Below are 45,676 nucleotides of genomic sequence, written 5' to 3' on the forward strand. Positions count from 1 at the left end.
GCCTCGGCGGCAAAGATCAGCGGTGATGATCGCATGGCCATGTTCCTCAATAGCAATCCTCGACCGACCAGTGGACGGGAATGTCGGCGACCGAGGCGGTGGGAGGCAGGCCCAGGACGGTTTCCACGATGGCGGCTATGTCTTCGGGCCGGGTCAGTTCGGACATGTCCTGGACGACGCCTGCCGCCATGTCCGTCGCGACAAAGCTGGGACAGATCGCGGTGGTGCGCACGCGATTGTCGCGCCCGCATTGTCGCAGGCCCTGCGCCAGCCCCATCAGCGCGAACTTGGAAATGCCGTAAAGGCCCGAACCTGCCGATTTCACCCGCTTGCCCGACAGCGAGGACATCAGCACGATCCGGCCAGGATGCGGCTTGCCGTCCGGCAGGGCTTCAAGATGCGGCCATGCAAGCCGGGCCAGCCGCATCGGCGATTTCACGTTCACTGCGATCAACTGATCGAATTCCTCGTCGGCGGCCTCCAGCACGGTGGCGCGGCTGTGGATGCCGGCGCTCAGCACCAGCCCATCCAGCCGGCCGAACCGGGCGATGGTTGCGCGGATCCAGGCGCGCTCCGAATCCGGCTCCAGCGCGTCATAGCGGCAGGCAAGGCGCTGCGGCGTGTCAGGGCCTGCCGTCTCGGGACGGCGCAGGCCGAGGCTGACATTCCAGCCCGCCGCCTGCATCCGTTGCGCAATCGCGGCGCCAATCCCGCGCGAGGCGCCGGAAATCATCACGGTTCGCGTCATGCTTTCTTCCATTCGGGTCATCTGCCAGACATATCGTCGCTGCGGGTCGGGGAACTGGCGTGCCGCTCGGCCGTCGAGATGGCGTCGCGCATGACGGCGATAGCCGCCCGCTCGCCAGCGGCGTCAAGGACGTTCAGCGGTGCCAGAAGCGAAATCGCGGTCTCCATCCCGCGCAGGTGGTCATTGTTGATCGGCACGGTCAGCGTCAGGCTTTCGATGCCCGCGCTGCGGCGGATGCCCCGCATGAAGCCCAGGCGCTGAAACTCGGCTATTTCCGCTTCGATTTGCGGCCGGGTCAGATCCCATTGGGCCAGGCGATCCTCCAGCAGGTCCAGGCAGCGGTCGCGGCTGCGTGCGTCCATCATGCCGAGAATGCAGACACCCGAGATGCCGACGCCCATCGGGATCCGTCCGCCGATGCCCGAGACATAGGGTTGCGCGACGATCTGACCCATCTGGTAATCCAGGCAGATCGTATCCAGCCCTGAACGCACCATGAGATAGGTCGAGAATTGGGTGCGCCCGGTGATGTCGATGAGGGCCGGGCGATATGTGGCGACGATCTCGTTCACGCCCAGGCTGCGATGAGCCAGCGCATAGGTGGCCGGACCCAGCATGTAATTGCCGCGATTGCCGTTTTGCACGACCAGCCCGTATTCGGCCAATGCCACCAGTGTCCGGTGGACCGAGGATTTCGCCTCGCCCGTGGCGGCTGCCAGGGCCGCCAGCGCCATGCCCTTGCGGTCGGCCTGTCCCAGCAGGATCAGGATTTCCGCCGCCCGCCCGGCATTCGAAGAGGATTGTCTGGCCAAATGTCGCTCCAGCTGAGGTCTGCCCGCCATCCGGGTTTGGCCGGAACGGCGGGCAAGTCAAGCATTGCGCCTCTATGCAAAGCGTTTTTCCCGCAAGTCCCGCACGCGGGATGTCGCATCACGCAGGGCCGGGTCGCCATAGCCGCCCGCGCCGGGGGTCACGATCTCGAGAATGTCGCCCGGCGCCAGGTCCACGGACGCGCGCTCGAACCCGCTGCGCGCGCCGTTCAGGGTGAAATAGCCGCTGGCGCCCGGATTGCCGCCGTCCAGCCCCCAGGGCTGCGAGGTCAGGCGTGCGCCCATCACCTGCACGCGGCAGGGCTTTTCGGCGCGATAGACGCGGCGCAGGCCCATGCCGCCGACGAATTGCCCGTTCCCGCCCGAGCCGTCCACCAGTTCATAGCGCCGGAGCGTGATGGGATATTCGTTCTCGAGCGCCTCGACCGGCAGGTTCGAGGTGTTGGTCATGTGCACATGCACGCCGTCCAGTCCGTCCTTGTTGTGGCGCGCGCCGAACCCGCCGCCGATCGTTTCCAGATAGACCCACAGCGAGCCATCCTCGCGCCGCCCGTCGAAGCTGGCGACCGCGACCGAGCCGTTCGAGGCTGCGGTGACACGGTGGGGCACGACCGGGGCCAGTGCGCCGTGGATCAGGTCCACGACCCGCTGGCAGGCGGTGATGCGGCCATCGACAGCCGCCGGATGGGCGCAGCGCAGCAGCGTGCCTTCGCGGGCCGTGACGGTGATCGGCCGGGCCAGGCCCGCATTCGGCAGGACCGTCGGGTCCACGACGGTCTTGACCGCGTAATAGACCGTCGCCAGCAGTGCGGTATAGACGACGTTCAGGCCGGCGCGGACCTGCGGCGGGCTGGTGAAATCCAGTGCGATCTCGTCGCCCCTGACCTCGATGGTCACAGACATTTCCAATGGCGTCTCCAGCGATTCGCTGTCGAAGACGTCCGAGAAGGCATAGCGCCCGTCGGGGATCGCGCTGATGCCGGCGCGCATCTTGCGCTCGGCGTAGTCCATCAATTCGGAACCTGCGGCCAGCACGGTGTCCAGCCCGTATTTGCCGCAAAGCTCGGTCATGCGAATATTGCCCAGCCGGTTTGCGGCCAACTGTGCCCGCAGGTCCGAGATGCGCTCTGCCGGAACCTGGCAGTTCAGCAGGAACAGGCGCTGTATGTCCTCTTGCAGCTCGCCCCGCCGGTACAGTTTCACGGGCGGAATGCGTAGCCCTTCCTGATAGATATGTGCATGGCCGCGATCCGCGAAATCCGAATGATGCGCGGTGTTGATCGCCCAGGCGACCAGCTTGCCCTCGACGAAGACCGGCTCGGCCAGGACGATGTCGGGCAGGTGGGTGCCTCCTCCTTCATAGGCGTCGTTGCCCATGAACACGTCGCCCGGCTGGATCCCGTCTTGCCCGAAATGGCGCAGGACATAGGGGACGAAGCCGATGAAGCTGCCCAGATGCATGGGGATATGCTCGGCCTGGCACAGCATCCGACCCTCGGCGTCGAACAGTGCTGTCGAACAGTCTCGACGCTCCTTGATATTGGTGGAATAAGAGGCGCGCACCAGCGCCTCGCCCATTTCCTCGACCGTCGAGGCGAAGGCCGAACCGATGACCTCGACGGTGATCGGGTTCAGTTTCACTTGGGGGATCATGTTCACTTGGCTGCCTCCAGGATGAGGTTCAGATAGGGATCGACCGTCGCGGCCATGCCGGGGGGAACGACGCTGGTGGAATCCATCTGGTCGATGATCGCCGGGCCGCGGACGACATTGCCCGGCTTCAGCAATGCGCGGTCGTAAAGAGTGGTCTCGACGAAATCGCGCGCCTCGAGCATCCAGACGGGCCGCGAGCCGGTGACGGCCGCGCGGGCATCGTCGCCTTCCAGCGGCTGGGGCACGAAATCGGCCTTTTGCACCAGCCCGCTGGCGGCGGCGCGGAAAGTGACAAGCTGCATCGGCTCGCCCTCGGCCACGAAGCCGTAGAGCTGGCGATGCGCGGCCAGGAAACCCTCGCGGATGGCGTCGAAGGTTGCGGCGTCGACGGGGCCGTCGGGAAGAGCCACGGCGATTTCATAGTTCTGTCCGGCATAGCGCACGTCGACGGCAAGATTCAGGACACGGGCGGGATGCGCGATGCCTTCGGCCTCGAACCAGGCGCCGGCGCGGGCGCGCAGGTCGTCGAAGATCGCCTGGACCTGTTCGGGCGTCGCCTGGTCCAGTCGCATCAGGCTGGTTGCCGAGAAGTCGCTGCGCAGGTCGGTCATCAGCAGCCCCAGCGCGCATAGCACGCCCGGCGTGCGCGGGATCAGCACCCGGCTCATGCCCAGTTCGCGCGCCAGGCGCGCGGCCTGGACCGGCCCCGCCCCGCCGAAAGCGACCAGCGTATAGTCGCGCGGATCATGTCCCCGCTGGACCGAGATCACCCGGATCGCCTTGGCCATGTTGGCGACGACGATGTCGAGGATGCCGTTTGCGGTCTCCAGCATCTCCATGCCCAGCCTGTCGGCCAGCTTCTGGATCGCGGCCACGGACAGGGTGCGGTCGATCTTCATCCGCCCGTTCAGCAGATATTCGGGGTTCTGCGTCTGCAAGACCACATTGGCGTCGGTGACGGTGGGTTCGTCATTGCCTAGCCCATAGCAGGCCGGGCCGGGATTGGCGCCCGCGCTTCTCGGTCCGACCTTCAGAAGCCCGCCGTTGTCGACATAGGCGATCGAGCCGCCGCCTGCGCCCACCGTATGGATGTCCAGCATCGGCACCTTCAGGGGATAGCCATGGACCACGGCCTCGTTGACCACGCGGCATTCTCCGCCCGACAGCAGCGCGACGTCGGAACTGGTGCCGCCCATGTCGAAGGTGATCAGGTTGTCGATGCCGGTCATCCGCCCGATGGCCTGCGCGGCGACCACGCCGGTCGAGGGACCGGAAAGCACTGTGCGCACCGGCATTTCCGCCGCCGTGTCGAAGGCGATCACGCCGCCGTTCGACTGCGTCAGTTGCGGCGCGACCTTCAGGCCCAGATCGGTCAGCTTCTTCTTCAGCGCGCGGACATAGCCCTGCATCACCGGGCCCAGATAGGCGTTGACGACCGTGGTGGACAGGCGCTCGTATTCGCGGAACTCGGGCGCGATATCGGAGGAGATCGCGGTGAAGGCGTCAGGGAACTCCTCGGCGATGATCTTGGCCGCACGGCGCTCATGCGCGTCGTTGAGAAAGCTGTAGAGGAAACTGACCGCGACCGATTTGACCCCCTGTGCCTTCAGTTCCCGCACCGCTTCGCGGAAGGCGCCTTCGTCCAGCGCCTCTTCGACCGAGCCGTCGGCGCGCACGCGCTCGGCCACGCCCAGCCTCAGGTCGCGCGTGACCAGGGTTTCGGGCTTGTCGGCTTGCAGGTCATAAAGGTCGGGCCGTTTCTGGCGGCCGATTTCCAGCAAGTCGCGGAAGCCGTCGGTGGTGATGAGGCCGGTCTTGACCCCGCGGCCCTGGATCAGCGCATTGGTGGCAACGGTCGTGCCATGTCCCAGGAAGCTGATGGTCTCGGCGCTGGCAGAAACCTGTTCCAGCCCTTCGGCTACCCCTTGCGTAATGCCGCGCGACGGATCGTCGGGGGTCGATGAGACTTTCCAGATCGTTACCTCGCCCGAGGTGTCATCGAAGAGGCAGACATCCGTGAAGGTGCCGCCCGAATCCACGCCGATACGCCAAGTCATGGGTTTTTTCCTGCATTCGTTGCTAGGCGTTCAGGCGCGGCAGCCCCTCGGTGCCGGCCCGTCTGCCCTGGTTTGACATGGAGCCATATCAGGACAGAGCGCTCGCATGGTCAATCATATTCTTGAATCAGGTATAAAAACTATAATATATTCTGATTACAAGAATTAAATGGGTATGAAGTCCAGGAGTCTGCCCAAAAGATGAGCAGCGCTATGTATATTATTCCTTTAATAGGAATACATTATAAATTGTCATCTGATAAATGGAATATACTTGACCGAGGAAAAAATGAATCGCTACCCTTCCATCAGTGAAAGCCCGGCGGCACCTCCCATGCGGACCTGTCGAAGGGGCCTTGGAAAACCGCCCTGGCACAGGGGCGACAGCAGGGAAGCAAGGTCATGCAATTGAACAGACGGAACTTGTTGAAGATCGCCACGATGTCGGGCGCGGTGCTGGCGCTTGGCGGGCGTTTCGCCCAGGCGCAAGGGGGGCAGACCCTGCGGGTCGGGCTTTCGACCTATCCGCCACATCTGCGTCCTTGGGTGAATGTCGGCTATTCGGGGCATCTGCTGTGTTCGCTGATCAATCGCACCCTGATCAACTACAACGAGCAGGGGCAGCTTGTGGGCGAACTGGCCGAAAGCTGGGAAAACGAGACGCCCGAGACATGGCGCTTTACCCTGCGCGAATCGCATTTCCACGACGGCAGCCCGGTTACGGCGCAGGATGTGGAATGGACCTTCCAGCAGATCCAGGCAGACGGTTCGGGCGCCTATATGTTCGACGCCCTGCGCCCCATCACCGGCTTCGAGGTCATAGACGAGCGCAATTTCCGCCTGACCACGGATGAACCGCTGGCCACGCTGCCGGCGCTGATGACGTTTCCGTTCCTCTCGATCCTCAAGGCCGGTTCGACCGATGCCGAGGATCAGGGGATCGGCGCCGGTCCCTATCGCATCGCCTATGCGGAAAAGGGCGTCTCGATCGAGTTGGAGCCGAACGAGCATTACTTCAAGCCCGGCCTGCCCACCCTGGCCGGCATCACCATCACGCCCTATGTCGATGAAAGCGCCCGGGTAGCGGCGCTGAACGCGGGCGATGTGGACATGATCGACTATGTGCCCTGGTCGGCCATGGCCGCGATCGAGGCCGATCCGGCGCTGGCTTTGCACAAGGTCGATGCGGGCGCCTTCATGTATCTCAGCTTCAACGGCGGCGGCGTCTTTGCCGATCCGCGCCTGCGGCAGGCGGTGGCCTTCGGCCTGCGCCGCGACGAGTTCGTCAAGTCGATCTTCTTCGGCTTCGGCGCCGAGATGACGGGCCTGCCGCGCGCCGCCGGCAGCCCCTACCGCCATGACGACCAGGCCGCCTTCTGGGGCTATGACCCCGAACGCGCCAAGGCGTTGCTGAAAGAGGCCGGCCACGAGAACGGCTTGACCGTCTCGCTGCTTTCGACGTCGCAATATTCGATGCATCGCGACACGGCGGTGCTGGTGCAGGCGCAACTGGCCGAGATCGGCATCACCGTCAACCTGACAATGCCCGATTGGGCGACGCGGGTGAACCTTGGCAACCAGGGCGCGGGCGATTTCGCGGTGCAGGGCATCGGGCTGGACAACCTCGACCCCGATGCGGTCACGACGCTGGTCGATCCCTCGCTGTCGCCCACTTACCTGCGCAGCCGCAATTTCGAGGTCGAGGGTCTCAGCGAGGCATTGGCGCAGGGGCGCAGCGAGATGGATGAAGCCAAGCGCGTGGATATCTATCGCCGGGCCGACCAGATGGTGCTGGAGGCGACCACCTTCTGCGGCCTGTGCTATCGCGCGACGGGTTTCGCAGCCAAGGCGAGCGTGCAGGATCTCGCCATGTTGCCCGACCAACTGTCTCCGTTCTCCTCGGTGCTGTTCGACAAGCTGAAGCTGGGCTGAACGGTCCAGCGTCCGATAACCAGACGAAAGGCGACCTGATGGGGTGGTTTGTCCGACGATTGGCCCAAAGCCTCGTCATGCTTTGGGTGGTTGTTTCCTTGGTCTTCCTGTCCATCCATTTCGTGCCGGGCGATCCGGCCGAACTGCTGCTGGCGCAGGACGGCGGTTCGCCCGATCCCCTGATGGTGCAGATGCTGCGCGAGCAGCTCGGCCTCGATCGCCCGCTGCCCGAGCAGTATTCCCACAACGTCATGGGGATTCTGAGAGGCGATCTGGGCGCCTCGATGGTCGATGGCAGCTCGGTCGGCCAGGAGGTGATGCGCCGCCTGCCGCGCACGCTGGAACTGATCGCGGCGGCGGGCATCCTCAGCCTCCTGATCGGCATTCCGGCGGGGGTGCTGTCGGCGCTGCGCCCCAGGGGCCGCTTCTCGCGGGGTGCCGCGGTGGTGGCAGGGACGGCGCAGTCGGTGCCGGTCTTCGTGCTGGGCACGCTGCTCGTGGTCCTGTTCGCCCAGGTCCTGGGTTGGCTGCCGGCGGGAGGCTTCGTGCCGTTTTCGCGCGATCCGGGCAAGCATCTGCAACTGCTGGTCCTGCCGGCCGCGACCATCGCCATCGGCCTGTCCGCCATCGTCTTTCGCATCACCAGGGCATCGATGCTGGACGTGCTGCCGCTGGATTTCATCCGCACGGCGCGGGCCAAGGGGGTTCCCGCCCGCCGGGTGATCATCCGCCATGCCCTGCGCAATGCGCTGATGCCGGTCATCACCGTGTTCGCGCTGCAACTGGGCGGCCTCCTGGCCGGCACGGTGCTGGTCGAGACCGTGTTCAACTGGCCCGGCCTGTCGGGAATGCTGGTCGCGGGCGTGAACGCGCGCGACTACCCGGTGGTCACTGGCGTGCTGGTCGTCGTCTCGGCCTTCTATATCGGGCTGAACCTGCTGGTCGACATCATCTACGGCATCACCGACCCGAGGGTGCGCAAATGAAACAGGCTTTCCAAAGTCCATCGGGCATCCTGCTGGCGCTGATCCTGGCCATAGCCTTTATCGGGCCGCTGCTGCCTCTGGCCGATCCTCTGGCCATGGATGTGGCGGCGCGGTTTGGCGGACCGTCGGCAGCGCATCCGCTGGGACAGGACGAGTACGGGCGCGACCTGCTGTCGCGGCTGGTCCACGCGCTGCGCTCGGCCATCCTGATATCGGGAGGCGCGGCGATGATCTCGGCGGTGATCGGTGTCTCGGTCGGCGTGGTCGCGGGGTATGTCCGCGGCTTTTCCGAGGCGCTGTCGATGCGCGTCATGGATGTGATCTTGTGCTTTCCGCCGCTGCTGCTGGCGATGCTGGCCGCGACGCTTTACGGTGCCGGCCCGTCCACGCTGGTGCCGGTGCTGGCCCTGGTCTTCGTGCCCAGCTTCACCCGCGTGGCCCATGCCAGCGTGATGACCGTGCGCGGGCAGGATTACGTCGACGCCACGCGCCTGATGGGTGCATCGGCGACCCGCATCATCTTTCGCACGATCCTGCCCAATATCGTCGGACCTCTGTTCGTGCAGTTCAGCTTCGTCGTGGTGATGTCGGTGATCCTGGAATCCGGCCTGTCGTTCCTGGGCCTTGGCGTGCTGCCGCCACAGCCGTCCCTGGGCATGATGATCGGCACCGCACGCTCGACCTTCGCGCAGGAACCATGGCTGCTGCTGGCGCCCTGCCTGTCGCTGATCGTGCTGGTGCTGGTCCTGAACGCCTTTTGCGACCACCTGCGGCAGCTCTTCGATCCCAGACGGGAATCGGGCGCATGAGCCGCAATCGGGAGAACATGACGGTGACGCAATCCGCAGAACATCCGTTGCTGCAGGTCCAGGGCCTGACCGTGGGCTTTCGCCGCGGCGGCCAATGGAACGATGTTGTCCGCGATGTCGGCTTCTCGGTCAGCGGGGGCGAGACGCTGGCCATCGTCGGTGAATCCGGCTCGGGCAAAAGCGTGACCTCGATGGCGCTGATGCAGCTGCTGCCGCGCGACAATTCGCGCATCTCGGGGCAGGCGCTGTTCCGGGGCATCGACCTGCTGCAATTGGACGAACGCCAGATGGAGCGCATCCGGGGCGACCGGATCTCGATGATCTTCCAGGAGCCGATGACCTCGTTGAACCCGGTGATGACCATCGGCGCGCAGATCGCGGAATCGATCCTGACGCATCGTCGTATCGGCAAGGCCGAGGCCCGCGCCGAGGCGCTGGCGATGATGGATCGCGTGCGCATTCCCTCGGCCAAAAGCCGCTACGACGATTTCCCGCACCAGTTTTCCGGCGGCATGAGGCAGCGGGTCATGATCGCGGCCGCCCTGGCTTGCCAGCCCGATCTGCTGATCGCCGATGAACCGACGACGGCACTGGACGTGACGATCCAGGCGCAGGTCCTGGACCTGATCAAGGAGCTGCAGGCCGAAAGCGGCATGGGAGTGATCTTCATCACCCATGACATGGGCGTCGTGGCCGAGGTCTCGGACCGCACGTTGGTCATGTATCACGGCGACGTAATCGAATCCGGCACGACCGAGCAGATTTTCCGCCGACCTGCCAAGGCTTATACCAGTGCGCTGCTTTCTGCCGTGCCCCGTCTGGGCTCGATGACCGGCAATGCGGTGCCGACGCCCTATCCGGTCTTCGACATCGCCAGCGGCAAGCTGCGTGAGCCCGGGCCCCGTCCCAACACGCTGCGCGAGGGGCCGCCCTATCTGTTGCAGGTCAGCGACCTTTCCAAGCGCTTTGCCATCCAGAGCAAGCTTCTGAAGCGCACCATCGCCCGCGTTCATGCGGTCGAAGGCGTCAGCTTTACCCTGCGACAGGGAGAGACGCTGTCCATCGTCGGCGAATCCGGTTGCGGGAAATCGACCACCGGCAAGCTGATCACCGGGCTGCACGACCGCGACGAAGGCCGGGTCGTGCTGGCCGGGCGCGAGTTGGGCGCCATCCCGGCGGTCGAACGCGCCCATGACATCCAGATGATCTTCCAGGATCCTTATGCCAGCCTGAACCCCCGCCTGCGCATCGGAGAGGCGATAACCGAGCCGTTGCGCATCCACGGCAAGGCGAGCGCGACCGAGCAACGCGAGATTGCCGCATCGCTGCTGACCCGCGTCGGGTTGCAGCCGGAAATGGCCGGGCGCTATCCGCATGAGTTCTCGGGCGGCCAGCGTCAGCGCATCTGCGTCGCGCGGGCCCTGGTGATGAAGCCCAAGGTCATCGTGGCCGATGAGGCGGTTTCGGCGCTGGACGTGACGATGAAGACGCAGGTCGTCAACCTGATGATGGACCTGCAACAGGAAATGGGGCTGGGCTTCGTGTTCATCAGCCATGACATGGCGGTGGTCGAACGCATCAGCCACCGGATCGCGGTGATGTATCTGGGCGAGATCGTCGAGATCGGCCCGCGCGCGGCCATTTTCGAGAATCCGCGCCATCCCTATACGCGGCGGTTGCTGGGCGCGGTTCCGGTGCCCGATCCGGCCCGGCGTCACCAGCGCGGTGCAGCTGTAGTCACCGAACTGCGCAGCCCCGTCCGCCCGCCGGACTATCGTCGCCCCGTCCGGCGCTATCTTGAAATCTCGGACGATCATTTTGTCCTCGATTCCGGGGAAGACTGGCAATGACGCCAGTCCCCATTCTGACGATGCGAGCCAACATCCATGTCCACGCTTTCCATTCCCGTCGCCCCCTTTCCAGGTGACGATACCCTTCCCGCTGCGGTCGATGTGGTGATCGTCGGCGGGGGCATCATCGGAGTCACCACCGCGTTGGAACTGGCTGAACGCGGGATCTCGGTCGCGCTTTGCGAAAAGGGCGTGATCGCGGGTGAACAGTCCAGCCGCAACTGGGGCTGGACGCGGCAGATGGGCCGGGATGAACGCGAATTGCCCCTGTGTATGCATTCGGTCGAGATGTGGTCGCAGATGAACGAACGCATCGGGCGCGACACCGGCTGGCGCCGCACCGGCATCAGCTACCTGTCCTATAACCGCCGCGACCTGAAAGGCTGGCTGGCCTGGGAAGAGATCGGCCGCCGCCACGGGCTGGACGCGCGGATGCTGTCGCAGGCCGAGATCGCCGAAAAGCTGCCGGGCAACAATGGCGGTATCCTGGGCGTGCTGCATACTGCCTCGGACGGGCGGGCCGAACCGTGGATCGCAGGTCCCGCCATCGCCGAGGCCGCGCGCGAAAAGGGCGCCCATATCCTGACCGGCTGCGCGGTGCGGACGGTCGAGACCGCGGCCGGGCGGGTCAGCGCCGTGGTGACCGAACGCGGCACGATCCGTTGCCAGGCGGCGGTCGTCGCCGGGGGGATCTGGTCGCGGCTGTTTCTTGGCAACATGGGGCTGGATTTTCCGCAACTGAAGGTGATCGGCCCGGTGGCCTGCGTAGACGGGGTCGAAGGGCTGACGGACATGCCGGTCGGGGCAGGGGACTTTGCCTATCGCAAGCGGCTGGATGGCGGGTTTACCGTGGCGGTCAGGAACAAGAACCTTGCCCCCCTGACGCCGGATCATTTCCGGCTGCTGACCGAGTTCTTCCCGACCTTCCTGACCACCTGGCGCGAGTTGAGCCTGCGCCTGAACGGGATCTTCCTGCAGGAAGCGATGATCCGGCGATCCTGGCGAGCGGATGAGGCTACCCCGTTCGAGGCCTGCCGGGTCATGGACCCGCCCGCCGTGCCCGGCTTTACCCGCAAGGCGCTGAAGAATCTCGGCCGTGCCTTTCCGCGCTTCGCGAATGCCCGCGTCCGCCGCGAATGGGCGGGCGTCATGGACGCGACGCCGGACGCGATCCCGGTCATCAGCCCCGTCCATACCGTCCCCGGCCTGCACGTCGCCTCGGGCTTTTCGGGACACGGCTTCGGCATCGGCCCCGGTGCGGGCCAGTTGATGGCCGACCTGATCACCGGCGAGCCTACCCGCGTCGATGCCAAGGTTTTCGACATCAGCCGCCTGCGCCCGCGCTATGGCGCGACGGCTGCCTGACCCGTTTCATGACTTCGGAGGAGGAACCCGATATGACCCGCATTCCCGCCAAGGCTTTCCAGGGTGAGCCGCAGGACTACCGCAACTATATCGACGGCGCGTTCGTGGAGAGCGGCACTGAAATGATTGACGTGCTGAACCCCGCCAACGGCAGGCTTCTGGGCCGAATCCCCGACACGGGGCCGGACCAGGTCGATGCTGCCGTGAAGGCCGCCCGCCATGCGCAGGCCGGCTGGGAAAGGCTGCCCGCCATCGAGCGCGCGGGGTATCTGCGCCAGGTCTCGGCCAAGCTGCGCGAGCATCGCCTGGAGCTTGCCGACGTCATCGTCAAGGAGCAGGGCAAAGTGCGCGGCCTGGCCCAGGTCGAGGTCGATTTCACCGCCGATTACATCGACTACATGGCCGAATGGGCCCGCCGGATCGAGGGTGAGGTGCTGACCAGCGATCGCCCGAATGAAACCATGTTGCTGTTGCGCAAGCCCATCGGCGTGGTCGCGGGCATACTGCCCTGGAACTTTCCGTTCTTCCTGATCGCGCGCAAGATGGCGCCGGCACTGGTGACCGGCAATACCATCGTCATCAAACCCAGCGAGGAAACTCCTCTGAACGCTTATCTATTCGCCGAGCTGCTGGCGGAAACGGACTTGCCGAAGGGGGTTTTCAACCTGATCGGCGGCCGTGGCGCGACAACCGGCGAGGCATTGGTGACCCATCCCGGCATCGACCTGATCACCTTTACCGGCAGCGTCGGCACGGGTGCGCATATCATGCAGGCGGCGGGCCGAAACCTGACCAAGGTCAATCTGGAACTGGGCGGCAAGGCTCCGGCCATCGTGCTGAAGGACGCCGATCTCGACCTGGCCGCGCAGGCGATTCATGCCTCGCGCGTGATCAACACCGGGCAAGTCTGCAATTGTGCCGAGCGGGTCTATGTCGAACGGTCCGTCCACGATGCGCTGGTCGAGAAGCTCGCGGCCTTGTTTCAGGAAACGCGCTATGGCGATCCTTCGGTCACGGATGATCTGGATATGGGTCCTCTGATCAATCGGGCCGGTCTGGACAAGGTGGCGGGCGCCGTCGACCGGGCATGCGAGCAGGGGGCGACCGTGGTAACAGGCGGCAAGCTCGCCGACCTGCCCGAGGGGTTCCATTACGAGCCGACGTTGATTACCGGGGTGAATGCCGAAATGGACATCATGCGCCGCGAGACCTTTGGTCCGGTTCTGCCGGTTCAACCGGTCGACAGTCTCGACGAAGCCATCGCATTGGCCAATGACAGCGAATATGGCCTGACCTCGTCCATCTATACCTGCGATCTGAATGCCGCGATGAAAGCGGCGCGCGAGTTGAAGTTTGGCGAGACTTATATCAATCGTGAGAATTTCGAGGCAATGCAGGGCTTCCACGCCGGCCGTCGGAAATCCGGCATCGGCGGGGCGGACGGCAAGCATGGATTGTATGAGTTTACCGTGACCCATACCGTCTATATCAAAGGATAAGCCGGTTCGCTTGCTGCCGTGGCCGAGACGCTCGCCGATGTGCCGGCTGTTCATCCGAATATCGGCGGGCAACTGCAGCCATGATATCGTGCGCTTCGCCAAGGCGCTATGCACCCCCATCGGTGAGGTGGACGTCGCGTCCGGCGAGAAATGCGGGGAGGTTTATGCGGAGCTAAGCGGCGTATCGATCGGCATCCTCGGTGTTGCGATGGAACAGGGGAAAACAGATCTTATGACAGCAGGTGCTGCCAGCCCCCGCAGCCAACACACAACCGAACCCATCCAGCCCGGGGACTATGTGCGGGCCTCGAGGTTACGGCATGGCTTCGGGGAGCAATCGCGTGGGTATTGTCGCCGACTGTCCATGCGACACCGGCGGGCTCCCGCTTTCGCAGTTCAGCAAGGACGCGAGTCCGTCCGCTTCCTGCGCTGTCCGGGGCTCTGCCCAATAGTCGCGGGTGGCGGCGAAGACATAGAGCAGGATGAAGCCAAGGATCGGCAGCACGTCCATCAACCCGGTCAGCCGGTTCGCATGGGTGTGGAACAGCCGCGATCCGACGCCGATCACGAACAGCACCGCCGCCAGCGCCCGACCCATCGCCATCTCTGGCCCGCGCAGCCGCAGCCAGAGAACAAGGGCGGCGATCAGGAAGGCGAGGTTCGTCATCGCGTTGATCGGCTCGGACCAGTCGTCCGGGCCGGTCCGTTCGCAATAAGCCTCCACAGGGCAAGCCAGGTCATCGGAATCCTTCTGGACACAGGTCAGGATCCAGCTGTGCGGGGCGCAGCGCCCAACTGTCCGGCCGAAATGGAGGCCAGTTCACCCTAAAACGGCCCGTGCTTGCCAGAGGCTGACTTGCTTTATTGCGCGGCCAAGGGTTCAATTTCCAGCGCGGCGTAGAAGTTGGCCTCGGCTTCGGCGGGCGGGATGTTCCCGATCGGCTCCAGCAGAAGGCGGTTGTTGAACCAGTCAACCCATTCGAGCGTGGCGTATTCCGCCGCTTCGAAGCCGCGCCATGGTTCGCGCCGATGGATGGCCTCGGCCTTGAACAGGCCGTTGATCGTCTCGGCCAGGGCTGCGAGCGATGCACGCGGCGAGTCGAGGTCCATGCCGGAACTGACAGTCGGATCAACCACCCACGCGGTTACGAACGAGAAGATCCCGGAGAGACCCTCGACATGGACGAACTGTCCGGATTTGCATCGGTCGGCACGCTCAACCTGCAAGCGTCGGCCGAAAAGCGCGCGCCAGCAGTAATGTCCCGTGACAATCTGCCCGACATGGGCAGAATAAACGGGAGATGCCGTCCAAGCCGTGTTCGAGCCGTATCGGCGGGCTGCCTAAAATCTGAAAAGATCCGGCGACATTCATTAAAAGAACCAGCGCGGGGCGTGTCCGCGATGTTGCCGTGCCACGCGGTTTCTTCGTAGGATCGACCCGGAACGAGGGACAGCGCGGGCTGATCAGGGGGCCCTCCGGGCAACCGCTCCGGAGGCGTCACGCATCGACCCATGCAGCAGGATAGCGACTCATGACCACCGATTTTTCCCTCACACGGGCGATGTTCGACCTGCCCGAAGGGGTGATCTATCTGGACGGCAACTCTTTGGGGCCGCTGCCGCTTGCGGTGAAGGAACGGATGGGCCGCGTCGTCGGCGAGGAATGGGGCGGAATGCTGATCCGGGGCTGGAACGAGGCCGGCTGGATGGAGCAGCCCCGTCGCGTGGGCGACCGCATCGCCGGGCTGATTGGGGCTGAACCCGGCAGCGTGGTGATGGGCGACACGCTGTGGATCAAGGTCTATCAGGCGCTGGCCTCGGCCTTCGAGATGAACCCCTGCCGCCGCGTGGTTCTCTCGGACAACGGCAACTTCCCCTCTGACCTCTATATCGCGCAGGGGCTGGTCAGGACGCTGGGCCAGGGCTACGAGCTGCGCATCGCCGATCCCGAGGCCGTGCTGGACGCCATCGGCGAAACCGTCGCCGCGATCCTGATCACCGAGGTCGATTGCCGCACCGGGCGGCGCCACGACATGAAGGCGCTGACGGCGCGCGCGCATGAAAAGGGCGCGCTGGCGATCTGGAACCTGTCCCATTCGGCGGGCGCACTGCCGCTTCACGTCGCGGCCGAAGGCGCAGATTTTGCCGTCGGCTTCACGCCGCTGTATCTCAGCCATGACGATGTCACCCGCGCGGTCGATATCCTGGCGCGGATCATGGAGGAACGCCGCTGGGACCGGCCCGAATTCGAGGCGCGGGCGCGGGTGACATGATCCGCGCGCGCATCCTTCCCTGCGTCTGCCGCCCCTCGGGCTGGATCGCGCTGTGGCGGCGGATCGGGCAATGTGCCATTCTGGACCAGCGAGTCACTTTTCCCTGAGCCATCCACTTCAGCGAAAAGAGAGAGCGAACATGAGTTACGATCCTTCCAGGGACGGCGCGCAGATGGATTTCCGCCAGCGCATGTCCTATGGCGACTATCTGCAAATCGACCAGATCCTGACCGCGCAGAAGCCGCTTTCGACCGCCCATGACGAGATGCTGTTCATCATCCAGCACCAGACCTCCGAATTGTGGATGAAACTGGCGCTGTATGAGGTGAACGGCGCGCGGGACATGATCGCCGCCGACCGCACGCCCGAGGCGCTGAAGATGCTGTCGCGCGTCTCGCGCATCTTCGAGCAGTTGAACAACGCATGGGACGTACTGCGCACCATGACCCCCTCGGAATATACCGAGTTCCGCGACGATCTGGGGCAGTCCTCGGGCTTCCAGTCGTGGCAATACCGGCTGATCGAATATGCTGTCGGCAACCGCAACCTCGCGATGCTGAAACCGCATGAACATCGACCGGACTTGCTGGAAAAGCTTAAGGCCGAACTGGCCCGCCCCTCGCTTTATGACGAGGTGCTGCGGCGTCTGGCGCGTGCCGGGCTACCGGTCCCCGAAGAGGTTCTAAACCGGGACCTGCGGCAGGCATGGACATTCAACGAAGGTGTCATGGCGGTCTGGGCCGCCATCTATCGCAATCCGTCAAAATACTGGGAAGCCTATGAAGTCGCCGAAAAATTGGTCGATTTCGAGGATTACTTCCGCCGCTGGCGCTTCAACCACGTCACTACGGTCGAGCGCGTGATCGGCTTCAAGCGCGGCACCGGGGGCACGGCGGGAATCTCTTATCTCAAGCGGATGCTGGAGGTGGAACTGTTTCCCGAACTGTGGCGCGTGCGCACCGAGCTGTGAACCCGGCCCCGGCCTGCTTTCGCGCCGGGGCCAGCCCCTATCTCAAGCCTGCGTATCGGCGCCGATGCCGGAAGGCGCGGCCAGCTTGCGCGCCTCTTTGGGGGGCAGGCCGAAATGGGTCTTGAAGGCGGTGGTGAAGCTGGCCTGGTGGTCGTAGCCCACCATATGCGCGATGGGGGCGATGGGGATGTCGGGATCGGCCAGCATCTTGGTCGAGTTGGTGCCAAGCTCGCGCGCCAGGTCGGTGATGGTTAGCCGCCCGCCGGCATCGTCGGACAGGATCTCTTGCGCGCGGGCGAACATGGCCAGTCCGCGCTCGGTGAAGGCGATCCCGCTGTTGCTGTCCACGGGATCGGCCTCCAGCGCCGCCGTGGTCAGCGACAGCAGAAGATGCGCGCCACCACCATCATCAGGTCGCGCCGGCTGTTGAATTCCAGCGCGAAGACGTCGCGCAGGGCGGTGACGATCTTGACCGTCGTCGCGGCCTCGACCAGTGCCATCGCGCCCGCCGCCGGGCGCATCAGCCGCTCGGCCCGGCTGCCGGGCTGCCGGGCTGCGCGCCGAAGCCGAAGCTGTCGGCCAACAATTCGGGCCGGACATAGAGGCTGATCATGCGGAAGCGCCCCGGCAGGCAGCAGACGTCGTAGCTGACCCCCGGCGCCTGGTGGCAGGCCATGATGGTCGAGGCGGTCAGGCTGGGTTCCTCGGGGCGGGGCATGGCCAGTTCGACCGGGCCTTCCAGCAGGAAATGGAACTCGACCAGCCCTTCCGAGGGGACCTTCTCGAAGCGGGTCGAGACATAATCGCAATCGGTGACGATCATATAGATATCCTGGCCGATCGAGATCAGCTTCAGCAGCCGGTGCCCTCGTCGGGGGGCAGATCGACACGGGTGAAGGCGATGTTCCAGCGACTGTCGATCCGGCGCAGATGGTTGCCGGGGCTTTGGGCGATGATCTCGAAGGCCGTGCGTATCGTGCTGCCCGGCCCGACAAGGGCGGCGCGGAACAGCCCCTTGGTATCGGGATGAATCACGATGCTGATCCCCGGAGGGCGGGATGACATGGCGGGGGGTCTCTAGACTGGCGGTGCTTCCAGGCCGCCAGTCTAGGGGATGGGCCAATGGCTGGCGAGTGCGGCCAGAAGCGCCCCTTTCCGTCACGCCGCCGCGCCGCGCAACGATGGCCTTCTTGCACAGGAAGCGCAGGAAGCCGCCATGGCCGTAACGGCTGCCGCCAAGGCCCGACGAGCCGAAGGCGGTCTTTTCGGCACGCGCGCCGACGCCCCTCATCGTGTCGAAATCGTTGATCCACATGCCGCCGGCATTGATGCGCTGGCCGACCGCGATGGCGGCATCCTCGTCGCCGATGATCGCCGCCGGCAGGCCGAATTCGGTGTCGTTGGCCAGTTGCACGGCCTCGTCCACGGTATCGAAGTTCATGATCGGCACGATGGGGCCGAAGGTCTCGTCGCGCATCGCCGCCATGTCCTGCGTGACGTCGGCCAGCACGGTCGGTTCGCACCACAGCCCGCTTTCGTGGTCGATGATGCGGCCCCCGGTCGGGATGCGCGCGCCCTTGGCGACGGCGTTGTCAAGCTGGGCGCGCAGGATCTCGGCCTGGCGGGCGAAGATCACCGGGCCAAGTCTCCCTGCTTGATGTCCTGCAGGCTCATGCCAAGCGCCTGCATCCGTGCGACCGTGCGTTTGGTCACCTGGTCGAGGATGCCGTGGTAGACCCGCTCGATCGCGCAGCAAAGCCGGCCCGAGTTTTCCGTCGCGCCGCGGGTGATGATTTCCGCCGCCATGTCGGGATCGGCGCTGTCCAGCACAACCACCGGGTCGCTGCCGCCCAGTTCCAGGAAGGCGGTCTTGAACTGGCTGGCGGCGCGTGCCTGCACCTTACCTTGCGCCCGGTGGGGACCGAGCCGGTGAAGACCAGCGTGTCGGTCAGGTCCACGAGCCAGCCGCCGGTCTCGGCCCCGCCCTCGAACACGTCCAGCACGTCGCGCAGGTGTTCGACCTCGGCGATGGCCTTGCGGAAGGGGGCGATGAAGCGCGGCGTCCCCTCGCTGGGCTTGATCGCGACGGCGGAGCCCGCCAGCAGCGCGCAGATCGCGTCGATCATCGCCAGGATCAGCGGATAGTTCCAGGGCGAGATGATGCCGACCAGCTGATAGGGCACATATTGCTGCTGGAAGCGTAGGGTCGGATCCGAGGAGTTGCCGGTCGCCTCGGCCATTGCCTCGGCGGCGGAGGCGCAACGCATGCGGGTGATGCCCTTCAGCCCCTCGATTTCGTTCACGGACCATTCATGCCGCCCGGTATCGGCGCAAAGCGGGTCCAGGATTGGCCGGTAATGGCGGTCCACCGCGTCGCACAGCGCCTCCATCGCGCGGATGCGGCCGTCAAGGCCGATCTCCAGCCATTTGGCCTGTCCGGCGTGCAGGGCTTCGGTGCGGGTGGTCAGGGCGGGCAGGTCCAGCGGCGTGATCTGGTAATCCACCTTGCCGCTGCGGGGATTGCGGAGTCGATGCCGTGGGTCATGGGAACTCCGGGGTCTCGTCAAGGCTGGTTTTGCCTGAACATGCCCGGGGCGGAGCTTTCGGGGAATGGTCCGGCGGCGCTTGGGGCGGATATCCAAAGAAAAAGGCCGGGCGGGCAAAATCGCCGCGCTGTATCCCGGCCCGGCGGCCGGGTTTACTGGCCGCAACCCTGTAACCCGCGAGGCCCATATGCAGAATTTCCTTCGTGATCTCGAATCCCGTGGCGAGTCGGCACGCGTCTCGCGGCAGGTCGATCGGCGCCACCAGTTCGCCGCCGTGACCCCCGCCGTGCAGCGCGCGGGCGAACATGTGGTGCTGTTCCAGGACGTGGCGGGGTCGGCGATGCCAGTGGTCTCGAACCTCTACGGCAACCATGACCGGCTATGCCGGATGATCGGCGCCGGCGGCCACCTTCTGCAAGCGCTGGATCGAACTGACCGATGCCCGCCTTGCCGCGCGCGACACCGATGTGATGGTCTCGGCCACGGCCGAACAGGCCGGCGGCTTCGTCTCCGGCAAGCTGTCGGACCTGCCGGCGGTGACCTATCACGGTCGCGATGCCGGGCCTTACTTCACCTCGGCGATCTGCCTGGCGAAGGAGCCCGACAGCGGCGTTCCGAACCTGTCCTTCCGCCGCTCGATGCAGGTCAGCGATACCGAGTTGCGGGTGCGTCTTGGCGGCACCCACGACCTGACGCGCTATCAGAAGAAGGCCGAGGAACGCGGCGAGGCGCTGGAGGCCGCGCTGCTGCTGTCCTGCCCGCCGGAAATCTTCCTGTCGGCCTGCGCCTCCTTGTCCTATGAGGCGTCCGAACTGGTGATGGCGGAGCAGATCAAGGGCGAGAAGATCCCCATGCGGCGCTGCGAGACCATCGACCTCGAAGTGCCCGCCAGCGCCGATATCGTGGACGAGGGCCGCTGCCTGCCCCATATCAAGCGCCCCGAGGGACCCTTCGGCGAGTTCATGGGCAATTACGTCGAGGTCGGTGACAATCACGTCCTTGAGATCACCCATGTCAGCTATCGCCCCGATGCGGTGCTGCATGGGTTGGTCTGCGGCAGTCCCGAGGACCTGCGCCCGCTGGAGGCCGTGACCGCCGCCCGCGTCTATCGCCATGTCGCGGCGCAGGTGCCCGGCGTCATCGACGTGTGCTGCCGCCCGAACAGGATGATTTCCATCGTGAAGATCAGGAAGGCCTATGAGGGCCATGTCCAGCATGTGTTCCTGTCGGCGCTGGAATCCTATCTGGACTACAACAAGGTGGTGATCGTGGTCGATGAGAACGTGGACATCTACGATCTGGACGACGTGATGTGGGCTTACCTGACGCGCAGGCGGGCGATGATCCTGAACGATATTCCGGGCTTCTACCGCGATCCGAAGAAGGACCATTGGGGCAGGCTCTGCATCGACGCGACGATGCCCTGGGGGCGCGAGGCGGAGTTCGCCCGCAAATCCATCCCCGGTCAGGACGATATCAACCTGGCCGACTGGTTGACCCAGGAGGGCTGAAACCCAGAAAAGGAGGCGATCGATGCCCAGCAGCTTTCAGTTATCGTGGTGGGCGCCGGGATTGCCGGACTGATCGCCGCCTGGCACCTGCGCCGTGCGGGATGGGAAGCTACGGTGATCGAGGCCTCGGATCGGCCGGGCGGCCGCGTCGGCGCGCGCGAGACGCGGGGCATCCGCTACAATACCGGGGCGCGGCTTCTCTATGTCTTCAGCAAGGATTTCAACCGCCTGCTGGATATCGGGCTGCCCCCGGATCTGGTGCCGGTCCGCCACCTTGCCGCCGAATGCCACGGGCCGGACGAGGCATGGACGGTCGAGTTGATGCCCGGCCCGCGCTTGCTGAGGAAGCCGGGGCTGACGATGGGGGACCGGCTACGCTTCCTGGCTGCGGGACCCGGATGCTGGCAGCGCGCTTCGCCACCAATCCGGACGACGCGACCTCGGCCCCCGCAGCGGATGGCGAGACGCTGGCTGCCCATGTCACCCGCCACCTCAGCCGCCGTGTGCTGGAGCGGATGGTGAACCCAGTCTTTCGCGGCACGCGGAGTTGGGATGCCGGCGCCACTTCGGCCGCCTTCTTCGCCACCACCAAGCCCCATATGATCGGGCGCAGCACGGTGCATGTGCTGAAAGGCGGCATGAACAGCCTGGCTGCGGCGCTTTCGCGCGACCTGGTGCTGATGCTGAACACCCGCCCCTACGGATCGAGGCCCCGGCCAGCGGCCCGTGCCGGTTGGAGGTTGAGCGGGACGGCCAGGGCGAGACACTGGAAGCCGACCGGGTCGTCTGCGCGGTCGAGGGTGGGCATGTGAATGCGCTGGTTCCCGGTCTCGCCCCCGAGGACCGTGATTTCATGGCGAGGGTGCGCGACAACCCGCCGGGGATGGTGCATGTCCGTCTGAACCGGCAGGTAGCGGCCCGGATGGATTTCTTCACGGATCGGGCAGGCGGCGCCATTGCCACCTACCAGAAAATCCCCGGCAACGAGGCGCAGGGCAGCCATCCGCAGCTTTACGCGCAGCTGATACCCGAGGCCAACCGCCGCGCCCGCGACGAAGGCATGACGGACCGCATCCACGAGATCGTGGCGAAGGATCTTCGCAGGCTCTATCCGACGCTGGATGCCGATCGGGTGGACGATCACAACCAATGGGTCGCCCGCATGCTGCCCGAGTTCTATCCCGGCTGCGCGGCCGAGGTCCGTCGCTTCCTGGATCGTCAGGCAGCGAGCCGAGGGCGGCTGCATTTCTGCTGCGACTATCTGGCGCAGGCGCTGGTCACCGGGGCGGCAGCCAGCGGCAAGGCAGCGGCCGGGCGGCTTGTGGCGCAGGGTGCATAGACCATCGTCGAAACCCTTGCGTCCGATCGCGCAAGGATTGCCCAGTGGCGTGCCCCGCGCCCGTGGATAGCTTTCGGGCAGAATATGTCATCATGCCCGGATCGGGCATCAGAAACGGCGCCCCTTCCGAGGATTTCGCAGGCTATGCCAAGGCGGTAATCGACGGGATGACGATCCATGTCTCAGGGACGCTGGGGCAGGGTGAGGACGGGCAACCGCCCGATGACGCAGGCCAGAAGGCCCGCAACGCGCTGGCCAGCATCGACAAGGCGCTGAAACAGGCCGAATCGGGACTAACCGATGCCGTGGCCTGCCGGGTCTATATCACCGATGCCGCCTGGCTGGGCGAGGTGTTCCGCGACATACGCCCGACCAACACGATGCTGATCTGCCAGATCCCCACCCAGGGCGCCAAGGTCGAGATCGAGATCACCGCCTCGCGCGCGGGCTGAGGCGGTGGCCGTTTCCCAAGCGTCTGGTTGTCGGCATTTCGGGTGCCTCGGTGTAATCTACGGTATTCGCCTGCTGGAGATCCTGCAAGGCAGCGGGATCGAGACGCATCTGGTCATGACCCGCGCCGCCGAGATCACGCTGGCGCATGAGACCCGGCGCAAGCTGGCCGAGGTCCATGCGTCGGCCGATCACGTCCATTCCGCGACCGACATTGCCGCCCCGGTGTCCAGTGGGTCGTTTCGCACCATGGGGATGGTGGTCGCGCCGTGTTCCATTCGCTCGATGGCGGAAATCGCAGGGGGCGTGACCTCGGGGCTGCTCAGCCGGGCGGCGGATGTCGTGTTGAAGGAACGCCGCCGCCTAGTGCTGATGGTCTGCGAGACGCCGCTGCATACCGGCCATCTGCGGACCATGACCGCCTTGTCCGAGATGGGCCGATCATCGTCCCGCCGGTCCCGGCCTTCTACGCCCGGCCCCGAACGCTGGAGGGCATGATCGACCACACGCTTGGCAGGGTGCTGGACCTGTTCGATATCGAGACCGAAGGCCTGGTCAGGCGCTGGAAGGAATAGCTTTTCGCATAGCCTGTCAATGGCAGGCCACTGAGACACACCCCTGAGCGAACCGGCCCGCACCGGAAAGCCAGTCAGGCAGTCGCGGCCCGATGCAGCAGGGCGATATCCGCGTCCGGTAGCGCGGCGGTCCCGGCGAGGATGCGCAATCCCTGCGCGAAATCGCCGTTCCTTGCCGGAATCCGTGCGGCGAACCATTCCGCGATCATCCCGGCTTGCACTTTTTCCGCCGCCAGTTCGACCTGCTTCAGCCGGCCGCGGAGGGCTTCGCGTTCGGCTTCCGGCAGATGGGCGACGGGCTCGCGCAGATCGACCCGCAGCGCCCGCAGCGGCAGGACGGTGCGGCCGCGCCACTCGGCCATATGGTCGCGCAGGGCGTCCAGTTCGGTCGCGGTCAGCGGCGCGTCCTGCCGGGCAAGGGCATGGCAATGCGCGATCAGTAGCATCACATCCGTCCCGCCCTCGGCCTGCCGGCGCAGACACAGCGGCGCGATGCCAGGCTGCGCGTAGAAGGCCAGCGCGGAGGACCAGAGGTCCGGCCTTCCGGTTTTCTTGGTTTTCCTGTCGTCCATGCCTGTTCAGCCTTCATGGTATTGGCCACATTCTGGCTCGGAACGGAGACTGCGATGACCCTTCCTCTCAACGACCGGCTTGCGGTCCTGTGCGTCGATAAGGCTGTTGTCCGGCATCGTTTTTCCCGGCTGGGCGCGGGAATGCGCCATGCCCATCATGATGGGGCGGATCGGCGTGCACGTCAGCGGCAGGGCGGCGGGATATTGTGGACAGAGGCGCGCCCCATGCGAATCTTGGGGATAACTCGCACGGCCAAACAAGGACGGGCTCCGGGTTGAGGCGATGAGCAAGGTTCACAAAAGGAGAAAATCTGCACACCTCCCTCCTGGAAAGCCGTTGGACCGTTGGACCAGGCTGAGCAACGCAGGGCCGCGCAGGTGAGAGCTGCAGCAGCGACCCGCCAGTCCAATGGTCAACAGGTTCGACGGACCAAGCCCATGGTCGACTTATAAGCCCAAGAGGTTGCAGGTAGGTCGCAAGCGGTGAAGGGCCGTTCACAATCGGCATTGATGCGTCAAGATTGCGTGTGATGGGAGCTCGATCCGATTACGGGCGGAGTCTATACGGCAACGATGACGAGGGCTTTTAACCATTTCGCACCTGCCGTATCAACGTCGCAAGAACTTCTTGCGGATGGCTTCGCCCGGATCGAACCCAATTCGTTCGGAGGCGATCAGGCAGGGATGATGCGATGAACGACTCTTGGCGGATCGGTTTGCTCTTCTCTCGAAGTGGCCCGACCGGACTGCCCGAAAGCGAACATGCATTGGGCGTTCGACTGGCCGTGAACGAACTCAACCGCGAGGGAGGGATCCTCGGCCGCTTGGTCGAGATTGCGGAACATGATCCCGCAGGTGATCCCAATGCCTTCAGGCAGCATGCCGAAAGGATGATGACAGCCGAGGGCATCTCGGTCATCTTCGGCTGCCACACCTCGGATACGCGCAAGATCGTCTCGCGCTCGGTCGAGCGCCGCAACGGATTGTTGTGGTATCCGGCAAGCTATGAGGGCTTCGAATATTCGCCGAACATTCTCTATACAGGCCCCGTTGCCAATCAATGCATCTTTCCTCTGGCCGACTACCTGGTCGCCGAGCATGGCGGAAAGGGTTTCCTGGTCGGATGCGACTATATTTTCCCGCGTGAAACCAATCGCGTCATGCGGGATCTGATCGAGGCGCGGCGGGGACAGGTCGTCGGGGAAAGCTATCTGCCGATAATGGCCTCGCGCAATGAGATCCAGAAGGTTCTGATCGAGATCCGCAGACTTCAACCGGAATTCGTCTTTTCGACCCTGGTGGGCGAAACCGGCCAGGAATTCGCGCGGCTGTATCAGGATGCTGGGCTGGATCTTGGCGGAACACGCCCGATTGGCGGTATTTCCCTGACCGAGTGCGAGCTTGCGCGCATCGGAGCCGAGCGAGCCGAGGGGATCGTCACGGCCTCGTCCTATTTCTCTTCTCTGAAGAGCGATCAGAATGACCGTTTCCTGGCGAGTCTGCGCAAGAGCTTTGGCGATGATCGTCCTGTCAGCGGCTGGGCGGCTGCCTCATACAGCCAGGCGCGGATGTTTGGTCATGCGCTGGAACTGACCCAATCGATCGACACGGATCACTTGCTTCAGGTTCTGCACGGGATGGCGTTTGACGCACCGGATGGGCCCGTATTGATCGACCCGGACAACAACCATGCCTGGATGACGCCGAGGATCGGGCGGGCCAATGCAAATGGCGCGTTCGATATCGTCTGGTCGGCAAGTGAGCTTGTCCGGCCGGATCCCTATCTTGCCAATTCTCCGGTTGCCCCGGTTCGGACCGATGAGGGTGTTGCGTGAGCCGGGGCCGAAACCATGTGGTCGAGATGCTGCGCGACCTGCGGGTGGCTGTCATTCACGCACCCGATCAGGATCGCGATGCCCTGGTCGGCCAGTTGCGCCGCATCGGCTGTCAGGTTCTGCCGGTCTGGCCCCTGCCCGACATGCCGCCGCGGGGGGTGGACCTGATCTTTCTCAGCCTGGATCATCGCTTTCAGCCCACGAAAAGCTGGGCCGTGGATGAAGATGCCCCCGCTGTCATCGCGATCCTGGAATACGAGAACCCGGTGATCCTGAAAGCCCTTGTGGACACCGGCGTCCATGGCGTGCTGGTCAAGCCCCTGCGGCCCGCGGGCGTCCTGTCCACGCTGACGCTGGGGCGCTGGCTTCATGGATACCATCGGCGGCTGGAGGCAAAGGTCCGCAAGCTGGAAGAGACCATAAAGGCGCAATGCGACATATCGAAGGCCGCCCGTATTCTTGCGGAGGTGAAAGGCGTGCCGGAATCGGATGCATTCGAAACCATTCGCGCGCAAGCGACGCGGCGGCGTATCTCGATGGCCGATGTCGCTGCAAGCATCATCAATGCGCAGGATGTGCTGAAAGACATGTCAAAGGATATCTAGCCTGCTCGCATTCGTGGCAGTTTCCGTCTCGGGTAGGATTATCCGAAGCACCAAATTGACTTTGAGCCGCATGGGGGCGTGATTTGGATCACGGCGCCCGGCAGGCCGCCTTCTCGACATATCTGGCTGGCAAGCCTCTGTTCCATTGCGCACCCCACCGGGGGCGATGGCAGAGGCTTTTTGCGTATTGGATGCCGCTGGGCGGCAGTGGAAGAATGGCTGCAAAACACGAAGAAAAGCTCATGATCGCCTGCCTGCAATTCGAGCCGCGCTTTGGCGAGGTCGCGGACAACCGGGCGCGCAGCATCGCGATGATCGAGCAGGCCGCGGATGCGGGGGCAAGGATCGTGATCCTGCCCGAGCTGGTGATCTCGGGCTATATGTTTCAAAGCAGGGCCGAGGCCTTTGCCCTTGCCGAACCGATCCCCGACGGTCCCAGCACGATTGCCTGGGCCGAGGTCGCCGCCCGCAGAAAGCTGTTCCTGGTGGCCGGAATTGCCGAGCGCGAGGGGGATCGGCTCTATAACAGCGCGGTCGTCATTGGGCCGGACGGGGTGCTGGGGGTCTATCGCAAGCTGCATCTCTGGGCGGACGAGAACCTCTGGTTCGAGGCGGGCAATCTGGGCCTGCCGGTTTTCTCTACTCCCCATGGCCGCATCGGCGTGGCGATCTGCTATGACGGATGGTTCCCCGAGGTGTTCCGGCTGGCCGCCGTCGAAGGAGCGGATCTGGTCTGCGTGCCGACCAACTGGGTGCCGATTCCGGGGCAGGTCGAGGGCCGGGGGCCCATGGCCAACATCCTTCACATGGCCGCCGCGCACAGCAACTCCATGGTGATCGCCTGTGCCGACCGGGTCGGGACCGAACGTGGTCAGCCCTTTGTCGGCCACAGCCTGATCGTCGGCCATACCGGCTGGCCCGTCGCGGGTCCGGCCAGCGGTGACAGCGAGGAAATCGTTCTGGCCGAGGTCGACCTTTCGGCCGCGCGGCGCGCGCGCAACTGGAACAGCTTCAACCACCCGCTCCGCGACAGGCGAACGGACATCTATGCCGAACGACTGGGAGCAAAGCCATCGGACCGGCGCCCGTAATGCGCTGCAACAGGGGAAAACGACATGAAAATCCGTGAACTTCTTCTTGGACTCGGGATGGGCCTTGCCTGTGCCGTTTCCGCACAGGCCGAGGAAACCATCAGGATCGGTATTCCGGTCGGGCTCAGCGGCGCGAACAGCGTTGTCGCGCCATCGGTGGTGCAGGCGTCGGAACTGGCCGTGGACCAGATCAACGCGAAGGGCGGCGTGCTTGGACGTCGGCTGGAACTGGTGATCGCGGATGACGGCTCGGGTGCGCAGGGCGCGCAACGCGCCTATGACAGCCTGGTCTTCCAGCAGAAGGTCGATGCCATTGTCGCAATGGAGACCAGCGCCGCGCGCAATGCCGGCCTGCCCATCGTGAACCGCGGCAAGGTCCCTCTCATCTATACCTCGTTCTACGAGGGCCGGTCCTGCTCGCCCTGGATGCATATCAACGCGTGGGTTCCCGAACAGCAGGTCGCCCCCATCGTCGATCAGTTCATGGACGAGATGGGCGCCAAAAAGTTCTTCCTGATCGGCAGCGACTACGCCTTTGGCCGGGGGATGCTGGAATTCACCCGCGAATATGTCGAATCCAAGGGCGGCACGGTCGTCGGAGAGGAATATCTGCCGATGGACGGCTCGGACTGGACGGCCATCATCTCGCAGATGCGGTCCGCCAGCCCCGATGCGCTGATCACCTCGACCGCGGGCGGTGCGCCCAATGTCACCCTGACCAAGCAGCTTCGCGCCACCGGCGTGGACATTCCCTATGGCAACTACGCCATCGACGAAGGGACCGCCGCCACGATGGGGACGGATGCCGAGGGCATCTATATCGCTGCCTCCTACATCACCGGCATCGATTCCGCCGCGAACAACGCGTTCCTGGAGGCACTGAACGCCAAGTTCGGAGCCAAGGCCGAAACCCCGAGCGAATTGTCCGTCCCGCAATACGAAGGCATCCTCGCCTATGCCGCCGCGGTCGAGAAAGCCGGCTCGACCGATGCCGAAAAGGTGGTCGAAGCGTTGGGCGAAGTGACCGTGGACGGCCCGCGCGGCTCGATCACCATGAACAAGCAGCGCCACTCGCCGCTGACCATGTATCTGGGTCGTGTCGCGGCCGACGGATCGGTCGAGGTGATCAAGTCCTTCCCCGACGTGGATCCGGGCGAGCAGTGCCCGCAGCTCGCCGGTTGACCCCTGAATGATGCGGGGCGTGCCCCGCATCCCTTTCCGACAAGAGCGCAAGATGGCTATTCTCGTCCTCGACATACTGACGACCGCCGCGATCCTGTTTGCGGTATCGGCTGGCCTGCTGATCATCCTCGGGGTGATGAAGCTGATCAACTTCGCCCATGGCGCCTTTCTGACCGTTGGCGGATACATGGCCTATCTCAACGGTGCTGCCGGTCTTTCGCCGTGGCTTTCGATCCCCCTGGCCGCTGGCGTCGGCTTTCTCGGCGGGCTGGTGATCGAGCGCGTGATCGTGCGCCCGCTCTATGATCGTCCTCTGGACGCGATCCTTGCCACCTGGGGACTTGGCATCGTGATTGGGCAACTGATCACGCTGGGCTTCGGCCGCGGCGTGCAGTTTGCACCGAACCCGATCAGCGGCACGACGGAACTGTTCGGCGTGGACTATTCGGCTTATCGCCTTGCGGTCGCGGTCATCGCCGTGCTTCTGGTCGTGGCATTGAGCGCGCTGCTGAAGTTGACCCGCTTCGGCCTGAACGCCCGCGCGGTCATCATGAACGAAAGACTGGCGCGCGGGCTTGGCATCGACAGCACCCGCGTGCGTGCGCTGACCTTTGGGCTGGGCGCAGCCCTTGCCTGCGCCGCCGGCGCGCTGATCACGCCGCTGATATCGGTCGATCCGAACATGGGGCTGCCCTGGCTGGTCAACAGCTTCATGCTGGTGATGGTCGCGGGCGTATCCTTTCCCAGTCTCCTCGTCGCCTCGCTGATCCTGGGCGGGGCGCAGGTCGTCGTCAGCACTTATGCGAACCCGATTCTGGGCGGCATGACCATCGTGGTCGCAGCCGCGCTGGTTCTGCGCATCAGCCCCAAAGGATTCAGCCGTGCATGACATTTCCGCCGCCATCACAACCCGGTTCCGCGTGGCGGCGACCGGCTGCATCATCGGCCTGCTGGTCGTGGCCGTCGCGCCCTGGCTGCTGGACACCTACCTGACCAATATCCTCATCCGAACGCTGTTTCTGGCCACGGTCGTCATGACTGTGGACATCCTCTGGGGTTCGGTCGGAATCCTGACCTTCGGCCAGTCCGCCTTCTTCGGCATCGGGGCCTATGCCTGCGGATTGATCTTTACCCATTACGGCTTCGGTCCGGGCTGGGCGCTGGCCGGACTTGCCCTGGGGATCGGCGTTGGGGCGGTCGTCGCCGCCGCGACCGGCTGGCTGGCCTTCTTTCACGGTTCGTTGCCGCTTTACGCCTCGATCATCACGCTGGCCTTGCCGATCGTCCTGACGCAGGTGATCTTTTCGGGCGGCAACTTTACCGGCTCTTCCAGCGGATTGTCGGGCTTTCCCACCTATTATTGGGATCTGAGGATCTGGTTCTGGACCGCGGGGACATTCCTTGTGCTGACGACCACCGCCGCCTGGCTGCTGGTCCGCAGCGACTTTGGACGCGTGATGGTCGCCATCCGCGAGAACGAGGAACGCTGTGCCTATCTTGGTATCCCGGTGTCGCGCATAAAGATCATGCTGATGATCGCTTCGGCGGTGATCGCCTCGGCTGCGGGCTTCGGCTATGCCGCGTTCTCGAACGTCGTTGCGCCCGAACTGGCAAGTTTCCAGCTTGGTACCGAATTCCTGATCTGGACGGCACTGGGCGGGCGCGGAACGCTGCTGGGTCCGATATTCGCGGCGCTTGGCATCGACACCATGTCTTCGTGGCTGTCGGGAACGATGCCCTTTCTGTGGAAGCTGCTGATCGGCGTCGTCTTCGTGGCGGTCATCGTCCTTTTGCCGCGTGGCTTCGCGCCTCTTGTCGGCGGCCTGTTTCGCCGGATCCTGCCGGTCCGCACGGCCGGCGCGCCGGCCCGTGTCCTTGTCCCCGACACGCGCAGCCGCCTGGGGCAGGGGGCGGACGACCAGAAACCTCCGCTGAGGATCGAGCATCTGTCGCGCCGCTATGGCAGCCTCAGCGTGCTGACTGACGTGACCATGACCGGACGGGCCAGTCACCTGCTGGGCATCATCGGGCCGAACGGGGCGGGCAAGACGACGCTGATGCGCTGCATCAGCGACGGCAGCGAACGTAGCGGCGGAAAGGTCGAGATCAACGGTGCCGAGATCGGACGCGGCGCGCCGCAGGACATCGTGGCGTTGGGCGTCGGCCGCAGCTTTCAGAACACCAATCTTTTCGATACGCTGACCGTCGCCGATTGCCTGCTGCTTGCCCGCTACCGGATCGACGGCGCCCGGCTGTTTCGCAGCAGCGTCGGCATCGCCCTGCCGGAACCCGCGCTGGACATCCTGCGCGCCACCGGGCTGGATCAGCGGTTGGCGGATGAGACGGGCAACCTGTCCCACGGCATGAAGCGCGGGCTGGAGCTTGCGATGGTGCTGGCGACCGAGCCGTCGGTGCTTTTGCTGGACGAGCCGACCGCCGGGCTGACCAGGCCCGAGCGCATGGTGATCGGCAAGGTGCTGGGCCGCCTGACGCGCGACTACGGCCTGTGCATCGTCCTGATCGAACATGACCTGGATTTCGTGCGCGAGATCAGCGACCGCGTGGTCGTGCTGCATCAGGGCTCGATCCTGATGGAGGGCACCGTGGACGAGGTCGTTTCCTCGGAGCTGGTCAGGTCCGTCTATGCCGGGCATCATGTGGAGGCCGCGCAATGAGCACGCCCCTTCTGACTGTCGATGCGCTGACCAGCGGCTACGATTCCGCAGCGGTGTTGCACGATGTTTCCTTGCAGGTGGACAGGGCCCGGATCGTGGCGATCCTCGGCAAGAACGGCATGGGCAAATCGACGCTGCTGAAAACCATCATGGGTTTCGTGCGTCCCATCAGCGGCCGCATCACCCTTGACGGCAGGGACGTGACCGGTGCCGCACCGAACTTCATGGCCCGTGCCGGGATGGCGCACGCACCGCAGGAACATACGCTGTTCCAGGATCTGACGGTCGGGGACAACCTGCGCCTAGGGGTGGCGACGGATCGGCTGTTCCGGCAATGCCTGCCCGAGGTCGAGGCGGTCTTTCCGCGGATGATCGAACGGCTGGGCCAGCGTGCGGGCACCCTGTCGGGCGGCGAACAGAAGATGCTGCTGATGTCGCGGGCGCTGATTGCCCGGCCGAAAATCATGCTGGTCGATGAGATCAGCGAGGGTTTGCAGCCCACGATGGTCGACCGCATCGCCCAGGCGCTGCTTCGCGCCCGCGACGAGCTGGGCATCGCCGTCCTGCTGGTCGAGCAGCATCTGGATTTCGCGCTGTCGGTTGCCGATCGGGTGGCGATGATGAAGCTGGGCGAGATCGTCGAGGAGGGCACGCGGCAGGAGCTTGCCGCCAGTGACGGGCTTGCCGCCCATCTTGCGGTGTGACGCCATGCGCCTGACCCCGCGCGAGACCGACCGGCTGCTTTTGTTCCAGGCGGCCCAGCTTGCCCGCCTGCGCCGAGCAAACGGCCTGTCCCTGACCGAACCCGAGGCGCGCGCCCTGATCGCGGATACGATCTGCGAAGGCGCGCGTGCGGGGGGCACGGTCGCGGATATGGTTGCGCTCGGCTCCTCGGCCCTGACCGAGGACGACGTGATGCCCGGCGTGGCCGAGATGGTCCCGGTCGTCATGGTCGAGGCCCTGTTTCCCGACGGCCAGAAGCTTGTCTGCGTGCATGACCCCATCGCGCCGGGCAAGCGGTCCTCGGATGCCCTGCCGCCGCGCTGGCGAACGGGGACCGAGCCGGTAGAGGTCAATAGCGGCCGCGCCATCCTGCGGCTGCGCGTGGTCAGCACCGCCGACCGGCCGATCCAGATCGGGTCGCATTATCACTTTTTCGAAGTCAATCCCGCGCTGCATTTCGACCGGCAGGCGGCCTATGGCTTTCGGCTGGACATCCCCTCGGCGACGACGCTGCGCTTCGAGCCCGGCGACAGCCGCGACGTGGATCTGGTGGCCATCGGCGGCGCGCGCATCGTGCATGGGCTTGCGGGGTTGGTCGATGGTCCGCTGGACGATCCCGGCATCCGCAGCGCCGCCATGGCGCGTCTCGCCACGTTTCTGGAGGGCTGAGCGTGGCTTGCAGCATCGAAAGAAGCCGCTACCTGCAACTCTACGGACCGACGACCGGCGATTGCGTGCGGCTGGGCGACACGGGCCTGTGGGCGAAGGTCGAACGGGATCTGTGCGTGGGTGGCGATGAGCTGGTGTTCGGCGCCGGCAAGACCCTGCGCGCCGGAACCGGCTGCGACGGGGCGTTGACCGCTGCTGAGGGCATGCCCGACCTGATCGTGACGAATGCCCTGATCATCGACGCCGTGACCGGGATCTTCAAGGCGGATATCGGCATCCGCAAGGGTCGCATCATCGGGATCGGCAAGGCCGGCGATCCCAACATCATGGGCGGCGTGACGCCGGGCCTGACCGTGGGCGTGAACACGGACGTTCGCGCGGCCGAGGGGTTGATCGTCACCGCGGGCGGCATCGACTGCCATGTGCATTTCATCGACCCCGGCCAGGTGGACGAGGCGCTTTGCGCGGGCGTCACCACAATGATGGGCGGTGGGTTGGGCCCGACGACGGTGCCCATCGCCTCGACCGGGACCACCAACCTTGGGCTGATGCTGCAGGCGGCCGAGGCGTTCCCGATGAATTTCGGCTTCATCGCCAAGGCCGCCTCGCATCGGGTCGAACCGCTGCTGGAACAGCTTGCCGCCGGGGCGGCGGGGCTGAAGATTCATGAGGACTGGGGTGCAAGTCCGGCGGTGATCGACGCGGCGCTGAAGGCGGCCGGGATCGGGGGCGGCCAGATCCAGCTGCACAGCGACACGTTGAACGAATCGGGTTTCGTGGAACACACGATCCGCGCCATCGGCGACCGCGGCATCCACGCCTATCATGTCGAGGGTGCGGGCGGCGGTCATGCGCCCGACATCATCCGCATCTGCGGGCGCGACAATGTCCTGCCTTCCTCGACCAACCCGACGAACCCGTTCACGATCAATACGTTCGACGAACACTTCGACATGGCAATGACCAGCCATCACCTCAATCCCCGCCTGCCCGAGGATGTGGCCTTCGCCGAAAGCCGCATCCGGCGCGAGACGATAGGGGCCGAGGACGTCCTGCACGATCTGGGCGCGATCAGCGCCATCGGCTCGGACAGCCAGGGCATGGGCCGGATCGGCGAGACCATCGCGCGCACCTGGCAACTGGCGGAACATATGCGCGACCTGCGCGGCAGCCTGGACGAGGATCGCGGCACCGGCGCCGACAACTTCCGTATCCGCCGCTATGTGGCGAAATACACGGTCAATCCGGCGCTGATGTTCGGCATCGGCCACGAGGTCGGCTCGATCGCGGTCGGCATGCTGGCCGACCTGGTTTTCTGGCGCCCGGACAGCTTCGGGGTCAAGCCGGAGCTGGTCTTGAAGGCGGGCTTCCCGGTTTGGGCGCCGCTGGGCGAGGCCAACGCCTCCTTGATGGCATGCGAGCCGGTCCGCTATCGCCCGATGTGGGGCTGTTTCGGGCGCGCTCCGCAAAGCCTTGGCCTGCGTTTCGTTGCGCCGGCGGCGGTCGGGAACGGCCTTGCCGAGCGGCTGGACCTGCGCGCAAGGCTTTCAGCCGTCTCGGACACGCGGGCGCTGCGCAAGCGCGACATGGTGCTGAACGACGCGCTGCCCGACATCGCCGTCGATCCCGACAGCTTCCAGGTCCGCATCAACGGCGAGGTGGCGGACAGCCCCCCGGCAGAACGTGTTTCGCTGGGCCAAGGATACATGCTGAAATGAGACGGAGGATGACATGGCGGCGGTGAGGATCGGAATCGGCGGCCCGGTCGGATGCGGCAAGACCCGGTTGGTCGAACGCTTGCTGCCGATCTGCCAGGACGAGGGCGTATCGGTCGCCGTGATCACGAACGATCTGGTGACTGCCGAGGATGCCGAACGGGTCCGCCGTTCCGGCCTGATCGACCCCGACCGGGTGCTGGGCGTCGAAAGCGGGGCATGCCCGCACACGGCGATCCGCGAGGATCCTTCGGTGAACATCGAGGCGGCGGAATATCTGGAAAGCCGCTTTTCCCCCGACCTGATCCTGATCGAAAGCGGTGGAGACAACCTGGCCGCGACCTTTTCCAGCGAGTTGGTGGATTGGTGGGCGTTCGTCATCGACGTCTCGGCTGGCGACGACATTCCGCGCAAGCGGGGCCTGGGTGTCCTGCGTGCCGACCTGCTGATCGTGAACAAGATCGACCTGGCCCCGCATGTCGATGCCGATCTGGACCGGATCCGGCAGGACGTTGCCGCCGCGCGGCCGGGTCGCCCCTCGCTGTTCACCGATCTGCGCCGGGATCGGGGCGTGCGCCCGGTTTTCGACGAGATCGCCCGATCCGCGCTGTTCCACAGGATCGCCGAATGAACGAGGGGCATCTGTCGCTGCATCTGGTCCGGGATGGCGGGGGCCGGACCCGGCTTGCCCGCCGGCGGCAATGCTATCCCCTGACGACGACGGCGGTCCTGCCCCTTGCTGAAGAGGACACGGCGCTGATCTATGTCCAGAATGCTGCGGGATCGGTCTTCGGCGGCGACAGGCTGTCGGTCGATATCCGGCTGGATGAGGGGGCGGAACTCTGCCTCTCGACACCCGCCGCGACGCGGTTGCAGGGAGACGTCCTCTCGGTGCAGACGACCCGTATTTCCGTGGCGCGGAACGGTTTTCTGGAATCCGTGCCGGACATGGTCATCCCCCATGCAGGGGCCTGCCATCACCAGATTACCCGGTTGGCGATGGAAAGGGATGCGAGTGCGATCCTTCTGGACAGCATGGCGCCGGGCCGTGTGGCGCGGGGCGAGCGGCACGACTATGCCCTTGTCCTGCTGCGGCTGGTCGTGACGTGCGAGGGCCGCGACATCCTGATCGACGGTGCGCGCTTCTGCCCCGCAGAGGCCGATCCCGCCCTGGCAGGCGCCTTGGGCGAAGAGGGCTATGTCGGAACGCTTTTTGCCCTGAGTGCGCAGGTGGATTCCGTGGCTCTGGCCGCCGACATCGCTGCTTCGCTTGACGGCACGCAGGGGGCCTTCGGCGGCGCGGCCCCGCTGGCATCGGGTTACGGCGTCGTCGCGCGCTTTCTTGCCGCGGATGCTCCAGCATTGCGCGCGGCCAGCCACCGGGCCTGGGATGCGGCAAGGCGCCGGATGAGGAACCGTCCGGCGCCTGTCCTTAGAAAATGAAGGAAAGATCATGCTGATCGTTGGTGAAATCCTGGGTCATGCCGATGAAACGCGTTTTCGCCACCGGCGGCGGGACAGGATATGGATCGCCGCCGCCGATGCGGGCCGGCGCCGGCTTCGCAGGACCAGCGAAGCGGGCGCCGATGTCGGCATCGACCTGCAAAAGCCAGGCTGGCTGTCGGATGGCGCGGTTCTGGACGATGACGGAACCCGTATCCTGACCGTGGCCCGCCTGCCGGAAGAGGTGATGATCGTCACCCTGTCCGAAACCGATATTCTGGCGGCGTTCCGGGTCGGGCATGCCCTTGGAAATCGCCACGCCCCCTGTGAGTTGCGGGGCCGCGAAGTCATCGTTCCCGTGACCGAGACCCCCGAACTGACCGCACGCCCGCTGCTGGCGCACAATATCGACCCCGCGCATATCCGTTTCGCGCGCATACCCTTTGCGGCGGATGCCCCGCCTGTCTGCGCGGGGGCCGGGCACGATCATCCGGCGGACCGTCCGCGTCATCATCACCACCACCATCACGCAGAATGACCCATGACACGACGTCTGGCGCGCTGGCGGATGGCCCGGCGCTGCTGGCCCTGATGCAGCTGTCGGACACCGCCCTGCCCATCGGGCGGTACGCCCATGCCCTGGGACTGGAGCGCCTGCTGCGCGACGGCCGGGTGCCCGACGAAAGACGCCTCCGGCAGATCGTTGTCTCGGCACTGATGCAGGGGGGCGCCCGCTGCGACGGGGCGGCGGCATCCCTTGCGCATCAGGCCCTGACATCCGGGGACGAGGCCCGGTTGTTGGCCATCGACGCCCGGCTCGATTGCCTGAAGCTGACCGATGCAGCACAGGCGGCCTCTCGCCGATGCGGTCGCAGGCTGGCGGTGCTCGCACCCTCGTTGTCGCGCGACGCGGTGCTGGCGGATTATGCGGGTGCCATCGCCACGGGCCGCAGTCCCGGCCATCTGGCGGTGATCTCGGCGGCAACCTCGGCGGCCTGCGGCGTTTCCCGCCCGGCTGCGGCTCTGATGGAACTGCGTGGCATCGCCACGATGATCCTGTCGGCGGCGGTGCGCCTGGACATCGTGCCTGCGGCGGCGTCGCAGGCGGTGCTCGCCGGTTTCGCGCCCGAGATCCTGGCGGCCAGCCGGATCGCCCTGGCGACCGCGCTGGACGAGATGGAATGCAGCGCGGCTGCCGTGATCGAGACGGCCGCCATGCGCCATGCGCGGGACCACGGTCGCTTGTTCGCCACATGAATACCGCAACGAAGCAAGGGCCGGCACGGAGTGATGGGAATGGATGAGAGAGATGTTCTGCGCGTGGCGCTGGACTGGGAGGTGGACGGGATCGACCCGCCCCGGTCCTTTGGCGGCTGGAATACCGGTCGCGTGGTCCAGCAGACCCATGAAAGCCTGATGGAGGACGATTTCGACGCTGCTCCGGCAAGTCCGGGCCAGCCGACCGCAATCGTCCCGCGCCTGGCCCAAAGCTGCGACGTCTCGGACGACGCCCGCCGGTTCCTGTTCCGTCTGCGCCCCGGCATCCGCTTTCACGATGGCGCGCTGCTCGATGCCGAAGCCGTGGTTCTGAACTACGCCCGGTTCTGCGATCCGGAATCGCCCATGTTTTCGCATGAAGCGGCCGATCTGAACCGCGCGGCGGCAGAGCTGATCGCGAAGGTCCGGGCAGTCGATTCCCTGACGGTCGAAATCACGCTCAGAGAGCCGTCGCCGGAATTCCTGCGCTACATGACGCAAGAGGATGCGCCTGGCGCGCAGTCGCTGGTCAGCCCGCTGGCGCTGAAGCGTTTCGGTCCTGATGGATGCGCCGACCGCGCGCCCGGAACCGGTGCGTTCCGCTTTCATCGGCGCTTTGACACGCCCCATGGTTCGGGGGTCGAGCTGGTGCGGAACGACGATTACTGGGGCGGTCGGCCACGGCTCTCGGGGATACGCTTTCTGCCCTTTCCCGATCTGGGCGACCGGCTGCGGGCTCTGGCCGAGGGGCGGGTGGATATGGCCTATAGCCTCGAGGGCGCCGATCTCGAAGAACTGGCTGCGCAGGGCTTCACCATTCCGGAATACCATCCGCCATACATCTGGTATCTGGTCTTCAATCTGCGCGATCCGCAGATGGCCGACATCAGGGTCCGCCGCGCGATTGCCCATGCGATTGACCGTGAAGCCTTGTGCGAAAAACTGTTTCCGGGGGCCGCGGTTCCGGCATTCGGCATGCTGCCTCCCGGCTCGCCGTCCCATGATCCGCAGGCCGGGGATCTGTATCCCTACGATCCGGATCGTGCCCGCGCTCTGCTTGCCGAGGCGGGCGCGGCAGAAGGGCTGACGCTTCATGCCCTGGGCGCGCGCGCAGGCTCGGCCCAGCTCGATCCCGGCGCGATCTACCGGCAGATGGAACAGAACCTCGCCGCGGTCGGCATCCGGCTGAAGGTTACGCTTCGTCCCGACTGGGTCGGCTATTGCAACGAGTGGCGGCAGGGCGCGGCATCCGGCATCTCTTTCAGCGAGATGAGCTGGGCGATGTCCAGCGATCTTTGGCTGCGGCAGGTATTGCACAGCCGCAACGCCTCGCCTGTCGGATTCAATGCGGGTTATGCGTCCGATCCGCTTCTCGATGAATTGCTTGATCGCGCAGCAGGAACGCTCGCGGGGGCCGAACGCCTGCGGCTTTATCGGGAAGCCGGCCGGCGGGTTATGGAAGAACTGCCGGTTTTGCCGCTTCTGAACACGCGGCGGGGCATGGTCGCGCTTTCGGCCCGGGTGAAGGGATTGGTTTCCATAAACCAATGCTGGCACGATCTGCGTGGAGTCGATCTCGATTAGCAGCTGATTTGTCCAAACCCGACAAACTGTCGTAGGTAATGATGATTGCACGAAACCGCATGGACGACAAAAGATACATCCGCCATATCGGATGGACGAGACGGCGGTTCGAGGGACGAGGGAAACAGTATTCGGGATGTAGGCGGGGGATGTACAACCCTAGCTGCAGGCCCAAGGACTGCCAGTCCGAGTCATGAGAGTTGTTGCCGCTCAGTGGGCTTCTCATCGTAATCGGCGGCGGTCTTGGCGCCCGCCTCCTTACCCATCAACTGCTCGGCAGCAAGATTGATTATTTAACAGGCTGCTGAAAAAGGATTTTGAGAGGGCGGCGCAGCGGAAATCGTTCTGGATCCAGCTGATATCGGCCCGAAAATGGGGTGTTTTCGGCAAATTTGAGGCGGATTTCCCGGTTCCCCGCCCGCGCTGTCCTGTCGCAAGGACTTTTTCACCAGCCTGCTAATGCAGCAGGTCGGGCCTTGAGCCTTCCATACCCGGTTCAGACCTGATCAGCAGCTCTTCACGGCACGATCCGGTTGCATCTCGCGATCAGCCCCCAGCCGATATCGCGCATCCTCAGCCTCACGTCGCGGCCTTCAGGTTCACCCGCTCTTCCAGCTTTGCGGTCGCTTCCTTGCGCTCGCTGTAGCGGTCGGTCAGGAAGGCCGAGAGGTCGCGGGTCAGCAGGGTGAACTTCACCAGTTCCTCCATCACGTCGACGATGCGGTCGTAATAGCTCGACGGCCGCATGCGCCCGGCCTCGTCGAATTCCTGCCATGCCCTGGCGACCGAGGACTGGTTCGGGATCGTCAGCATCCGCATCCAGCGGCCGAGCACGCGCATCTGGTTCACCGCGTTGAAGCTCTGCGAGCCGCCCGAGACCTGCATCACCGCCAGCGTCCGGCCCTGCGTCGGCCGGATCGCCCCCATCGACAGCGGAATCCAGTCGATCTGCGCCTTCATCACCCCGGTCATGGCGCCGTGGCGTTCCGGGCTGGTCCAGACCTGGCCCTCGGACCACAGACAGGCGTCGCGCAGCTCCTGCACCTTGGGATGCGACGGTTCGGCATCCTCGGGCAGCGGCAGGCCGTTGGCGTGGAACACCCGCGTCTCGCAGCCGAAATGCCGCAGCAGGCGCTCGGCCTCCAGCGTGGCGAAGCGGCTGCAGGAGCGTTCGCGCAGCGAGCCGTAGAGCAGCAGGATGCGCGGCGGATGCGTCGCGCGGGGGATGTCCGGGATCGCGGGTGCGCGCAGGCAGTCGGGCGACAGGTTCGGCAGGTCGGGGATCATGCGCGGGCCTCTTGCGGGGTTGCTTCGGGAAACCAGCGGCGGCCCAGCCACAGGGCGGCGTTGACCAGAAGGATCAGCACCGGCACCTCGACCAGCGGGCCGATCACGGTGGCGAAGGCCACGGGCGAGGCGAGGCCGTAGGCGGCGATGGCGACGGCAATGGCCAGCTCGAAGTTATTGCCGGCGGCGGTGAAGGCGATGGCGGTGCTGCGCGGATAATCCCTGGCGATCAGCCGGCCCATGGCAAAGCTGACCAGGAACTGGATGGCGAAATACAGCACCAGCGGCACGGCGATCCTGACGGTGTCGAGCGGTAGGCGCACGACATCGCCACCTTTCAGGCTGAACATCGCGACGATGGTGAACAGCAGCGCGGCCAGCGTGATCGGGCTGATCCTCGGCAGGAAGACGTTTTGATACCACTTCTCGCCCCTGCGCCGGATCAGCACACGCCGGGTCAGGAAGCCGGCGGCGAAGGGAATGCCGAGATAGATCAGCACCGCCTCCGTCACCGTCCAGAAGCCCACCTCGATCACGCTGCCCTCCAGCCCGAACAGCGGCGGCAGCACGGTCAGGAACAGCCAGGCGTAGGTCGAGAAGAACAGGATCTGGAAGATCGCGTTGAAGGCCACCAGCCCGGCGACATATTGCCCGTCGCCCCGCGCCAGCTGGTTCCAGACCAGCACCATGGCGATGCAGCGCGCCAGGCCGATCAGGATCAGCCCGGTCATGTATTCGGGGCTGTCGCGCAGGAAGATCACCGCTAAGGCGAACATCAGCACCGGCCCGATCAGCCAGTTCTGCACCAGCGACAGCACCAGCACGCGCCTGTCGGCAAAGACCTGGGGCAGGTCCTCGTAACGCACCTTGGCCAGCGGCGGATACATCATCAGGATCAGCCCGATGGCGATGGGGATGTTGGTCGAGCCGACCGCCATGGCGTTCAGCGCATCCGGCAGGCCGGTGAACACGGTGCCCAGCAGGATGCCGAACGCCATGGCCGCGAAGATCCACAAGGTCAGGTAGCGGTCGAGAAAGGAAAGCCGGCGGGCCGGGCTGTCGGGGGTCATCACCTATTCCTTTCAGGCCGGGCGGATGCGGTTGCCCTGGGCATCGACGACCTGCTCACCATCTTCCTTGCTGAAGGCAGCGCGCTGCGGCGGCAGCAGGTCCAGCACCTGCTCCGAGGGCCGGCAGAGCCGCACCCCCCTGGGGCTGACCACGATGGGCCGGTTGATCAGGATCGGATGCACCATCATCGCCTCGATCAGCGCCGCGTCGGGCAGTGCCGGGTCGTCCAAGCCCAACTCCGCATAGGGCGTGCCCTTCTGGCGCAGCAGCGCGCGAGGTGCGATGCCCATGCGGGCGATCAGCAGTTCCAGCATCGCGCGCGAGGGCGGCGTCTTGAGGTATTCCACCACATGCGGCTCGATCCCGGCATTGCGGATCAGCGCCAGCACGTTGCGCGAGGTGCCGCAGTCGGGGTTGTGGTAAATGACGACATCCATGCTCAGGTCTCTCGGGTCAAGGTGGGGTCACAGGCACAATCCAGCGCGGCCGCGACCGGCGCGCAGATGTCCGGGTGGCCGTCGCAGCAATCGCGCATCAGGAATTCGATCAGCCCCGCCAGTGTCGGGAAGACAACGCTGTAGATGATGAAACGCCCCTCGCGCCGGGACCGGATCAGCCCGGCATGTTCGAGGTGGGTCAGGTGGAAGGATAGCCGCGAAGTGGTCGCGTCCCCCAGGGCCTCGCCGATGGCCCCGGCCGCCATGCCCTCAGGCCCGGCCTTGACCAGCAGCCGGACGATGCGCAGCCGGGTTTCCTGCGACAGCGCCGCAAAGCCGGCAAGGGCGCGTTGCTCTTCCATCGAATCAACATCTCAAGATATGTTGATACAATGAAGGTGAGACCTGATGCTGTCAAGCCAGCAGGTGTGTCTCGACGACGGCTGCTCGGGGAATCCGCGGGGGTCAGGCGCCGGATCCTGACGAACCGGGCCTGGACCGAATACCTGATCGACCAGGCGACCAACGAGGGCATGCCCGAGAACGGCCGGCCCTCGTATCTGGCCGAGGCCCGGCAGGCGCTGCTGGCGCTGGAGCGCAAGGCGGCGGGGCGGGCCGCTTCCGGCGCGCGGAAGGCGGCATGAGGTGCGGCCATGGACCCGCTCGTCGTGCTTGATTGCCAGAAGGTGCTGCCGGACAGGTTCGCCCTGACGCTGGCCGCAGCAGGGCGTTGCTTCAGGGCGCCGGGGCGATGCTCGACATGCCGGGCGCCAGCCCTGCAGAACTGGCGCTGCACGAGATCGCGGCGGGGCTGCTGACGCGGGATGAGATCGCAGCGATCCCGCCCGAAGCAGGCCGAGCAGCCCTGCCGCCGCCCGGGCCCGCCGTCGCATCCAGCCTTCCCCCGCAAGGGAAGGTCCATTGACGGGATCACCAAGCAACCGACAAGGAGGAGTGAACGATGCTGAAATCCCTGTCTCTCGATCGCCGGACGGCATTCGACATCGCCAATGTCGTTGCCGGTCTCGGTCTTCTGCTGTCGCCCTGGTATCTCGGCTTCGCGGCCGAGACCGCCGCGGCGGGGAACGCCTGGCTCATCGGGGCCGCGATGACGCTGATCGCCTTGGCCGCGCTCTTCGCGTTCCACAGGCTCGAGGAATGGGCCAATGCCGCCCTTGGCCTCTGGGCGGTGATCGCGCCCTGGGTTCTGGGCTTCGCGACCCTCGCGGCGGCGATGTGGGTGCATGTGATCGCCGGTCTGGTCGTCGCGATCCTGGCAGGCGTCAGCCTGTGGTCGGGCGACGACCGGCCCTATTCGACAGCGTGACGTCCCGAACGGCCCGGCAACCCGCCGGGCCGTTTTCACGTTCTCCGTCTGGTCTCGGGCGAGAAAGGAAATCCACCACCGATCAAACGGAGATTGCCGATGTCGATGAAAATCCCCCGACTGCGCGCGGCCGTCATCACGCTGTGCACGATCCTGGCGCTGGTCGCGCCGTCCCCGGCGGCTGTCGGGCAACCCATGCCCGAGGCGGCGGGCGGCATTCCCACCATTGCCCCGATGCTGTCGCGCGTCACACCGGCGGTGGTCAATATCGCGGTCGTCTCGGAAACGCCGGCGGTATCGAACCCGCTTTACAACGATCCCTATTTCCGCCGTTTCTTCGATCTTCCCGACCCGCCGATGCGGCGGCAGATGAGCGCCGGCTCCGGCGTGATCGTCGATGCCGAAAACGGCTATGTGCTGACCAACCATCACGTCGTCGCCGAGGCCAGCGCGATCAGCGTCACGCTGAAGGACGGGCGCCAGTTCCGGGCCGGACTCGTCGGCGCCGACCAGGCCGCGGAAATCGCCCTGCTGCGAATCGAGGCCGAGGATCTGGTCGCGCTGGAGATCGGCGATTCCGACCGCCTTCAGGTCGGCGATTTCGTCGCCGCCATCGGCAACCCCTTCGGCCTGGGCCAGACGGTGACCTCGGGCATCGTCGGCGCGTTGGGACGCAGCGGCATCAGCCGCGAGGGCTATGAGGATTTCATCCAGACCGACGCCTCGATCAACCCGGGTAATTCTGGCGGCGCGCTGGTTACGCTGGACGGCAGGCTGGTCGGTATCAACACCGCCATCCTGACCCCGGCGGGGGGCAATATCGGTATCGGTTTCGCGGTGCCCAGCAACATGGCCGTCGCCGTGATGCAGCAGCTGATCAAGCATGGCGAGGTGCGGCGCGGCAGGCTGGGGATCGGCATGCACGACCTGACGCCCGATCTGGCCGAGGCGCTGGAGCTGGGCGGCATCCACGGCGCGGTCATCGCGAATGTCGAGCCCGGCTCGCCTGCCGAGAAGGCGGGGCTGAAGGCGGGGGACATGGTGGCCGCTGTCGACGGCGCCCCGGTGCAGGGCGCCACGCATCTGCGCAACCGATTGGGCCTGACGCCCGTCGGCAGCACCATCCGCCTGACGGTCAGGCGCGAGGGGGACGAGCGGGAAGTCGACCTGACCATCACCGCCGAAGCCACCTCCTCCGGTGATTTCGCTGGCACGCCGCTGGATGGCGCCCGGTTGCGCAACGCCTCGGCGGAGGAGGCGCGCCGGGCGGGCAGTGCCGGGATCACGGTCGACAGCGTCGAGCCGGACAGCCTTGCGGCATGGGTCGGTCTGCGCCGCGGCGACATGATCGTCGCCGTCAACCGGACGCCGGTTTCATCGGTCGCGGATTTGCGTGACATGCTTGCCGGCCGCCGTGCCATCGTGGCGCTGGAACTGATCCGCGACGGCAACCGTCTTTTCATGGTCGCAAGGTGAACGACGGCCGTGGCATGGAGAGGACCGGGAAGACGCAGGGTGTCGTCACCGATGCCTGGGCGTCGCTCATCTGACGGAGCCCCGGACCTTGCCGGCTTCAGAACGCCAGCCCGCAAGCCCTGCGGATGGCGAGTTGGACCGGCGAGGGCGGCAAGGCCAGGTCGAACTCGGCTCTTGGCAGCAAGGGAGGCTGCGCCATGAAGCGGGGTCTTGTCCCCCGGTGCGGTTGCGCCGCATGGACCAGAAACGGATGGCACAGATAGACCGTGCCCGCCGCGCCCGTCGCCAGTGCCTCGGGGCAGGTCTCGGTCGAGGCATAGCCGTTCGCCGACAATTGCCGCAGCGTCGCGCCTGCCGTGCCATAGGGCAGTAACTCGCGCGCAATGGCCATATGCGAGCCCTGCCTGATCCGGGTCGGTGCATCGCCGGGCCCGACATCCGAGAACAGGAACAGCATCAGCAACGCGCGGCCACTGCTTTTGACATTGACCCGCCACTCCATGAAATCCGGGCTGTCGCCGAAGCTCATGTCCACATGCCAGCCATCGTCGCCGGGGGCGATGGGCGAGGGGAAGCGGATCGGGAAACTGCCCAGCCCTTGCGGCGCAAGCCAGCGCGCCGGCCCGGCAAGCTGGTCATAGGCCCGATGCAGCAGCGGGGTGTTGGCGGCCTGGACGAAGGCGGGCGTGGGCATCGATGCGATCCGGATGACGGGTCGCGTCCAGCCCTCGGGCCGGTCGGGCGAGAGGCCCGTCGCCGCCCACAACTCGTCCCGGCATTGCTGGGCGAGGTCGGTGGGGAAGGCGCCGTCGATCCTGACGAAGCCGTCCTCGATGAAGCTTTGAACCTGATGCTTGGTCAGGCCGGTGGGTTCGGGATTGGTCATCACGCATTCTCCGCTTGGCGCCCCAATCGCGGGCGCCGTGTCGATCTGATGGCGCGAAAGCGCCGGCGGCAGGGCCGGTCAGATCAGCGGGAAGAATGTGGACATGAACATCATGGTCGGAATTTAGGGCGGGCAGCCGGGGGCGGCAAGCCGTGTCCCCTGGCCGCTTGCGACCTGTTTCCCCTGCTCGCGGTTATCGAGGGGCATTCATTGCCCGGCCAGCAGGCACCCCAGCCCATCGTCAGGACAGATGCCCTGATATCGTCCAGAGCGCCGGGAAGTGATCGCCCGCGCTGATCCTCTGCGCCCGGCTCAGTATTCGTCATGCAGCCTGAGCCAGCTCATGGCGCCGTTTTCGTTGCGGCCCTTGGGGGTCAGGTCCAGCCAGTTGAACGCGCCCATCAGCAGTTCCACGCCGCGGTGATAGGTGGAATAGCTGTGGAAGAGG

The 45,676-nt window shown here is 65.3% G+C and carries 46 protein-coding genes and 6 pseudogenes (1 of these 52 only partly in view); 33 read left to right on the forward strand and 19 right to left on the reverse strand.

Going from position 1 to position 45,676, the window contains the following annotated elements; translation table 11 throughout:
- From IT40_RS07990 to IT40_RS08010, 5 genes are all read right to left on the reverse strand, one after another.
- Positions 1 to 35, reverse strand: partial view of a sulfurtransferase gene (locus IT40_RS07990; protein WP_166436099.1) — the beginning only. 802 nt of this gene lie to the left of the window's left edge; the window shows 35 of its 837 coding nt (coding positions 1-35); the start codon lies at positions 33 to 35; its stop codon lies off the left edge, out of view.
- Between the two features lie 11 nt (positions 36 to 46).
- Positions 47 to 748 carry an SDR family NAD(P)-dependent oxidoreductase gene (locus tag IT40_RS07995; RefSeq protein WP_208021329.1) on the reverse strand — a complete coding sequence of 234 codons (702 nt, stop codon included), beginning with the start codon at positions 746 to 748 and terminating at the stop codon, positions 47 to 49.
- A 17-nt stretch (positions 749 to 765) separates the two neighbouring features.
- Entirely contained in the window at positions 766 to 1,560 is a 795-nt protein-coding gene (locus tag IT40_RS08000) for a helix-turn-helix domain-containing protein (RefSeq protein WP_052095806.1), read from the reverse strand.
- A gap of 72 nt (positions 1,561 to 1,632) precedes the next feature.
- Positions 1,633 to 3,231: a hydantoinase B/oxoprolinase family protein gene (locus tag IT40_RS08005; RefSeq protein WP_036752891.1), complete on the reverse strand. Its 1,599-nt coding sequence runs from the start codon at positions 3,229 to 3,231 to the stop codon at positions 1,633 to 1,635.
- Positions 3,232 to 3,233: 2 nt separating this feature from the next.
- Positions 3,234 to 5,288, reverse strand: coding sequence for a hydantoinase/oxoprolinase family protein (locus IT40_RS08010; RefSeq protein ID WP_036752894.1), 2,055 nt, complete (start codon positions 5,286 to 5,288; stop codon positions 3,234 to 3,236).
- 408 nt (positions 5,289 to 5,696) lie between these two features.
- Between IT40_RS08010 and IT40_RS08015 the strand changes: the two genes are divergently transcribed.
- From IT40_RS08015 to aldA, 6 genes are read left to right on the forward strand one after another with little or no spacing between them, the layout of a single operon-like run.
- Positions 5,697 to 7,220: an ABC transporter substrate-binding protein gene (locus tag IT40_RS08015; protein WP_208855399.1), complete on the forward strand. Its 1,524-nt coding sequence runs from the start codon at positions 5,697 to 5,699 to the stop codon at positions 7,218 to 7,220.
- 38 nt (positions 7,221 to 7,258) lie between these two features.
- Positions 7,259 to 8,206, forward strand: a complete 948-nt coding sequence (locus IT40_RS08020) for an ABC transporter permease (RefSeq protein WP_036752900.1) — start codon at positions 7,259 to 7,261, stop codon at positions 8,204 to 8,206.
- On the forward strand, positions 8,203 to 9,015 hold the full coding sequence (locus tag IT40_RS08025) for an ABC transporter permease (RefSeq protein WP_036752903.1): 813 nt from the start codon (positions 8,203 to 8,205) through the stop codon (positions 9,013 to 9,015). The genes IT40_RS08020 and IT40_RS08025 overlap by 4 nt, the downstream gene beginning before the upstream one ends.
- Positions 9,012 to 10,865 carry an ABC transporter ATP-binding protein gene (locus tag IT40_RS08030; protein ID WP_243700188.1) on the forward strand — a complete coding sequence of 618 codons (1,854 nt, stop codon included), beginning with the start codon at positions 9,012 to 9,014 and terminating at the stop codon, positions 10,863 to 10,865. The genes IT40_RS08025 and IT40_RS08030 overlap by 4 nt, the downstream gene beginning before the upstream one ends.
- A gap of 36 nt (positions 10,866 to 10,901) precedes the next feature.
- A complete protein-coding gene (locus tag IT40_RS08035) occupies positions 10,902 to 12,230 on the forward strand; it encodes an NAD(P)/FAD-dependent oxidoreductase (protein WP_116171149.1) in 1,329 nt (442 codons plus the stop codon).
- Between the two features lie 32 nt (positions 12,231 to 12,262).
- Entirely contained in the window at positions 12,263 to 13,729 is a 1,467-nt protein-coding gene (gene aldA, locus IT40_RS08040; RefSeq protein WP_052095807.1) for an aldehyde dehydrogenase, read from the forward strand.
- 313 nt (positions 13,730 to 14,042) lie between these two features.
- On the opposite strand, the gene IT40_RS29200 is transcribed toward aldA, so the two are convergent.
- Together IT40_RS29200 and IT40_RS08050 are read right to left on the reverse strand one after the other, a co-directional pair.
- Entirely contained in the window at positions 14,043 to 14,453 is a 411-nt protein-coding gene (locus IT40_RS29200) for a hypothetical protein (RefSeq protein WP_208021327.1), read from the reverse strand.
- 137 nt (positions 14,454 to 14,590) lie between these two features.
- Positions 14,591 to 14,863: pseudogene (locus IT40_RS08050) on the reverse strand (IS3 family transposase); the annotation flags it as partial.
- Positions 14,864 to 15,261: 398 nt separating this feature from the next.
- On the opposite strand from IT40_RS08050, the pseudogene IT40_RS08055 reads away from it, so the two are divergent.
- Together IT40_RS08055 and kynA are read left to right on the forward strand one after the other, a co-directional pair.
- Positions 15,262 to 15,903, forward strand: a pseudogene (locus IT40_RS08055) (aminotransferase class V-fold PLP-dependent enzyme); the annotation flags it as partial.
- Between the two features lie 238 nt (positions 15,904 to 16,141).
- Complete coding sequence (kynA, locus tag IT40_RS08060; RefSeq protein WP_036752904.1) at positions 16,142 to 16,972, forward strand: tryptophan 2,3-dioxygenase; 831 nt, start codon at positions 16,142 to 16,144, stop codon at positions 16,970 to 16,972.
- Positions 16,973 to 17,014: 42 nt separating this feature from the next.
- Here kynA and IT40_RS29205 read toward each other — a convergent pair whose 3' ends face one another.
- The 5 genes and pseudogenes from IT40_RS29205 to IT40_RS29975 all read right to left on the reverse strand — a co-directional run.
- Positions 17,015 to 17,320 carry a helix-turn-helix domain-containing protein gene (locus tag IT40_RS29205; protein ID WP_036752907.1) on the reverse strand — a complete coding sequence of 102 codons (306 nt, stop codon included), beginning with the start codon at positions 17,318 to 17,320 and terminating at the stop codon, positions 17,015 to 17,017.
- Between the two features lie 26 nt (positions 17,321 to 17,346).
- Positions 17,347 to 17,472, reverse strand: a complete 126-nt coding sequence (locus IT40_RS30440) for a hypothetical protein (protein ID WP_279432825.1) — start codon at positions 17,470 to 17,472, stop codon at positions 17,347 to 17,349.
- A gap of 20 nt (positions 17,473 to 17,492) precedes the next feature.
- Positions 17,493 to 18,728: an aldehyde dehydrogenase family protein gene (locus IT40_RS26685; protein WP_084196954.1), complete on the reverse strand. Its 1,236-nt coding sequence runs from the start codon at positions 18,726 to 18,728 to the stop codon at positions 17,493 to 17,495.
- A pseudogene (locus IT40_RS30755) lies at positions 18,704 to 18,871 on the reverse strand (aldehyde dehydrogenase family protein); the annotation flags it as partial. The gene IT40_RS26685 and the pseudogene IT40_RS30755, both read right to left, overlap by 25 nt.
- 11 nt (positions 18,872 to 18,882) lie before the next feature.
- A pseudogene (locus tag IT40_RS29975) lies at positions 18,883 to 19,683 on the reverse strand (aldehyde dehydrogenase family protein); the annotation flags it as partial.
- Positions 19,684 to 19,705: 22 nt separating this feature from the next.
- On the opposite strand from IT40_RS29975, the pseudogene IT40_RS30760 reads away from it, so the two are divergent.
- From IT40_RS30760 to IT40_RS08100, 7 genes and pseudogenes are all read left to right on the forward strand, one after another.
- Positions 19,706 to 19,858, forward strand: a pseudogene (locus tag IT40_RS30760) (UbiD family decarboxylase); the annotation flags it as partial.
- 130 nt (positions 19,859 to 19,988) lie between these two features.
- Positions 19,989 to 21,029 (forward strand): UbiD family decarboxylase domain-containing protein, encoded by a 1,041-nt coding sequence (locus tag IT40_RS08075; protein ID WP_279432823.1) that lies wholly within the window; start codon positions 19,989 to 19,991, stop codon positions 21,027 to 21,029.
- 48 nt (positions 21,030 to 21,077) lie between these two features.
- Positions 21,078 to 21,251 (forward strand): annotated as a pseudogene (locus tag IT40_RS29980) (FAD-dependent oxidoreductase); the annotation flags it as partial.
- A gap of 176 nt (positions 21,252 to 21,427) precedes the next feature.
- The gene (locus IT40_RS29985; RefSeq protein WP_036752913.1) at positions 21,428 to 21,841 is read left to right on the forward strand and encodes a hypothetical protein; all 414 of its coding nucleotides are present in this window, start codon (positions 21,428 to 21,430) and stop codon (positions 21,839 to 21,841) included.
- Complete coding sequence (locus IT40_RS29220) at positions 21,838 to 22,368, forward strand: hypothetical protein (protein WP_243700190.1); 531 nt, start codon at positions 21,838 to 21,840, stop codon at positions 22,366 to 22,368. The genes IT40_RS29985 and IT40_RS29220 overlap by 4 nt, the downstream gene beginning before the upstream one ends.
- A gap of 92 nt (positions 22,369 to 22,460) precedes the next feature.
- Positions 22,461 to 22,820 carry a Rid family hydrolase gene (locus tag IT40_RS08095; protein ID WP_036753007.1) on the forward strand — a complete coding sequence of 120 codons (360 nt, stop codon included), beginning with the start codon at positions 22,461 to 22,463 and terminating at the stop codon, positions 22,818 to 22,820.
- Positions 22,821 to 22,824: 4 nt separating this feature from the next.
- Positions 22,825 to 23,316, forward strand: coding sequence for a UbiX family flavin prenyltransferase (locus IT40_RS08100; RefSeq protein ID WP_341802579.1), 492 nt, complete (start codon positions 22,825 to 22,827; stop codon positions 23,314 to 23,316).
- 151 nt (positions 23,317 to 23,467) lie between these two features.
- Here the strand turns inward: IT40_RS08100 and IT40_RS26695 are convergent, their stop codons facing one another.
- On the reverse strand, positions 23,468 to 23,965 hold the full coding sequence (locus IT40_RS26695; protein ID WP_052095810.1) for a TIGR02444 family protein: 498 nt from the start codon (positions 23,963 to 23,965) through the stop codon (positions 23,468 to 23,470).
- A gap of 692 nt (positions 23,966 to 24,657) precedes the next feature.
- Between IT40_RS26695 and IT40_RS08110 the strand changes: the two genes are divergently transcribed.
- The 14 genes from IT40_RS08110 to IT40_RS08175 all read left to right on the forward strand — a co-directional run bounded on the left by IT40_RS08110 (position 24,658) and on the right by IT40_RS08175 (position 38,744).
- Positions 24,658 to 25,800: a transporter substrate-binding domain-containing protein gene (locus tag IT40_RS08110; protein WP_036752919.1), complete on the forward strand. Its 1,143-nt coding sequence runs from the start codon at positions 24,658 to 24,660 to the stop codon at positions 25,798 to 25,800.
- A gap of 26 nt (positions 25,801 to 25,826) precedes the next feature.
- Positions 25,827 to 26,405 carry an ANTAR domain-containing response regulator gene (locus tag IT40_RS08115; protein WP_036753011.1) on the forward strand — a complete coding sequence of 193 codons (579 nt, stop codon included), beginning with the start codon at positions 25,827 to 25,829 and terminating at the stop codon, positions 26,403 to 26,405.
- A 242-nt stretch (positions 26,406 to 26,647) separates the two neighbouring features.
- The gene (locus IT40_RS08120) at positions 26,648 to 27,496 is read left to right on the forward strand and encodes a nitrilase family protein (RefSeq protein ID WP_036753013.1); all 849 of its coding nucleotides are present in this window, start codon (positions 26,648 to 26,650) and stop codon (positions 27,494 to 27,496) included.
- A gap of 24 nt (positions 27,497 to 27,520) precedes the next feature.
- On the forward strand, positions 27,521 to 28,678 hold the full coding sequence (locus IT40_RS08125) for a substrate-binding protein (RefSeq protein WP_036752923.1): 1,158 nt from the start codon (positions 27,521 to 27,523) through the stop codon (positions 28,676 to 28,678).
- A 52-nt stretch (positions 28,679 to 28,730) separates the two neighbouring features.
- On the forward strand, positions 28,731 to 29,567 hold the full coding sequence (locus IT40_RS08130; RefSeq protein ID WP_036752926.1) for a branched-chain amino acid ABC transporter permease: 837 nt from the start codon (positions 28,731 to 28,733) through the stop codon (positions 29,565 to 29,567).
- The gene (locus tag IT40_RS08135; RefSeq protein ID WP_208021325.1) at positions 29,560 to 31,353 is read left to right on the forward strand and encodes a branched-chain amino acid ABC transporter ATP-binding protein/permease; all 1,794 of its coding nucleotides are present in this window, start codon (positions 29,560 to 29,562) and stop codon (positions 31,351 to 31,353) included. Before IT40_RS08130 ends, IT40_RS08135 begins: the two co-directional genes overlap by 8 nt.
- A complete protein-coding gene (locus tag IT40_RS08140; RefSeq protein WP_036752928.1) occupies positions 31,350 to 32,057 on the forward strand; it encodes an ABC transporter ATP-binding protein in 708 nt (235 codons plus the stop codon). Before IT40_RS08135 ends, IT40_RS08140 begins: the two co-directional genes overlap by 4 nt.
- Before the next feature lie 4 nt (positions 32,058 to 32,061).
- Positions 32,062 to 32,745 (forward strand): urease subunit beta, encoded by a 684-nt coding sequence (locus IT40_RS08145; RefSeq protein WP_036752931.1) that lies wholly within the window; start codon positions 32,062 to 32,064, stop codon positions 32,743 to 32,745.
- A gap of 2 nt (positions 32,746 to 32,747) precedes the next feature.
- Positions 32,748 to 34,463, forward strand: a complete 1,716-nt coding sequence (ureC, locus tag IT40_RS08150) for an urease subunit alpha (RefSeq protein ID WP_036752933.1) — start codon at positions 32,748 to 32,750, stop codon at positions 34,461 to 34,463.
- A 13-nt stretch (positions 34,464 to 34,476) separates the two neighbouring features.
- On the forward strand, positions 34,477 to 35,091 hold the full coding sequence (ureG, locus tag IT40_RS08155; protein ID WP_036752934.1) for an urease accessory protein UreG: 615 nt from the start codon (positions 34,477 to 34,479) through the stop codon (positions 35,089 to 35,091).
- Positions 35,088 to 35,903 carry an urease accessory protein UreD gene (locus tag IT40_RS08160; RefSeq protein WP_036752936.1) on the forward strand — a complete coding sequence of 272 codons (816 nt, stop codon included), beginning with the start codon at positions 35,088 to 35,090 and terminating at the stop codon, positions 35,901 to 35,903. The genes ureG and IT40_RS08160 overlap by 4 nt, the downstream gene beginning before the upstream one ends.
- A 10-nt stretch (positions 35,904 to 35,913) precedes the next feature.
- Positions 35,914 to 36,441: an urease accessory protein UreE gene (locus IT40_RS26700; RefSeq protein WP_052095812.1), complete on the forward strand. Its 528-nt coding sequence runs from the start codon at positions 35,914 to 35,916 to the stop codon at positions 36,439 to 36,441.
- Complete coding sequence (locus IT40_RS08170; RefSeq protein WP_052095813.1) at positions 36,438 to 37,160, forward strand: urease accessory protein UreF; 723 nt, start codon at positions 36,438 to 36,440, stop codon at positions 37,158 to 37,160. The genes IT40_RS26700 and IT40_RS08170 overlap by 4 nt, the downstream gene beginning before the upstream one ends.
- A gap of 39 nt (positions 37,161 to 37,199) precedes the next feature.
- On the forward strand, positions 37,200 to 38,744 hold the full coding sequence (locus IT40_RS08175; protein WP_036752938.1) for an ABC transporter substrate-binding protein: 1,545 nt from the start codon (positions 37,200 to 37,202) through the stop codon (positions 38,742 to 38,744).
- 579 nt (positions 38,745 to 39,323) lie between these two features.
- On the opposite strand, the gene arsH is transcribed toward IT40_RS08175, so the two are convergent.
- Genes arsH through IT40_RS08195 form a run of 4 tightly spaced genes read right to left on the reverse strand, consistent with a single transcriptional unit; the run spans position 39,324 to position 41,901 of the window.
- Positions 39,324 to 40,031, reverse strand: a complete 708-nt coding sequence (gene arsH / locus IT40_RS08180; protein WP_036752942.1) for an arsenical resistance protein ArsH — start codon at positions 40,029 to 40,031, stop codon at positions 39,324 to 39,326.
- Complete coding sequence (gene arsB / locus IT40_RS08185; RefSeq protein WP_036752944.1) at positions 40,028 to 41,101, reverse strand: ACR3 family arsenite efflux transporter; 1,074 nt, start codon at positions 41,099 to 41,101, stop codon at positions 40,028 to 40,030. The genes arsH and arsB overlap by 4 nt, the downstream gene beginning before the upstream one ends.
- A 12-nt stretch (positions 41,102 to 41,113) precedes the next feature.
- Complete coding sequence (gene arsC, locus IT40_RS08190) at positions 41,114 to 41,539, reverse strand: arsenate reductase (glutaredoxin) (RefSeq protein ID WP_036752946.1); 426 nt, start codon at positions 41,537 to 41,539, stop codon at positions 41,114 to 41,116.
- 2 nt (positions 41,540 to 41,541) lie between these two features.
- Positions 41,542 to 41,901, reverse strand: a complete 360-nt coding sequence (locus IT40_RS08195) for an ArsR/SmtB family transcription factor (RefSeq protein ID WP_036752948.1) — start codon at positions 41,899 to 41,901, stop codon at positions 41,542 to 41,544.
- A 66-nt stretch (positions 41,902 to 41,967) separates the two neighbouring features.
- On the opposite strand from IT40_RS08195, the gene IT40_RS08200 reads away from it, so the two are divergent.
- The 4 genes from IT40_RS08200 (at position 41,968) to IT40_RS08215 (ending at position 44,342) form a co-directional block, all read left to right on the forward strand.
- On the forward strand, positions 41,968 to 42,183 hold the full coding sequence (locus tag IT40_RS08200) for a hypothetical protein (RefSeq protein WP_208021324.1): 216 nt from the start codon (positions 41,968 to 41,970) through the stop codon (positions 42,181 to 42,183).
- 107 nt (positions 42,184 to 42,290) lie between these two features.
- On the forward strand, positions 42,291 to 42,464 hold the full coding sequence (locus tag IT40_RS28485; protein WP_157034068.1) for a hypothetical protein: 174 nt from the start codon (positions 42,291 to 42,293) through the stop codon (positions 42,462 to 42,464).
- Positions 42,465 to 42,500: 36 nt separating this feature from the next.
- A complete protein-coding gene (locus IT40_RS08210; protein ID WP_036752950.1) occupies positions 42,501 to 42,866 on the forward strand; it encodes an SPW repeat protein in 366 nt (121 codons plus the stop codon).
- Between the two features lie 99 nt (positions 42,867 to 42,965).
- Entirely contained in the window at positions 42,966 to 44,342 is a 1,377-nt protein-coding gene (locus IT40_RS08215; protein WP_036752951.1) for a DegQ family serine endoprotease, read from the forward strand.
- A gap of 97 nt (positions 44,343 to 44,439) precedes the next feature.
- Here the strand turns inward: IT40_RS08215 and IT40_RS08220 are convergent, their stop codons facing one another.
- Positions 44,440 to 45,228, reverse strand: coding sequence for a phytanoyl-CoA dioxygenase family protein (locus tag IT40_RS08220; RefSeq protein ID WP_036752955.1), 789 nt, complete (start codon positions 45,226 to 45,228; stop codon positions 44,440 to 44,442).
- 312 nt (positions 45,229 to 45,540) lie between these two features.
- The coding region (locus IT40_RS08225; protein ID WP_036752957.1) for a DUF899 family protein at positions 45,541 to 45,676 on the reverse strand (136 nt) is incomplete at its 5' end.

The sequence above is a fragment of the Paracoccus versutus genome, assembly GCF_000763885.1.
Classification (GTDB): domain Bacteria; phylum Pseudomonadota; class Alphaproteobacteria; order Rhodobacterales; family Rhodobacteraceae; genus Paracoccus; species Paracoccus versutus.

Excerpts from the sequence above, each read along its gene's own strand:
- IT40_RS07995 (WP_208021329.1), bottom strand. The coding sequence starts at position 748 with ATGACGCGAACCGTGATGATTTCCGGCGCCTCGCGCGGGATTGGCGCC.
- IT40_RS08005 (WP_036752891.1), bottom strand. The coding sequence starts at position 3,231 with ATGATCCCCCAAGTGAAACTGAACCCGATCACCGTCGAGGTCATCGGT.
- IT40_RS08010 (WP_036752894.1), bottom strand. The coding sequence starts at position 5,288 with ATGACTTGGCGTATCGGCGTGGATTCGGGCGGCACCTTCACGGATGTC.
- IT40_RS08020 (WP_036752900.1), top strand. The coding sequence starts at position 7,259 with ATGGGGTGGTTTGTCCGACGATTGGCCCAAAGCCTCGTCATGCTTTGG.
- IT40_RS08025 (WP_036752903.1), top strand. The coding sequence starts at position 8,203 with ATGAAACAGGCTTTCCAAAGTCCATCGGGCATCCTGCTGGCGCTGATC.
- IT40_RS08030 (WP_243700188.1), top strand. The coding sequence starts at position 9,012 with ATGAGCCGCAATCGGGAGAACATGACGGTGACGCAATCCGCAGAACAT.
- IT40_RS08035 (WP_116171149.1), top strand. The coding sequence starts at position 10,902 with ATGTCCACGCTTTCCATTCCCGTCGCCCCCTTTCCAGGTGACGATACC.
- aldA (WP_052095807.1), top strand. The coding sequence starts at position 12,263 with ATGACCCGCATTCCCGCCAAGGCTTTCCAGGGTGAGCCGCAGGACTAC.
- kynA (WP_036752904.1), top strand. The coding sequence starts at position 16,142 with ATGAGTTACGATCCTTCCAGGGACGGCGCGCAGATGGATTTCCGCCAG.
- IT40_RS30440 (WP_279432825.1), bottom strand. The coding sequence starts at position 17,472 with ATGGCACTGGTCGAGGCCGCGACGACGGTCAAGATCGTCACCGCCCTG.
- IT40_RS08075 (WP_279432823.1), top strand. The coding sequence starts at position 19,989 with ATGGTCTCGGCCACGGCCGAACAGGCCGGCGGCTTCGTCTCCGGCAAG.
- IT40_RS29985 (WP_036752913.1), top strand. The coding sequence starts at position 21,428 with ATGCTGGCAGCGCGCTTCGCCACCAATCCGGACGACGCGACCTCGGCC.
- IT40_RS08095 (WP_036753007.1), top strand. The coding sequence starts at position 22,461 with ATGCCCGGATCGGGCATCAGAAACGGCGCCCCTTCCGAGGATTTCGCA.
- IT40_RS26695 (WP_052095810.1), bottom strand. The coding sequence starts at position 23,965 with ATGGACGACAGGAAAACCAAGAAAACCGGAAGGCCGGACCTCTGGTCC.
- IT40_RS08110 (WP_036752919.1), top strand. The coding sequence starts at position 24,658 with ATGAACGACTCTTGGCGGATCGGTTTGCTCTTCTCTCGAAGTGGCCCG.
- IT40_RS08115 (WP_036753011.1), top strand. The coding sequence starts at position 25,827 with ATGCTGCGCGACCTGCGGGTGGCTGTCATTCACGCACCCGATCAGGAT.
- IT40_RS08120 (WP_036753013.1), top strand. The coding sequence starts at position 26,648 with ATGATCGCCTGCCTGCAATTCGAGCCGCGCTTTGGCGAGGTCGCGGAC.
- IT40_RS08125 (WP_036752923.1), top strand. The coding sequence starts at position 27,521 with ATGAAAATCCGTGAACTTCTTCTTGGACTCGGGATGGGCCTTGCCTGT.
- IT40_RS08130 (WP_036752926.1), top strand. The coding sequence starts at position 28,731 with ATGGCTATTCTCGTCCTCGACATACTGACGACCGCCGCGATCCTGTTT.
- IT40_RS08140 (WP_036752928.1), top strand. The coding sequence starts at position 31,350 with ATGAGCACGCCCCTTCTGACTGTCGATGCGCTGACCAGCGGCTACGAT.
- IT40_RS08145 (WP_036752931.1), top strand. The coding sequence starts at position 32,062 with ATGCGCCTGACCCCGCGCGAGACCGACCGGCTGCTTTTGTTCCAGGCG.
- ureG (WP_036752934.1), top strand. The coding sequence starts at position 34,477 with ATGGCGGCGGTGAGGATCGGAATCGGCGGCCCGGTCGGATGCGGCAAG.
- IT40_RS08160 (WP_036752936.1), top strand. The coding sequence starts at position 35,088 with ATGAACGAGGGGCATCTGTCGCTGCATCTGGTCCGGGATGGCGGGGGC.
- IT40_RS26700 (WP_052095812.1), top strand. The coding sequence starts at position 35,914 with ATGCTGATCGTTGGTGAAATCCTGGGTCATGCCGATGAAACGCGTTTT.
- IT40_RS08170 (WP_052095813.1), top strand. The coding sequence starts at position 36,438 with ATGACCCATGACACGACGTCTGGCGCGCTGGCGGATGGCCCGGCGCTG.
- IT40_RS08175 (WP_036752938.1), top strand. The coding sequence starts at position 37,200 with ATGGATGAGAGAGATGTTCTGCGCGTGGCGCTGGACTGGGAGGTGGAC.
- arsH (WP_036752942.1), bottom strand. The coding sequence starts at position 40,031 with ATGATCCCCGACCTGCCGAACCTGTCGCCCGACTGCCTGCGCGCACCC.
- arsB (WP_036752944.1), bottom strand. The coding sequence starts at position 41,101 with ATGACCCCCGACAGCCCGGCCCGCCGGCTTTCCTTTCTCGACCGCTAC.
- arsC (WP_036752946.1), bottom strand. The coding sequence starts at position 41,539 with ATGGATGTCGTCATTTACCACAACCCCGACTGCGGCACCTCGCGCAAC.
- IT40_RS08195 (WP_036752948.1), bottom strand. The coding sequence starts at position 41,901 with ATGGAAGAGCAACGCGCCCTTGCCGGCTTTGCGGCGCTGTCGCAGGAA.
- IT40_RS28485 (WP_157034068.1), top strand. The coding sequence starts at position 42,291 with ATGCTCGACATGCCGGGCGCCAGCCCTGCAGAACTGGCGCTGCACGAG.
- IT40_RS08210 (WP_036752950.1), top strand. The coding sequence starts at position 42,501 with ATGCTGAAATCCCTGTCTCTCGATCGCCGGACGGCATTCGACATCGCC.
- IT40_RS08215 (WP_036752951.1), top strand. The coding sequence starts at position 42,966 with ATGTCGATGAAAATCCCCCGACTGCGCGCGGCCGTCATCACGCTGTGC.
- IT40_RS08220 (WP_036752955.1), bottom strand. The coding sequence starts at position 45,228 with ATGACCAATCCCGAACCCACCGGCCTGACCAAGCATCAGGTTCAAAGC.